The organism is Paenarthrobacter sp. NPDC089675, from assembly GCF_044749185.1.
Lineage (GTDB): Bacteria > Actinomycetota > Actinomycetes > Actinomycetales > Micrococcaceae > Arthrobacter.
Map to the genome: position 1 here is coordinate 1 of NZ_JBIVHM010000015.1, position 55,756 is coordinate 55,756.

56 protein-coding genes (1 of these 56 cut by a window edge) are annotated in these 55,756 nt (G+C 63.1%); 28 read left to right on the plus strand and 28 right to left on the minus strand.

What is annotated here, in order from left to right; translation table 11 throughout:
* Nucleotides 1-176 precede the first annotated feature (176 nt).
* Genes purU through glyA form a run of 7 tightly spaced genes read right to left on the minus strand, consistent with a single transcriptional unit; the run spans nt 177 to nt 8,981 of the window.
* A complete protein-coding gene (gene purU, locus ACIPY2_RS20865; protein ID WP_400268315.1) occupies nt 177-1,076 on the minus strand; it encodes a formyltetrahydrofolate deformylase in 900 nt (299 codons plus the stop codon).
* Nucleotides 1,077-1,078: 2 nt separating this feature from the next.
* Entirely contained in the window at nt 1,079-2,458 is a 1,380-nt protein-coding gene (locus ACIPY2_RS20870) for an L-serine ammonia-lyase (protein WP_400268316.1), read from the minus strand.
* The gene (locus ACIPY2_RS20875) at nt 2,458-3,096 is read right to left on the minus strand and encodes a sarcosine oxidase subunit gamma (protein ID WP_400268317.1); all 639 of its coding nucleotides are present in this window, start codon (nt 3,094-3,096) and stop codon (nt 2,458-2,460) included. Before ACIPY2_RS20875 ends, ACIPY2_RS20870 begins: the two co-directional genes overlap by 1 nt.
* The gene (locus ACIPY2_RS20880; protein ID WP_400268318.1) at nt 3,089-6,034 is read right to left on the minus strand and encodes a 2Fe-2S iron-sulfur cluster-binding protein; all 2,946 of its coding nucleotides are present in this window, start codon (nt 6,032-6,034) and stop codon (nt 3,089-3,091) included. Before ACIPY2_RS20880 ends, ACIPY2_RS20875 begins: the two co-directional genes overlap by 8 nt.
* Nucleotides 6,031-6,396 carry a sarcosine oxidase subunit delta gene (locus tag ACIPY2_RS20885; protein WP_400268319.1) on the minus strand — a complete coding sequence of 122 codons (366 nt, stop codon included), beginning with the start codon at nt 6,394-6,396 and terminating at the stop codon, nt 6,031-6,033. Before ACIPY2_RS20885 ends, ACIPY2_RS20880 begins: the two co-directional genes overlap by 4 nt.
* 18 nt (nt 6,397-6,414) lie before the next feature.
* Entirely contained in the window at nt 6,415-7,635 is a 1,221-nt protein-coding gene (locus tag ACIPY2_RS20890; RefSeq protein ID WP_400268320.1) for a sarcosine oxidase subunit beta family protein, read from the minus strand.
* On the minus strand, nt 7,632-8,981 hold the full coding sequence (gene glyA, locus ACIPY2_RS20895) for a serine hydroxymethyltransferase (protein ID WP_400268321.1): 1,350 nt from the start codon (nt 8,979-8,981) through the stop codon (nt 7,632-7,634). The genes ACIPY2_RS20890 and glyA overlap by 4 nt, the downstream gene beginning before the upstream one ends.
* Before the next feature lie 151 nt (nt 8,982-9,132).
* Between glyA and ACIPY2_RS20900 the strand changes: the two genes are divergently transcribed.
* From ACIPY2_RS20900 to ACIPY2_RS20920, 5 genes are all read left to right on the plus strand, one after another.
* The gene (locus ACIPY2_RS20900) at nt 9,133-9,804 is read left to right on the plus strand and encodes a GntR family transcriptional regulator (protein ID WP_400268322.1); all 672 of its coding nucleotides are present in this window, start codon (nt 9,133-9,135) and stop codon (nt 9,802-9,804) included.
* Nucleotides 9,805-10,374: 570 nt separating this feature from the next.
* Nucleotides 10,375-11,742, plus strand: a complete 1,368-nt coding sequence (locus ACIPY2_RS20905) for an MFS transporter (protein WP_400268323.1) — start codon at nt 10,375-10,377, stop codon at nt 11,740-11,742.
* A 31-nt stretch (nt 11,743-11,773) separates the two neighbouring features.
* Complete coding sequence (locus ACIPY2_RS20910) at nt 11,774-13,030, plus strand: aminopeptidase P family protein (protein ID WP_400268324.1); 1,257 nt, start codon at nt 11,774-11,776, stop codon at nt 13,028-13,030.
* A gap of 90 nt (nt 13,031-13,120) precedes the next feature.
* Nucleotides 13,121-13,939, plus strand: coding sequence for an IclR family transcriptional regulator (locus tag ACIPY2_RS20915; RefSeq protein WP_400268325.1), 819 nt, complete (start codon nt 13,121-13,123; stop codon nt 13,937-13,939).
* A 31-nt stretch (nt 13,940-13,970) separates the two neighbouring features.
* Nucleotides 13,971-14,174: a response regulator transcription factor gene (locus ACIPY2_RS20920; protein ID WP_400268326.1), complete on the plus strand. Its 204-nt coding sequence runs from the start codon at nt 13,971-13,973 to the stop codon at nt 14,172-14,174.
* 64 nt (nt 14,175-14,238) lie between these two features.
* On the opposite strand, the gene ACIPY2_RS20925 is transcribed toward ACIPY2_RS20920, so the two are convergent.
* Nucleotides 14,239-14,712, minus strand: coding sequence for a DUF4383 domain-containing protein (locus ACIPY2_RS20925; RefSeq protein WP_400268327.1), 474 nt, complete (start codon nt 14,710-14,712; stop codon nt 14,239-14,241).
* Between the two features lie 156 nt (nt 14,713-14,868).
* On the opposite strand from ACIPY2_RS20925, the gene ACIPY2_RS20930 reads away from it, so the two are divergent.
* The 3 genes from ACIPY2_RS20930 (at nt 14,869) to ACIPY2_RS20940 (ending at nt 16,755) form a co-directional block, all read left to right on the plus strand.
* Complete coding sequence (locus tag ACIPY2_RS20930) at nt 14,869-15,840, plus strand: hypothetical protein (protein WP_400268328.1); 972 nt, start codon at nt 14,869-14,871, stop codon at nt 15,838-15,840.
* Nucleotides 15,841-15,925: 85 nt separating this feature from the next.
* Nucleotides 15,926-16,291, plus strand: coding sequence for an ArsR/SmtB family transcription factor (locus ACIPY2_RS20935; RefSeq protein ID WP_400268329.1), 366 nt, complete (start codon nt 15,926-15,928; stop codon nt 16,289-16,291).
* Entirely contained in the window at nt 16,288-16,755 is a 468-nt protein-coding gene (locus ACIPY2_RS20940; protein WP_400268330.1) for an SRPBCC family protein, read from the plus strand. The genes ACIPY2_RS20935 and ACIPY2_RS20940 overlap by 4 nt, the downstream gene beginning before the upstream one ends.
* A gap of 22 nt (nt 16,756-16,777) precedes the next feature.
* On the opposite strand, the gene ACIPY2_RS20945 is transcribed toward ACIPY2_RS20940, so the two are convergent.
* A complete protein-coding gene (locus tag ACIPY2_RS20945) occupies nt 16,778-17,425 on the minus strand; it encodes a LysE family translocator (protein ID WP_400268331.1) in 648 nt (215 codons plus the stop codon).
* 104 nt (nt 17,426-17,529) lie between these two features.
* Here ACIPY2_RS20945 and ACIPY2_RS20950 point away from each other — a divergent pair, with 104 nt between their 5' ends.
* Nucleotides 17,530-17,985 carry an Lrp/AsnC family transcriptional regulator gene (locus tag ACIPY2_RS20950; protein WP_400268332.1) on the plus strand — a complete coding sequence of 152 codons (456 nt, stop codon included), beginning with the start codon at nt 17,530-17,532 and terminating at the stop codon, nt 17,983-17,985.
* Nucleotides 17,986-17,987: 2 nt separating this feature from the next.
* Here ACIPY2_RS20950 and ACIPY2_RS20955 read toward each other — a convergent pair whose 3' ends face one another.
* Nucleotides 17,988-18,446 carry an Lrp/AsnC family transcriptional regulator gene (locus tag ACIPY2_RS20955; protein WP_400268333.1) on the minus strand — a complete coding sequence of 153 codons (459 nt, stop codon included), beginning with the start codon at nt 18,444-18,446 and terminating at the stop codon, nt 17,988-17,990.
* 346 nt (nt 18,447-18,792) lie between these two features.
* On the opposite strand from ACIPY2_RS20955, the gene gluQRS reads away from it, so the two are divergent.
* On the plus strand, nt 18,793-19,695 hold the full coding sequence (gene gluQRS, locus ACIPY2_RS20960; protein WP_400268334.1) for a tRNA glutamyl-Q(34) synthetase GluQRS: 903 nt from the start codon (nt 18,793-18,795) through the stop codon (nt 19,693-19,695).
* Here the strand turns inward: gluQRS and ACIPY2_RS20965 are convergent.
* Nucleotides 19,692-20,303 (minus strand): TetR/AcrR family transcriptional regulator, encoded by a 612-nt coding sequence (locus tag ACIPY2_RS20965; RefSeq protein ID WP_400268335.1) that lies wholly within the window; start codon nt 20,301-20,303, stop codon nt 19,692-19,694. The two genes, gluQRS and ACIPY2_RS20965, sit on opposite strands and share 4 nt — an antisense overlap.
* A gap of 106 nt (nt 20,304-20,409) precedes the next feature.
* Between ACIPY2_RS20965 and ACIPY2_RS20970 the strand changes: the two genes are divergently transcribed.
* From ACIPY2_RS20970 to ACIPY2_RS20980, 3 genes are read left to right on the plus strand one after another with little or no spacing between them, the layout of a single operon-like run.
* Nucleotides 20,410-21,198 (plus strand): SDR family NAD(P)-dependent oxidoreductase, encoded by a 789-nt coding sequence (locus ACIPY2_RS20970; RefSeq protein WP_400268336.1) that lies wholly within the window; start codon nt 20,410-20,412, stop codon nt 21,196-21,198.
* A gap of 55 nt (nt 21,199-21,253) precedes the next feature.
* Nucleotides 21,254-21,820: an RNA polymerase sigma factor gene (locus tag ACIPY2_RS20975; protein WP_400268337.1), complete on the plus strand. Its 567-nt coding sequence runs from the start codon at nt 21,254-21,256 to the stop codon at nt 21,818-21,820.
* The gene (locus tag ACIPY2_RS20980; protein WP_400268338.1) at nt 21,817-22,632 is read left to right on the plus strand and encodes a hypothetical protein; all 816 of its coding nucleotides are present in this window, start codon (nt 21,817-21,819) and stop codon (nt 22,630-22,632) included. The genes ACIPY2_RS20975 and ACIPY2_RS20980 overlap by 4 nt, the downstream gene beginning before the upstream one ends.
* Nucleotides 22,633-22,642: 10 nt before the next feature.
* Here the strand turns inward: ACIPY2_RS20980 and ACIPY2_RS20985 are convergent, their stop codons facing one another.
* Nucleotides 22,643-23,887, minus strand: a complete 1,245-nt coding sequence (locus ACIPY2_RS20985; RefSeq protein ID WP_400268339.1) for a low temperature requirement protein A — start codon at nt 23,885-23,887, stop codon at nt 22,643-22,645.
* A 152-nt stretch (nt 23,888-24,039) separates the two neighbouring features.
* Nucleotides 24,040-25,347 (minus strand): ATP-binding protein, encoded by a 1,308-nt coding sequence (locus tag ACIPY2_RS20990; protein ID WP_400268340.1) that lies wholly within the window; start codon nt 25,345-25,347, stop codon nt 24,040-24,042.
* Between the two features lie 371 nt (nt 25,348-25,718).
* Between ACIPY2_RS20990 and ACIPY2_RS20995 the strand changes: the two genes are divergently transcribed.
* Nucleotides 25,719-26,870: an FG-GAP repeat domain-containing protein gene (locus tag ACIPY2_RS20995; RefSeq protein ID WP_400268341.1), complete on the plus strand. Its 1,152-nt coding sequence runs from the start codon at nt 25,719-25,721 to the stop codon at nt 26,868-26,870.
* Nucleotides 26,871-26,885: 15 nt separating this feature from the next.
* Here the strand turns inward: ACIPY2_RS20995 and ACIPY2_RS21000 are convergent, their stop codons facing one another.
* On the minus strand, nt 26,886-27,647 hold the full coding sequence (locus tag ACIPY2_RS21000) for an SDR family NAD(P)-dependent oxidoreductase (RefSeq protein WP_400268342.1): 762 nt from the start codon (nt 27,645-27,647) through the stop codon (nt 26,886-26,888).
* A gap of 3 nt (nt 27,648-27,650) precedes the next feature.
* Complete coding sequence (locus tag ACIPY2_RS21005) at nt 27,651-28,562, minus strand: fumarylacetoacetate hydrolase family protein (protein ID WP_400268343.1); 912 nt, start codon at nt 28,560-28,562, stop codon at nt 27,651-27,653.
* 143 nt (nt 28,563-28,705) lie between these two features.
* Between ACIPY2_RS21005 and ACIPY2_RS21010 the strand changes: the two genes are divergently transcribed.
* Genes ACIPY2_RS21010 through ACIPY2_RS21030 form a run of 5 tightly spaced genes read left to right on the plus strand, consistent with a single transcriptional unit; the run spans nt 28,706 to nt 33,403 of the window.
* Complete coding sequence (locus tag ACIPY2_RS21010; protein WP_400268344.1) at nt 28,706-30,010, plus strand: L-fuconate dehydratase; 1,305 nt, start codon at nt 28,706-28,708, stop codon at nt 30,008-30,010.
* Nucleotides 30,007-31,293 carry an alpha-L-fucosidase gene (locus ACIPY2_RS21015; protein ID WP_400268345.1) on the plus strand — a complete coding sequence of 429 codons (1,287 nt, stop codon included), beginning with the start codon at nt 30,007-30,009 and terminating at the stop codon, nt 31,291-31,293. Before ACIPY2_RS21010 ends, ACIPY2_RS21015 begins: the two co-directional genes overlap by 4 nt.
* Entirely contained in the window at nt 31,286-31,600 is a 315-nt protein-coding gene (locus tag ACIPY2_RS21020) for an L-rhamnose mutarotase (protein ID WP_400268346.1), read from the plus strand. Before ACIPY2_RS21015 ends, ACIPY2_RS21020 begins: the two co-directional genes overlap by 8 nt.
* Nucleotides 31,597-32,550 carry an aldo/keto reductase gene (locus ACIPY2_RS21025; protein WP_400268347.1) on the plus strand — a complete coding sequence of 318 codons (954 nt, stop codon included), beginning with the start codon at nt 31,597-31,599 and terminating at the stop codon, nt 32,548-32,550. The genes ACIPY2_RS21020 and ACIPY2_RS21025 overlap by 4 nt, the downstream gene beginning before the upstream one ends.
* Complete coding sequence (locus ACIPY2_RS21030; RefSeq protein WP_400268348.1) at nt 32,543-33,403, plus strand: amidohydrolase family protein; 861 nt, start codon at nt 32,543-32,545, stop codon at nt 33,401-33,403. The genes ACIPY2_RS21025 and ACIPY2_RS21030 overlap by 8 nt, the downstream gene beginning before the upstream one ends.
* Here the strand turns inward: ACIPY2_RS21030 and ACIPY2_RS21035 are convergent.
* The 5 genes from ACIPY2_RS21035 to ACIPY2_RS21055 all read right to left on the minus strand — a co-directional run bounded on the left by ACIPY2_RS21035 (nt 33,400) and on the right by ACIPY2_RS21055 (nt 39,072).
* Nucleotides 33,400-34,071 carry a FadR/GntR family transcriptional regulator gene (locus ACIPY2_RS21035; RefSeq protein WP_400268349.1) on the minus strand — a complete coding sequence of 224 codons (672 nt, stop codon included), beginning with the start codon at nt 34,069-34,071 and terminating at the stop codon, nt 33,400-33,402. The two genes, ACIPY2_RS21030 and ACIPY2_RS21035, sit on opposite strands and share 4 nt — an antisense overlap.
* Nucleotides 34,072-34,266: 195 nt before the next feature.
* Nucleotides 34,267-35,775 carry an amino acid permease gene (locus ACIPY2_RS21040; RefSeq protein WP_400268350.1) on the minus strand — a complete coding sequence of 503 codons (1,509 nt, stop codon included), beginning with the start codon at nt 35,773-35,775 and terminating at the stop codon, nt 34,267-34,269.
* A gap of 137 nt (nt 35,776-35,912) precedes the next feature.
* Nucleotides 35,913-37,328 (minus strand): aspartate ammonia-lyase, encoded by a 1,416-nt coding sequence (gene aspA, locus ACIPY2_RS21045; RefSeq protein ID WP_400268351.1) that lies wholly within the window; start codon nt 37,326-37,328, stop codon nt 35,913-35,915.
* An 8-nt stretch (nt 37,329-37,336) separates the two neighbouring features.
* Nucleotides 37,337-38,347: an asparaginase gene (locus ACIPY2_RS21050; protein WP_400268352.1), complete on the minus strand. Its 1,011-nt coding sequence runs from the start codon at nt 38,345-38,347 to the stop codon at nt 37,337-37,339.
* Nucleotides 38,344-39,072: a FadR/GntR family transcriptional regulator gene (locus ACIPY2_RS21055; RefSeq protein WP_400268353.1), complete on the minus strand. Its 729-nt coding sequence runs from the start codon at nt 39,070-39,072 to the stop codon at nt 38,344-38,346. The genes ACIPY2_RS21050 and ACIPY2_RS21055 overlap by 4 nt, the downstream gene beginning before the upstream one ends.
* Nucleotides 39,073-39,242: 170 nt before the next feature.
* Between ACIPY2_RS21055 and ACIPY2_RS21060 the strand changes: the two genes are divergently transcribed.
* The 3 genes from ACIPY2_RS21060 to ACIPY2_RS21070 all read left to right on the plus strand — a co-directional run bounded on the left by ACIPY2_RS21060 (nt 39,243) and on the right by ACIPY2_RS21070 (nt 41,778).
* A complete protein-coding gene (locus ACIPY2_RS21060; protein ID WP_400268354.1) occupies nt 39,243-39,851 on the plus strand; it encodes a hypothetical protein in 609 nt (202 codons plus the stop codon).
* A gap of 30 nt (nt 39,852-39,881) precedes the next feature.
* A complete protein-coding gene (locus ACIPY2_RS21065) occupies nt 39,882-40,343 on the plus strand; it encodes a DUF3817 domain-containing protein (RefSeq protein ID WP_400268355.1) in 462 nt (153 codons plus the stop codon).
* Between the two features lie 556 nt (nt 40,344-40,899).
* Nucleotides 40,900-41,778, plus strand: a complete 879-nt coding sequence (locus tag ACIPY2_RS21070) for an FG-GAP repeat domain-containing protein (RefSeq protein WP_400268356.1) — start codon at nt 40,900-40,902, stop codon at nt 41,776-41,778.
* 256 nt (nt 41,779-42,034) lie between these two features.
* Here the strand turns inward: ACIPY2_RS21070 and ACIPY2_RS21075 are convergent, their stop codons facing one another.
* Entirely contained in the window at nt 42,035-42,640 is a 606-nt protein-coding gene (locus tag ACIPY2_RS21075; protein ID WP_400268357.1) for a hypothetical protein, read from the minus strand.
* Nucleotides 42,641-43,120: 480 nt separating this feature from the next.
* Here ACIPY2_RS21075 and ACIPY2_RS21080 point away from each other — a divergent pair, with 480 nt between their 5' ends.
* The 4 genes from ACIPY2_RS21080 (at nt 43,121) to ACIPY2_RS21095 (ending at nt 47,655) form a co-directional block, all read left to right on the plus strand.
* The gene (locus ACIPY2_RS21080; protein ID WP_400268358.1) at nt 43,121-43,858 is read left to right on the plus strand and encodes a response regulator; all 738 of its coding nucleotides are present in this window, start codon (nt 43,121-43,123) and stop codon (nt 43,856-43,858) included.
* A gap of 132 nt (nt 43,859-43,990) precedes the next feature.
* Entirely contained in the window at nt 43,991-45,235 is a 1,245-nt protein-coding gene (locus ACIPY2_RS21085; RefSeq protein ID WP_400268359.1) for a sensor histidine kinase, read from the plus strand.
* Nucleotides 45,236-45,380: 145 nt separating this feature from the next.
* A complete protein-coding gene (locus tag ACIPY2_RS21090) occupies nt 45,381-45,845 on the plus strand; it encodes an SRPBCC family protein (protein WP_400268360.1) in 465 nt (154 codons plus the stop codon).
* Between the two features lie 721 nt (nt 45,846-46,566).
* Nucleotides 46,567-47,655, plus strand: coding sequence for a serine hydrolase domain-containing protein (locus ACIPY2_RS21095; RefSeq protein ID WP_400268361.1), 1,089 nt, complete (start codon nt 46,567-46,569; stop codon nt 47,653-47,655).
* A 36-nt stretch (nt 47,656-47,691) separates the two neighbouring features.
* On the opposite strand, the gene ACIPY2_RS21100 is transcribed toward ACIPY2_RS21095, so the two are convergent.
* From ACIPY2_RS21100 to ACIPY2_RS21125, 6 genes are all read right to left on the minus strand, one after another.
* Entirely contained in the window at nt 47,692-48,717 is a 1,026-nt protein-coding gene (locus ACIPY2_RS21100; protein WP_400268362.1) for a serine hydrolase domain-containing protein, read from the minus strand.
* Between the two features lie 754 nt (nt 48,718-49,471).
* On the minus strand, nt 49,472-50,401 hold the full coding sequence (locus tag ACIPY2_RS21105) for a hypothetical protein (RefSeq protein WP_400268363.1): 930 nt from the start codon (nt 50,399-50,401) through the stop codon (nt 49,472-49,474).
* 28 nt (nt 50,402-50,429) lie between these two features.
* Nucleotides 50,430-51,083 (minus strand): DUF6318 family protein, encoded by a 654-nt coding sequence (locus tag ACIPY2_RS21110; protein ID WP_400268364.1) that lies wholly within the window; start codon nt 51,081-51,083, stop codon nt 50,430-50,432.
* Between the two features lie 94 nt (nt 51,084-51,177).
* Entirely contained in the window at nt 51,178-51,555 is a 378-nt protein-coding gene (locus ACIPY2_RS21115; RefSeq protein ID WP_400268365.1) for an RNA-binding S4 domain-containing protein, read from the minus strand.
* A 13-nt stretch (nt 51,556-51,568) separates the two neighbouring features.
* Nucleotides 51,569-52,660: a sulfite oxidase gene (locus ACIPY2_RS21120; RefSeq protein WP_400268366.1), complete on the minus strand. Its 1,092-nt coding sequence runs from the start codon at nt 52,658-52,660 to the stop codon at nt 51,569-51,571.
* A 161-nt stretch (nt 52,661-52,821) separates the two neighbouring features.
* Complete coding sequence (locus tag ACIPY2_RS21125; RefSeq protein WP_400268367.1) at nt 52,822-53,856, minus strand: aldo/keto reductase; 1,035 nt, start codon at nt 53,854-53,856, stop codon at nt 52,822-52,824.
* Nucleotides 53,857-54,098: 242 nt separating this feature from the next.
* Between ACIPY2_RS21125 and ACIPY2_RS21130 the strand changes: the two genes are divergently transcribed.
* On the plus strand, nt 54,099-54,590 hold the full coding sequence (locus ACIPY2_RS21130) for a flavin reductase family protein (protein WP_400268368.1): 492 nt from the start codon (nt 54,099-54,101) through the stop codon (nt 54,588-54,590).
* A 3-nt stretch (nt 54,591-54,593) separates the two neighbouring features.
* Here the strand turns inward: ACIPY2_RS21130 and ACIPY2_RS21135 are convergent, their stop codons facing one another.
* A complete protein-coding gene (locus ACIPY2_RS21135) occupies nt 54,594-55,427 on the minus strand; it encodes a hypothetical protein (protein WP_400268369.1) in 834 nt (277 codons plus the stop codon).
* 183 nt (nt 55,428-55,610) lie between these two features.
* Between ACIPY2_RS21135 and ACIPY2_RS21140 the strand changes: the two genes are divergently transcribed.
* Nucleotides 55,611-55,756, plus strand: partial view of a YchJ family protein gene (locus ACIPY2_RS21140; RefSeq protein WP_400268388.1) — the start only. The gene runs 262 nt beyond the window's last position; only the first 146 of its 408 coding nucleotides appear in the window; the start codon lies at nt 55,611-55,613; its stop codon lies beyond the right edge, outside the window.

The window sequence follows — 55,756 nt, forward strand, 5'->3', positions numbered from 1 at the left end:
ACCACCGCAGACCCACCGCGCCAGGAATACCACCCACCGCCGGAATCAACCACAGAAAAACCACCCAGCTGTCACAAACAGCTTGATATATACCGGCGGAACAGCGAACGGGCAGCGGGCCCGCGAAGTCGGTTCGCGACAAAGCCGCGAACGCCCGCAGAAGGGGAGCGCAAGACCTACTTCAAAACGATCGTCCTGTTCCCATTCAGGATGATCCGCCCCTCGCAGTGCCAACGAACGGCGTTACTGAGGGCCTTGCACTCCGTGTCCCGACCGGCGGCTACGAGATCGTCCGGTCCGAACGTGTGGTCCACCTCCACTACCTGCTGCGAGATGATCGGTCCTTCGTCGAGTTCGCCGTTGACGTAGTGCGCGGTAGCGCCCACGGTCTTGACGCCTCGTGCATAGGCCTGGTGGTAAGGCTTGGCGCCCTTGAAGCTCGGAAGGAACGAGTGGTGGATGTTGATGGCCCGGCCGTCCAGCTTCCGGGCAAGATCGTCGCTGAGCACCTGCATGTAGCGGGCGAGCACCACGAGCTCAACGTCGAGTTCGTCGATGATCTCCAGCAGGCGTGCCTCGGCGGCGGGCTTTGTTGCAGCGGTGACGGGTACATGGAAGAACGGGATGCCGTGCCATTCAGCGAGCCCCTGGTGGTCCAGGTGGTTGGACACCACTCCCACAACGTCAATGGGAAGTTCGCCGATCCGAGCCCTGAACAGGAGGTCGTTCAGGCAGTGACCGAACTTGGAAACCATGATCAGGACGCGGCGCTTGTAGCCTTGGCGTTCCAGCTGCCAGTTCATGCCGTACTTTTCGCCAACCGGAGCAAAGGAGGCCCGGAGCTCATCCACGGTGGAGTCGTCGCCGTCGGACGCGAAATGCACGCGCATGAAGAAGTGCCCCTCGGCACGGTCGCCGAACTGTTTGTTGTCGATGATGTCGCAGCCGTGCTCCAGCAGGAAGCCGGACACGGCGTGCACAATGCCGGGGCCCTCGGGGCAGTCCAGGGTCAGGACGTGCTCCACGGTGGTCCCTTCGTCCGAAGGAACGGCGGTTTCAGCTTGAATGGCAGTCATGGTCAGCACTCCACTACGTTGACGGCGAGGCCTCCACGGGAGGTCTCTTTATACTTGGATTTCATGTCGGCGCCGGTTTCCCGCATGGTCTTGATGGCTTTGTCGAGGGAAACTTTGTGGCTGCCGTCGCCGTGCAGGGCAAGACGGGCGGCGTTGATCGCCTTGACACTGGCAATGGCATTCCGCTCGATGCAGGGGATCTGCACCAAGCCGCCCACGGGGTCGCAGGTCAGGCCAAGGTTGTGCTCGATGCCAACTTCAGCGGCATTCTCGACCTGCCTTGGCGTCCCGCCAAGGACCTCGCACAGCCCGGCAGCAGCCATGGAGCAGGCCGAGCCCACCTCGCCCTGGCAGCCGACTTCGGCACCGGAGATGGACGCGTTGATTTTGAACAGGATTCCGACGGCGGCCGCCGCCAGGAGGAAGCGCACGACGCCGTCGTCGTCTGCTCCTGGAACGAATTTGGTGTAATAGTGCAGCACTGCCGGCACAATGCCGGCTGCCCCGTTGGTGGGTGCCGTGACGATGCGGCCGCCGGCCGCGTTCTCCTCGTTCACGGCCAGCGCGAACAGGTTCACCCACTCCATGGCGAGCAAGGGATCGCTGTTGCTGGATTCTTCCGCTTCGGCCAGTTTCTTGAACAACGACGGCGCCCGCCGCTTGACGCTCAAGCCTCCGGGTAGGATGCCCTCGGCCGAGCAACCGTTGTCCACGCATTCGCGCATGACTGCCCAGATGCCCAGGAGGCGCTCGCGAAGTTCCTCTTCCGTGCGCCACACCAGCTCATTGGCCAGCATGATGTCGGAAATGGACTTGCCCTCGCGTTCGCAGATCGCCAGTAGCTCGTCGCCGGTGGTGAAGGGATACGGCAACACAGTGGTGTCAGGCACCACCTTGTCCGCGCCGGAGACGTCGCCGTCCACCACGAACCCGCCGCCGATCGAGTAGTAGCTGCGTTCCCGCAACACGGCTCCGGTGTGGTCCAGGGCCCGGAAGGTCATTCCGTTGGGGTGCGCCGGGAGGGACTTACGGCGGTGCAGGACCACGTCCTCGTCCCAGTTGAAGTCCACCCGGTGGCTCCCGGCCAAACGGAGCTCTGCGTCCAGGGCAGCTGCTGCCACTTGGTCGTCCGCTGTCCGGGTGTCTACGGTTTCGGGGGAGTGGCCCTGGAGTCCCAGGACCACGGCCTTGTCTGAGCCGTGGCCCCGGCCGGTGGCGCCCAGGGAGCCGAAGAGCTCAGCCTGGACGCGCACCGTAGCCGGAAGCTGACCGGACGATTCGAGACCGTCCGTGAACTGCTTTGCCGCGCGCATCGGGCCGACCGTGTGTGAAGACGACGGCCCGATGCCAACGGAAAACAGGTCGAGCACGCTCAGTGCCATTACGGGACCTCAGGCGACGCGTACTCCCGCATGGAATCGAGGAGCCAGCGACCCAGGTAGTCGGCGAAGGACGCACGCGGGAAGATCCGGAAGGTCTCGTCTTCCGTCTTCCACAGGACCACAGGGATGTGCCCGATCTCGGTGGACAGGGCGGTGCCTGCCTTGAGGACACGGGGGTGGAGGTCCAGCGAGCAGCTCTTTTCCAGGACTGCGCGTGCGCGGCTGCCCGAGAGTTCAAACGTGGTGCGGTTGGCGGAGAGGTCCACCACCTGGCCGGAGTCGCTGCCCAGGGCATTGGTCAATTCGCCCACCAGCGAGCCACCAAGTGAGTCGTGGGACTCCTCCGGCGCGACCACCAGGAACTCGGTGGGGCCGAGCCAGATGGTGCTGATGGCACCGGAGGTGGCCACCTCGCCGCAAGCGGCAGGCAAGCCACCGGTCACGGACGCAACCCGCGTGCCGGCGTCGGACGTCCTGTCCACCCGGACGCCCACCTGGGTCTGGTACGGGATTTCCTTGAGCGATACCGTGCCGGACACCGAACCAGAGGCGAACGCCTCGGCGAGGTGCGCTGCCGGGCTGCGGCGGGCCTCACGAACGCGGGCAACGGTTTCTGCTGGTGTTGCTGTCTCAGCCATCTTTGCGGGTCCCTTCAGCATCAAAAAGTACGGTTTCGCCAACAACCACGTCCACCAGCTGGTCGCCCAGGGAAGCCTGGAGCGTCTCGCCGATGCGGTTGCGGCCGTTTTGGATCAGGGCCAGGCCGAAGGAACGGCCCAACGCGGCGCTGTGGTAGCTCGAGGTCACGAAGCCTTCCATCGGAACAGGACCGTTGGCCGGGTTGACCTCAATGCCCTTCTCCACCAGCTGCGTTCCTTCGGGAAGCCTCAGCGAGTGGTCCACGGGAAGGACGCTCACCAGGTGCTTGCGATCCTCGCGGCTTGCGTCTTCCCGGAGGTAGGAGCGCTTGCCGATGAAGTCCTTGGCCTTGGAAACAATCCAATCCATGCCGGCGTCCTGCGGGGTAACCGTGCCATCGGTGTCCTGCCCGACAATCGGGTAGCCCTTCTCGGCGCGGAGCACGTGCATGGTTTCCGTGCCGTACGGGGTGATGTTGAACTCGGCACCAGCGGCAGCAACCGCTTCCCAGGTGTTGAGTCCGTACCAGGACGGGACGTTGATTTCGTAAGCCAGTTCACCGGAGAAGGAGATCCGGCATACGCGGGCCTTAACTCCGGAGGCCAGAGTGGTTTCGCGGAACGTCATGAACGGGAAGTTTTCGGCTTCCAGCCCGCCGTTTTCGGCAAGCTGCGGGGCCACCTTCGCCAGGACTGCACGGGACTTGGGGCCGACGACGGCGATGGTGCTCCACTGCTCCGTGACGGACGTGAAGACAACATCCAGTTCCGGCCACTCCGTCTGGTGCCACTCTTCGAGCCAGTCCAGCACCTTGGCTGCACCACCGGTGGTGGTGGTCATGAAGTAGGTGTCCTCGTCCAGGCGGAGGGTCACGCCGTCGTCGAAGATCATGCCGTCCAGCGTGCACATGACGCCGTAGCGGGCCGAACCCGGTGCGAGTTTCTTGAACGCGTTGGTGTAGACGCGGTTCAGGAATTCACCGGAGTCCTTGCCACGGATCTCGATCTTGCCCAGGGTGGTGGCGTCCATGAAGCCGACGGAATCGCGGACTGCGGCGCACTCGCGGAGTACCGCGGTGTCCATGTCCTCGCCATCCTGCGGGTAGTACCAGGGGCGCTTCCACTGTCCAACGTCCTCGAACAGTGCGCCCTGGGCAACGTGCCACGGGTGGATGGACGTGACGCGGGCCGGGTCGAAAAGCTCTCCGCGCTGCCGTCCGGCCAAGGCCGCGAAGGCAACCGGGGTGAACGGTGCACGGTAGGCCGTGGTGCCGATCTCGCCGATGCCCGGAACAGCGTCCGCGCCGCCGTGCTTGAGCGCTGCGGCGATGACACCGATTGCGTTGACGCCGGAAGTCTTGCCCTGGTCGTTGGCGGTGCTGATGCTGGTGTACCGCTTGACGTGTTCCACCGAACGCATGCCGGCTCCTGTGGAACGGAGGACGTCGGCCACGGACTGGTCGCGCTGGAAGTCGACGAAGTGGTTGTGCCACTCACCCGGCTCGCCGGTCTGGCCCGGAACCAGCCACAGTTGGCGGGTCGGGGCGCCGGCAACGGGTGCCTTCAGCTCGGACGGGGTAGTAGCGGACTCGAAACCTGCGGCGATGGAAGCGGCCGCGCCTGCGGAAACGCCTTCTGCGATGCAATCCTGCAGTTCGTAGCTTCCGCGGCCTGCGCCAACAACCTGCTGGTCACGGACCACGCTGGACGGAATGAACGCAGCGAGCTGGTCATCCCAACGCAGCTTGCCCTGGCGCTGGCTGTGGAGGTGGACCACGGGACTCCAGCCACCGGAGACAGCGAGGACATCGGCGGCGATCTGCTCGACGCCCGAGGTGAGTTCGCCGTCGTCGTTGATGCTGCGGACGGTGACGCCGTTAAGGCGGCCCGATTCATCTGCGCTGGTGTCGGCTACGGCGCTGCCGATCAGGACGCGGACGCCGGATTCGACGGCGGCTGCGGCCTTTTCGCTGATCTGCGGACGGGCATCGACGACGGCGGCAACCGGAACGCCTGCTGCCTTCAGGTCCGCGGCGAGCAGGTAGGCGGAGTCGTTGGTGGTGCTGATGACGACGCGCGAACCGACTGCGACGGCGTAGCGGTTGAGGTAGGTGCGGACGGCCGAGGCGAGCATGATGCCCGGGCGGTCGTTGTTTTCGAAGACCAGCGGACGCTCGTGGGCGCCGGGCGCCAGGACAACCTGTGCAGCACGGATGTGCCAAATACGGGTGCGGGAGACTCCGGGAGCTGCCGGGACGCTCAGGTGGTCCGTGCGGTTCTGGGCTGCGATGACGTAGTTGGAATCGTAGGAGCCGAAGGCCGTGGTGCGGTGCAGGACGGTGCATTCCTCGGCGGAAACCAGTTCGGCTTCAACATCGGCAACCCACTCGAGGGCGGGCTTGCCTTCGATCTCTTCCGCGAGGGCCTCCGCGGTGGAACCGGAAAGCAGCGAACCGCCGAGTTCGGGCTGGTCGTCGATCAGGATGACGCGTGCGCCGGTGCGGACTGCTTCGCGGGCAGCTGCCAAACCGGCGACGCCGCCGCCGACCACCAGGACGTCGGTGTGGACGTACTTCTTGTCGTACTCGGCCTTGTCTTCGGCCGGGTCCAGCTTGCCCAGGCCGGACAGGAGCTCGATGTTCTGTCCGTCCACCAGGGAAACAGCCGTGGCGGGGAGCATGGATTCGGCTACGTGGCCGGGGAAGCGGGCTGCGATCTTTACCAGCGCGTTCGGCTCCTCGACGCCTGCCGCGACGATGCCGCGGGGGCGGTCCTCGTAGAGGGAGTTTCCGGCGTTGATGTGGCCGTTGGCAAGGAGGGCCGAAGCAATCGTGTCGCCGGGGTGGCCAACGAATTCCTGGCCATCCACGGTGAACCGCCAGGTGATGCTGCGGTCGATGCGGCCGCCTGTGGCGAGGCGGGCGTTCTGGCTGGTCACTTCTGGGCTCCTTCCGGGGAGGTGGTAGTGGTGGGTGCGCCGGGTGCGAGCCCGGGGGTGCCGGCCTGGCCTTGTGCTGTTTGGCCGGTGGCGTCCGGTCGCGGGGAGCCCATCGCGTAGATGGAGTGGATGTCATAGCTCACGGTGTCCCGGAGCATGTTGAACCACTGGCGGCAACCTGTGCTGTGGACCCAGCGCTCAGCGAAGGTGCCCTTGGTGTTCTCGCGGTAGAACAGGTATTCAGCCCATTCGCGGTCCGTGAGGTCGTTCGGGTTTTCCGGGTACGGGACGTGTGCCTGTCCGCCGTAGTGGAATTCGGTCTCGTCGCGTGGCCCGCAGTTGGGGCATGAAATGAGGAGCATGTCCTTTGCCTTCCTGTCTTAGTGGGCCACGGCTGCGGCGCCGTGTTCGTCGATGAGGGCACCGGTTTCGAAGCGTTCCAGTGCGAACGGGGCGTTGAGCTTGTGCGGAGCGCCGGTGGCGATGGTGTGGGCGAAGGTCAGGCCCGCAGCCGGGGTTCCCTTGAAGCCGCCGGTCCCCCAGCCACAGTTGACGAACATGTTCTCCACCGGGGTGAGGCCCACGATCGGAGAAGCGTCCAGGGTGGTGTCCACGATGCCGCCCCAGGTACGGAGGACGTGTGCACGGGCGAAGATCGGGAAGAGCTCCACGGCTGCTGCCATCTGCTCCTCGATCACATGGAAGGAACCGCGCTGGCCGTAGCCGTTGTAGGAGTCGACGCCGGCACCCATCACCAGTTCGCCCTTGTGGGCCTGCGAAACGTAGACGTGGACGTGGTTGGACATGACCACCGTGGGGTGGACGGGTTCATGCAGTTCCGAGACGAGTGCCTGCAGCGGGTGCGACTGGATCGGCAGGCGGAAGCCGGCCATTTCCGCCAGTACCGAGCTGTGGCCGGCTGCTGCGAGGCCAACCTTCTCGGTGTTGATGGTGCCGCGGGTGGTCTTGACGCCGGTGACCCGGTTGCCGTCCTTGATGAAGCCGGTGACTTCACAGTTCTGGATGATGTCCACGCCCAGCTCGTCGCACTTGCGGGCGAAAGCCCAGGCAACGTGGTCGTGCTTGGCAATGCCTGCACGCGGCTGGTACGTGGCGCCCATGACCGGGTAGCGGATGTTGTCGCTGGTGTTCAGGATGGGGCACAGTTCCTTGACCTGGTCCGGCTCCAACCACTCTGCGTCCACACCGTTGAGGCGGTTGGCGCCGACGCGGCGCATGCTTTCGCGGACGTCGCCCAGGGTGTGCGCGAGGTTCATGACGCCGCGCTGGCTGAACAGGAAGTCGTACTCGAGTTCCTCGGGAAGGATTTCCCAAAGCTTGAGCGCGTGCTCGTAGATGGCGGCGCTCTCGTCCCAGAGGTAGTTGGACCGGATGATGGTGGTGTTGCGGGCCATGTTGCCACCGGCCAGCCAGCCCTTTTCCAGGATGGCGATGTTGGTCATGCCATGGTTCTTTGCCAGGAAGTAGGCGGTGGCCAGGCCGTGCCCGCCGCCGCCGACGATCACTGCGTCGTAGGACTTTTTCGGTTCCGGGTTGCGCCAGAGGAAGTCAGGGTGTTCGGGGAGGTGGTCGACACTCACTGGGCTGCTCCAATCATTTCTGCTTCGAGTACGGATTCGGCGCCATTGCCGTTGTTGGAAAGGTGCGGGTAAAGCGGGAACTTCTCCGCGAGTGCGGTAACGCGGCCGCGGAGTTCGACGGCGGTCGCCTCGTCCAGGGTGCCGGTGGCGGCAGAGGCGATCAACGCCGTCGCAATGATGTCTGCAACTTCGGTGAACTCTTCGGCGCCGAAGCCGCGGGCGGCGAGAGCCGGGGTGCCGACGCGGAGGCCGGAGGAGACCATCGGCGGGCGGGGGTCGAAAGGAACGGCGTTGCGGTTCACGGTGATGCCGATGTGGTGCAGCGCGTCTTCACCTTGCTGGCCGTTGAGTTCGGAGTTGCGCAGGTCGACGAGGACCAGGTGAACGTCGGTGCCGCCGCTGACAACGGAGATGCCAGCCGCTGCGACGTCTTCTTTGAGGAGACGGTCAGCAATGATCTTGGAACCTTCAAGGACGCGTTCCTGGCGCTCCTTGAATTCGGGCTCTGCAGCGAACTTGAAGGCCACTGCCTTGGCTGCGATAACGTGTTCCAGTGGTCCGCCCTGTTGGCCGGGGAACACAGCCGAGTTGACCTTCTTGGCGATGTCGGCGTCGTTGGTCAGGATCACGCCACCGCGCGGGCCGCCGAGGGTCTTGTGCGTGGTGCTGGTGACGATGTGGGCGTGCGGGACGGGGCTGGGGTGCAGGCCTGTCGCGACAAGGCCAGCGAAGTGGGCCATGTCCACCATGAGGTAGGCGCCCACCAGGTCCGCGATGCGGCGGAACTCTGCGAAGTCCAGCTGTCGGGAGTATGCGGACCAGCCGGCTACGATCAGCTGCGGCTTGTTTTCAACGGCAAGGCGCTCCACCTCGGCCATGTCGATGGTGTGGGTGTCTTCGCGGACGCCGTACGGAACCACGTTGTAGAGCTTGCCGGAGAAGTTGATCCGCATGCCGTGGGTGAGGTGGCCGCCGTGGGCGAGATTGAGGCCCATGATGGTGTCGCCCGGCGTGATCAGGGCGTGCATTGCCGCAGCGTTGGCCTGTGCACCGGAGTGGGGTTGGACGTTGGCGTATTCGGCGCCGAAGAGCGCCTTCAAGCGGTCAATGGCCAGCTGTTCGATCACATCGACGTGTTCGCAGCCGCCGTAGTAGCGCTTGCCCGGGTAGCCTTCGGCGTACTTGTTGGTGAGCACCGAGCCCTGGGCTTCCATGACGGCCGTAGGGGCGAAGTTCTCCGAAGCGATCATTTCCAGCGTGGACTGCTGGCGGATGAGTTCCTGGGCGATCGCCTGATCAACTTCCGGGTCCGCCTGTGCAAGCGGGCGGATCAACGGTGCAACCATGGTGTTCTCCTTAGAAGTACGGGTAGTGGCTGACTGTTAGTCAACTAATATATTAGAGCTGTTGCCATGGTATGTTGGAGATCACATACACGTCAACAGATCTGCTGAAAGTCCTCGTGCAGACTGGGGGGTACGGCATCGGGAGAAGGCAATGAGCGCAGCACTGGAAGCTTTGGAAACAGCCCCACAGGGTACGTCCCTGGCGGAAAACGCCTACCTGCTCCTGCGCGACAGGCTCATCATGCTGGATATCAAGCCCGGTGACCCCATCAACGACGGTCAGATCGCGGCCGAGCTCGGCATTGGACGCACGCCTGTCCGGGAGGCGATCAAGCGGCTGGAGAGTGACCACCTCGTGGTTTCCTACCCCCGCCGCGGCACCTTCGCCACCGGGGTGGACATCACCCAGCTTGCAGAGGTCTCCGAAATTCGTGAACTGCTGGAGCCCCTTGCCTCGCGTAAGGCCGCCCGAATGGCCAGCCCTGCCATGCGTTCCGAGCTTCGTGAGGTTGCCGCGGCCATCCGTGAGCTTGAAGGCCAGGATGCTTCCTCCAAGGAACTCATGCGGTACGACATTCAGGTACACCGGCTCATCTACAAGGCCTCGGCCAACGCCCACCTCGAGGATGTCCTGATCCGCTACGACAACCTGGCCACCCGCATTTGGTGCCACATGCTGGAAAAGATGCCCTCCGTTTCCGGGCACATCTCCGAGCATGCCGAACTCCTGACGGCCATTGCCGACGGCGATGAAGAGCGCGCCGCCGATCTGGCCCTGCACCACGTTGTGAGCTTCGAAGAGACCATCCGCAAGGTCCTCTAACCCCTCTCTCACGTCCCGCCCGGGTTCGGGTGGTTCCTCTCTCACGTCCCGCCCGGGTTCGGGTGGTTCCTCTCTCACGTCCCGCCCGGGTTCGGGTGGTTCCTCTCTCACGTCCCGCCCCTTTCCGGCGGTTCCTCCCTCACGTCCCGCCCGGGTTCGGGTGGTTCCTCCCTCACGTCCCGCCCGGGTTCGGGTGGTTCCTCTCTCACGACCCCTGTAATGGTCTTACCCTCGTTCGCGCCGGACAATCTGTCGCCCTTCTGGCGGCCGGTTGCCCTTGCTCCTCGCTGCCAAGCTTCCTGCGGTGAGAGAGGAACCGTCGAGGGGTGGCGGGAGGTGAGAGAGGAACCTTCAAAAGGTGGTGGGATGTGAGAGAGGGTCCATTCTGGAGCAACTGTGTCGCAACTGGCGCAACGGTCTGATCATCCTTCTGCGCGCGTTGGCTTACGCGACATCCGCGTCCCACTGAAGTATCCAAAGCAGGAAATAGCCCTTGACCGTGCCGCAGCTCACATCTATTCTAGTGCAACAGCGTTGCGTTGAATGCAACCCCAATCATTTTGGTGGACGATGAGTAACGAATCACCTTCAATAGCGGCCGCCCAGGGAAATCTGTCCAACGAGGGACATCCAACCCCGCCCGCCGCAAACCCGAACCACACAGTCGGCAGCGACACTCGACGGCGAGTAGTCACCGCAAGCTTCATCGGCAACTTCGTCGAGTGGTTCGACTACGCCGTCTATGGCTATCTCGCAGGCATCATCTCCTCCGTGTTCTTCCCGGAGTCCGACCGTCAAACGGCGCTCCTGGCAACATTCGGTGTCTTCGCAGTCAGCTTCTTTGTAAGGCCGCTCGGTGGATTCATCTGGGGCCACATCGGAGACAGGCTTGGCCGCAAGCGTGCGCTAAGCCTCTCAATCCTGCTGATGTCGGTAGCGACCTTCTGTATTGCACTGATCCCCGGGTACGCAACCATCGGCGTGATGGCCCCGATCCTGCTCCTCCTGGTCAGGGTGGTCCAGGGCTTCTCCGCTGCGGGCGAGTACGCCGGGGCTTCCGCCTTCCTGGTGGAGTACGCACCGGCACATCGACGCGGACTGTATGCCGCCGTCGTGCCTGCCAGTACCGCAGCGGGACTGTTGCTGGGATCGCTGCTGGCCGCCCTGCTGAGTTCAGCCATGACTCCGGAGCAACTCAACGAGTGGGGCTGGCGGCTCCCGTTCCTGTTGGCAGCGCCGATGGGCCTGATTGGCCGGTACATCCGGACCAAGCTCGAAGATACGCCCGCCTTCCTCGAGCTCGCGGAGACGGATCATGCCGTAAAGGCGCCGGCGTTCGCGATGTTTCGGCTGTACAAGAAGCAGTTGATCATCGCCACGGGAGCTGTGCTGCTGAATGCCGTCGGCTTCTACGTCATCCTCAGCTACATGCCCACGTACCTCTCGGAAGAGCTGGGCTTCGGTGCCACGGAGTCGTTCCTGGCAACCACCATCGCCTTGGCCAGCTACATCGGCTTCATTTTCCTGACCGGTATCGCCTCGGACAGGTTTGGCCGGAAGCGGATGCTGCTCACTGCGTCGGTCCTGTTCGTGCTGCTGACCGTGCCTGCGTTCATGCTCCTGGATACGCGAAACTTCCTGGTGATCGTGTTGGTGCAGATCCTGCTGGGCGGCATGCTCACACTCAACGACGGCACCCTGCCAAGCTTCCTTGCCGAACTTTTCCCCACCAAGGTCCGCTACACGGGGTTCGCAGTCAGCTTCAATCTCTCAAATGCCCTGTTCGGCGGAACAGCCCCGTTCATGGCGACCCTCCTGATCGGCATGACCCACAATCAACTGGCACCCGGCTGGTACCTCGTGGCCGCCTCCATTGTTTCCCTGATCGCAGTCCTCTTCGCCGCGGAGACTTCCAAGCAACCGCTGCAGCAGGACTGAAAACAACCACACCCATTGAAAGGAAAGAACCATGACCATCACGCAGAACGAGACTGTCAACGACGTCGCCAAGCTCGAGCGCCTCAAGGTCCTCAACAACGGTGAGAAAGTGTCGCTGACCTTCTCCGACGCCGAGTTCGAGCGCCGTCTCGCCGGCCTCCGCCGCATCATGGCCGAGAAGGACCTCGACGCCGTGGTCCTCACCAGCTACCACTCCATCAAGTATTACTCCGACTTCCTCTTCACGTACTTCGGCCGTTCTTACGGCATGGTGGTCACCAAGGATGACACGGTCACCATCACGGCAAATATCGACGCCGGCATGCCTTGGCGCCGCAGCTACGGCGAGAACCTCGTGTACACGGACTGGCGCCGGGACAACTACATCCACGCCATCCAGGAAGTCCTGCGCACCCGCGGCATCAACCCGCGCCGGATCGGCGTCGAGGATGACTCCCTGCCGCTGGATAACCGGAACAAGATCCAGGCTGCCTTCGCCGACGCGACCCTGGTTGACGTGGCACAAGCCGCGATGCGCCAGCGCATGATCAAGTCGGCCGAGGAAATCGAGGTCATCAAGCACGGTGCCCGCATCGGCGACCTCGGCGGCGAGGCCATTCGCAACGCCATCAAGGCCGGAATCACCGAGTACGAGGTCGCCCTGATCGGTACCGAAGCCATGGTCCACGAGATCGCCCGCACCTTCCCGAACTCGGAGATCCGTGACACCTGGGTCTGGTTCCAGTCCGGCATCAACACCGACGGCGCCCACAACTGGGCCACCACCCGCAAGATCCAGGAACACGACATCCTGTCCCTGAACTGCTTCCCGATGACCAGCGGCTACTACACGGCCCTGGAGCGGACCCTGTTCTTCGGCGAACCCGATGCCCGCTCGCTCGAACTGTGGAACATTAACGTGGAGGTCCACAAGCGCGGCCTTGAACTCATCAAGCCGGGTGCTGTTTGTAAGGACATCGCGGCAGAGCTCAACGAAATCTACGTCAGCCATGGGCTCCTCGCGAACCGTACGTTCGGCTACGGCCACTCGTTCGGTGTCCTGAGCCACTACTACGGTCGCGAAGCCGGGCTGGAACTGCGCGAAGACATCGACACTGTCCTTAAGCCGGGCATGGTGGTCTCCATGGAACCGATGATCACGGTCCTGGACGGCCAGCCCGGCGCCGGCGGCTACCGTGAGCACGACATCCTGGTTGTTGGCGAGGACGGTGCCGAGAACATTACCAAGTTCCCGTTCGGCCCCGAGTACAACATCATCGGAGCCTAGCGTGATGAAGCGGTGGGCGCGGTGCACAGCGCCCACCGGCTTCTTCGGGCTGGTTAAAGTTCGGACGACGCGGCGAAATATAGTGAACCCATGACTCCCACGGATTCCAATGAGACTCCTGACAGCGGCAACAGCAACGGCGAAGGCAAAGGCGCATCGGTCATCGTCAATGTCATCGCGGTCTTGAAGAGTTTCAGCGCCGATGAGCCGCTTTTGGGGGTCACCGAGATCGCGGGCCGCATCGGCCTGCACAAGAGCACCGTTTCGCGGATACTGGCCACTTTGGAGCAAGAAGGTTTGGTGGAGCGCGACGTCGATTCGCGCAGGTTCCGCTTGGGGCTGGGCATGATCGCCATGGCGGGCCCCCTCCTGGCGGAACTCGAAGAGCGTCGCGTCGCCTATCCCGTCCTGCGGGAGTTGACCGAGCGGACAGGTGAGACCAGCGCGCTCATGGTGTGGAACGGCGTCGAATCGATGTGCGTTGAGCAGATCCCCAGCCGGCACCAAGTGAAACACCTGGCACCTCTCGGGGCCAGGTACAACGAGGCACTGAGCTCGTCCGTCCAGGTTTTCCTCGCGGCGGAGAACGTGGAGAGAGTCCGCAAGCTCCTTCACAGTGGCTCGATCACCTTGCCCGGCCTGGACGAGCCGGCCGTGGAAGCCTATGTGCTGCGGCTTGACGAAGCTTCCAAACGTGGTTGGGCGGTGAACTTCGGCGAGACCTCGATCGAGGAGGTCGGTGTTGCGTCACCGGTCTATGACCATCGCGGCGACATCGTGGCGGCCGTCCTTATCCCGGCTCCGAAGTTCCGCGTCTCACAGGATACGTTGGCCAGCCTTGGCGAAGCCTGCCTGGAAGCTGCAGCCAAAGTGACATCCCGCCTTGGCGGCCGCCCTCCGGCCCGCTAGGCGCGGCAAGGGCAGCAGCCTATCCCGGAGGATGAATCTGCTGGCCCGCAGGTGGAGATCCGCTCGCTGGTTTCTGCTTGCCGCCAAAGGCCTCGCCAATGCGGAAATGGCGGAGAGCCTGTTCGTCTCGGAAGCAACCGTGAAGACGCACCTGCGGAGTGTCCTCACAAAACTCGGTGTTCGCACGCGGTTGCAGCTCGTGGCCTTCGCCTATGAACATCGACTGCTCGGCTAGGGGCAGCAAAACGGCGGCCGTCCCCGAAAAAGGGACCGCCGCCGTCGTCATTAATTCAGGGGTACTACATAGCCCTCCGTGACGTCGTCTCATCCATCGCGTCCCTGCCCAGCCAAACGCCCAAGCCGATCATGGCCAAACCAAGAACGAAGTGCAGCCAGTTGTCAGCGGTGTTGAACGGTACAAAGTTGGCCCCGGTTCCCTGGTTGATAACCAAGCCGTAGATCCAGAGGACAAGGTAAACGGCACCGCCACCGATCAGGAACAGGCGGGCCATGCGGCCCGTCCTTGCCATGGCCAGGCCGGCCGCGCCAAACAGCAGGTGGACAATGTTGTGGAGTATGGACACTTGGAAAACTCCAAGCAGCATGGCGCCGGAATCATGTCCCGCGAAGGTCATGGCGCCGTAATTGGTGGTGATGCCCGGGATGAAGCCGAGCACGCCTACCAGCAGGAATACAATGCCAACGCCCATGGCGGTGTTGTGGAGCGTTAAACCCATCGCATGGTGGTGTGCTGGGTGCGAAGCGGTGGTCATAAAGTCCTCCCTTTCACGCTGTTATCCGGCTCTTCTCATGGAGAACCGGCCCGCGGCAAGGGGTGTCGGAAAACCTTGCCGACGCCGCCATAATACTCCTGAAATGCCTCTGGCAGCAGGGGATACGGCCAGTTCAGCGCCCGATAGCATGGGTTCATGACTCATGGTCCCAGCGGTGGATTCGCGTCGATTTTCCATGACCCCCGTGACCTGACTCCGTTCCGGGAGGGACGCATCCGCACGCCGGTCAAGGGGCTCACCGACGGTCTCGGTGACGCCCTGTCCGGAGTGCTGAGCGGACGCAATTCCGCCCGGCTTTCGGTGACCGGTGATGTTCCGCGCCTGAGATTCCTTAGCAGCAGGCAGGCCAGGGCCATGCACGACGCCGTCTTCACCTCCAGCGATCCTGACCGGCTCCTGGCGCTGGCGCATGAACTGCCGGGATGGGCCGGACTGTGCCACGTGATGGCGGGGTTGCTTGTGTACAAGCACGGCGGGCACTTGCGGGCCTCGGAACTGCTGCAGCGCGGTTTGGCTACCAGGATCGACGACGACGCCAGCCAGTTCTCTGCCCAGTACCTTGGGCGGGTGGTCACCCGTGTGGAGGTGGCCGAACGCGTTGAAGTTCCTGTCTTGTTCAGCGAGGAATCCGTGTTCCTGGCTCTGTCCCATTGCCTTCGCGAGATGGGAATGATGGAGGCGGCCCTGCAGGCAGTGGCGGGACTCCCGCCGTCGTTGCCCTCTGCCTTGGCCCGTTGCACTGCCGCGTTTGCGTTGGAGCGGCACCGGGATGTGGTGATCTGGACCAACGGCTTGCTGAATACGGACGACTTGTCCGCCGCGTTGCTGTTGATCCGGGCTCGGTCGCAGCGTGCGCGCGGGGACTTCGACTCCGCGCAGGCCGCCCTCAAGGAAGTCCTCAGGCGGAGGAAGACCAGCCTTGCCCTGCGCCAGGATGCCCTCACGGACAGGGCCCTGCTGGCACTGGACCAGGGCCGGGTCTCGTTGACTCCGCGCTCGCGCAGGCCCGCTCCTCCGGACGAGCTGGAGACGCTTGAAGTGATCCGGAAGGATGCCGAAATGCGCCGGTTGTGGGAGAACGACTTCAGGCAATTGGGCGGCGAATAAGGCTATTGTCTGGTCCACTGCCGGCGTAGAGTTGTAATCAACCAAATGGTTGATCAAGCATTTGGTTGATTACGAAAGGTGCACCATGGACCACGCGGCTTTGGACAGGGCGTTCATGGCTCTCGCGGATCCGGTCCGCCGGGACATCGTTGCCCGGCTCTCCCGCAGCGATGCGACGGTCAACGAGTTGGCGGAGCCTTTCGCGATCAGTAAGCAGGCAGTTTCCAAACACATCCAGGTCCTTGAGCACGCCGGCCTCGTGACGCGATCCCGCGATGCCCAGCGACGCCCCGTCCACCTTGACGCGGCCGCACTTGAGCAGCTCACCGCCTGGATCGACAAATACCGGCTGATTGCCGAGCAGCGGTTCAGGCTGCTTGACGACCTCCTGGCCGGACCCGCCAAAAAAGCAGGTCCCCATGGGACCTCGGCTGAAGGAAAACTGAAATGAGCAATCCAACAACAATCACGGCCCAGGACGGCGTTCCGTTCGTTGACACCATCCGTGAATTCGATGCGCCGGTCAGCGCTGTATTCAAGGCGCATGTGGACCCGGACCTGCTGGCCAAGTGGCTGGGCCCACGGACAACGTCCATCAACGTCACCGAATACAACGCCATAACCGGCGGAAGTTGGCACTACGAGAGCGGTGACGCCGGTGCATCGTTCGGCTTCCGCGGAGTCTTCCACAAAGTGGACCCCGAAGCACTGATCATCATGACCTTCGAGTTCGACGGCGCCCCGGACCAGGTGGGCATCAGCACCACCACGTTCGAGGAGACCGATGGGCGGACCAGGATCGTGGTTCACGAGGTCTACCCCTCGGTGGAGGCGCGGGACATGGCCTTGGCAACCGGCATGAACTACGGAGTGGTCGAAGGATACGAGCGGCTGGATGAGCTTCTTGCTTCCTGAACCGTCGTCGTTTCAACCCGAGTTAAACCGCGGCACGGCTGAGCAGCGGCAGCAACTGCTCGGCGAGCAGTACCAGGCCCAGCCCCACCATGATGATTCCGCTCACCAAGGTGACAGCGCGTGCAGCGCCCGGTCGTGAAGCCAGCAACTTCCGCGACGCCAAGGCAACGCCCGTATAGATGAGCCCCGCCAGCACTACGAAAGTCAGGCCAAGCAACCCGGATTGGACGGGTATGGGCAGCGCGGCTTCGGGACTGACGAACTGCGGCACCAAAGCAACAAAAAACAAGAGACCCTTGGGATTGATGCCGCTGGTGCCCATGCCTTGCAGGAAGGTGCGGAGTTGGGTCCCGGAGGGAACGACGCCGGCTTCCGCACTGAAGCTCGCGTCCCGCCACGAGCGCATGGTTCCGGCACCGAGCCACAGCAAGTAGGCCGCGCCGGCAATGGTGAGCCAACCGAGAAGGCCCGGCACTCCTGCGAGGAGGGCCGCCAGCCCTGCGGCCATCAGCAGGGTATGGATCACGTAGCCGCTGCAGAGTCCGGCGACGGCGGGCACAAAGCTCCGTTGGCGCAGGCCCGCTGAAATGGAATACGCCCAGTCGAGGCCAGGGGTGCAGGCCAGGCTGACCGACACGAACAGGAAGGCTAAGAACAGCTGCGGATTCACGGGTTTCCTTACGGGCTTGGCAGGTAGGAAAACTCTAGGGAAATCGGCTTGAGAAGTGCTGTCCTTTTTCGCTCGAAACCGCGGTTGGACGGTAAGATTCTTGCGTGATTGACGGCATAGATAAGACTATTTTGCGCCACCTGAAAGAGGACGGCAGGATTACTGCTACAGCACTGGCTGCCAAGGTGGGCCTGACGGTGGCGCCGTGCCATCGCCGGCTCCGCGATCTTGAGCAGTCCGGCGTGATCCGCGGGTATCGTGCGGACGTGGACCCGGCCGCCGTCGGGCTCGGCTTCGAGGCGATAGTGTTCGTCACCCTGCGGCAGGTGGACCGCACAACGGTGGCTGCCTTCGAAGCCAAGGTGACCGAGAGCGTAAACATCGTCGAGGCGCAGCGGCTCTTTGGAACCCCGGACTACCTGTTGAAGGTCATGGCGGCCGATCTTCCGGCGTACCAGCGGTTTTACGACGACGAGCTCGCGGCCCTTCCGGCCGTGGAACGCCTGAAGTCAACCCTCGTCATGAAGAACCTGAAGACGAACATCGGGCCGCCTGTCTGACGCTATTCCTGGAGCAGGCCCGTGGTGCGGTAGGGGATGACTTCGCGCAGGAACATGCTGGTGGACGTCCTCACGATGCCTGGGCACAGCCTGATCTCCTCCGAGACCCGGTAGAGGTCGTCGGGGCTCTTGGCCACTACCCTGATGATGAGGTCGGTATCGCCGGCGGGTGCGTGGCATTCGAGGACTTCGGGGATTTTCCTGAGGGCCGCAATGGCCTCGTTGAGGTGGCTCTGGTCCAGCTCCGCGCTCACGGCAGCGGCCACGCCTCGCCCAAGCGCCGAGGGCAGGACCCGGCTGCTGTTCGCGCGCAGGGCGCCGGAGGCCGTCATGCGCTCCAGCCGCGACTGGACGGTTCCGCGGGCGAGCTTCAATTTCTGGGCCAGGACCATGATCGGCAGTCGTGGATCTTCGTCGAGTGCCGCGATGATCCGGCGGTCGGTTGCGTCGAGTTCCTGCAAAGTGACTACTTCCTGTCGTTAGAACGTCGCGGCACTGATCAGATCGATCAATTCATAGCCAGTCTGTTGCACCAACTGTATGTCCATTGCTGAAATAGTGGCAACGAAGCAGGGCGGGGCTACCGCCGGACCCTGCAGGCACCGATCGCACGGCACATCACCCGGGCGTTCGCCAAGGCTTCCCGCAAGGAAGCAGCCGCTGATTGACTCTTGTTCACGCATTGTCATTCCGCACCGGCCCGTTCGCGGGCATCACAGTAAGAGCCCCTGAGCCACCGGATCGTTGCGGTAGCTGAGGGGCTCTTGTGTTGCCGGGGTTCCTTCCTGGCCCGCATAGGCTTGGATCATGACTTCCGCAGGACGTTTCGCGCCCAGCCCCTCGGGTGAACTCCATGTGGGCAATCTGCGGACAGCGATCCTTGCATGGCTCTTCGCCCGTTCCACAGGCCGGAAGTTCCTGGTGCGCGTGGAGGACCTGGACCGGGCGCGCTCCGGCGCCGAGGCCGTGCAACTGCGTGATCTGGAAGCTGTCGGCGTTACCTGGGATGCCGCCGTCGTTCGCCAGACCGACCGGCTGGGGTTGTATAACGAGGCGATTGACCGCCTGGCCGCCGACGGGCGCACCTACGAGTGCTTTTGCACCCGCCGCGAGATCCAGGAAGCACCGTCCGCGCCGCACGCACCGCAAGGCGCTTACCCCGGTACGTGCCGCGACCTTTCCCATGCCGAACGGGAGATCCGCCGCGCATCCCGGCCTGCCGCGATCCGGCTGCGGGCGGACGTCCGTGAGTGGGTTGTTGAGGACCAGCTGCGTGGCCACTACAAGGGTGTGGTTGACGATTTCGTCCTGCGCCGCAACGACGGCGTCACCGCCTACAACCTTGCCGTGGTGGTGGACGACGCCGCCCAGGGGATCGACCAAGTGGTTCGTGGCGACGACCTCCTCCCTTCCACTCCGCGGCAGGCCTATCTCGCCACGCTGCTGGGGCTGGTGGTCCCCGAATATGCGCACGTTCCGCTGGTGGTTAATCACGACGGCGCCCGGCTGGCAAAGCGTGACGGTGCCGTAACGCTGGGCGACCTTGCCGCCGTCGGGATTCCTGCCGAACGCGTGCGAAACCTGCTGCTGGAGTCCTTGGGGTTGCCCGCCGGGCCGTTGCAGTACGCGGTCGCGGCGTTCAATCCGGAGGAGCTGCCCCGGGAGGCGTGGGTGTGGAAGACTCCTGCCGCGGAGATGCCGTCCGGCTAAGCGGGCGGGAGGGCATTGGCCCCGGCTGCCATGCCGGCCCACAGTGTGTCGGTAACTGCCTTGACGATTGCCTGGGTGCTGACGCCTTCAAGGTGCTTGCCCGCTGCCAGCATCGCTGTACCGTGAAGTCCGGCAAAGCAGACCATCGCCATCGTTCCGGGGTCACCCTCGGCGAGTTCTCCGGACTTCTGGCCCTCTTCGATGAGTGCCAGGGCCACCAGCATCCCTTGCTCCCCGATGGAACGGAGTTCGTCGCCGGAGCCGGACTCGTGCTTCGTGGAGTACATCACGGAAAGAAGGGTTGGCCGGGACACGGCGAAGTCGACGTACGCTTTGGCAACGTGTTCGAACCGTGAACGGAGGCTGCCCTTTTTCCGTGCCGCGGCGGCGATGGCCCCGTTCATCATTTCGAATCCCGCCTTGGCCAACGCGTCAATGAGGGCTTGCTTGTCGCGGAAGTGCTTGGCGGGTGCGGCATGGCTGACCCCCAGGTCGCGGGCGAGCTGTCGCAGGGAGAGCCCGTCCGGCCCTGAGTCTTCGAGGGTCCTCACTGCGTGCTCCAACAGCGCCTCGCGAAGGTTGCCGTGGTGGTAGGGCTGGTCAGTCATGGCCTCATTTTAGCCCGGAAGTAGTCATTGACAACAATGTAGGCAGTGCCTACGATGTTGGCATTGACTACTTTCGGTCGATCGAGCATCAAAGGATGAAACCGCCATGACCATGACCTACTCCGGCACCACAGCACTCATTACCGGCGCCAGTTCCGGCCTCGGAGCCGAGTTTGCCTCCCGCTTCGCTGCCCGCGGCGCCAACCTGGTCCTCGTGGCGCGTCGTGCCGACCGCCTGGAAGACCTTGGGCAGCAGCTCCGCGCCAAGCACGGAGTGTCCGTGACCGTCCTCCCGATGGACCTTGGCCAATCGGGTGCGGGCCGGGCATTGGCCGCTGAGCTGTCCGGGCGCGGAATCACTGTGGACACCTTGGTCAACAACGCAGGTTTTGGAACACGCCGCCCCCTTGTCGAGGAGGATCCAGACGTTATCGCCTCGGAAATCGCGCTCAACGTTTCCGCGCTGGTGGACATCACGCGGGCTTTCCTTCCCGGCATGCTGGCGTCCGGGAAGGGCGCGCTGGTGAACGTGGCAAGCACTGCGGCCTTCCAACCAATCCCCGGGATGGCTGTGTACGGAGCAACCAAAGCGTTCGTGCTGAGCTTCACCGAAGCAGTTGCCCACGAAACCAAGGGTTCTGACCTGCGTGTGCTGGCCCTTTGCCCCGGAGCTACTCGAACCGAGTTCTTCGAAGTGCTGGGCAGCGAGTCCGCCGCGGTCGGCGCCATGCAGAGTTCGGCTCAAGTGGTGGAAACGGCGCTCAAGGCCCTGGGTGGGAATACCACTCCGGCAAGCGTGGTGTCCGGTTGGGCCAACCGTGTGGCGGCCGGGTTCGCCCAGCGCCTCCCGCGTGCGCTCACGGTGGCAATTGCCGCCCGCGCCGTGCAGGACTAGCCCCACCGGGGAACTCATGCGACACACTTGATCAGGTGGGGGACAAGTACAAAGCATGAGGGACGAATTGAATCCGCCGGATCGGGAGCGCGGCTTTAGCCTGCTCTACGAATCGGTGTACGCGGACCTGCACAGGTTCGTGCAGCGCAGGGCACACCCGGACCAGGCGGACGACGTCGTTGCCGAAACCTTCCTTGCCGTGTGGCGGCGGTATGAAGCGGTGCCGGAGGAGTCCGGGGATGCGAGGGCTTGGATCTTCGGCATAGCCCGGAACATCCTGCTGAACACGCTGCGGGGCGAGCAGCGGCGCCAAGCGCTGGGAGTGCGTCTGGCTGTGGCGGCGCTGGCCCAGGCACCGGGAGAAAGCATGGACGTGGTGCTGAGCCGCGTGGATGTGGGCCGTGCCTGGTGCCTCCTCTCGGACGTGCATCAGGAGGCGCTGGGGCTGGCGATTTTTGAGGACCTCAATGCCACGCAGGCCGGCCTGGTGCTGGGCATCTCGCCCGTTGCTTTCCGCCTGCGCCTGAGCAGGGCCAGGAGAACACTCCGGCTTCTGCTGGAACACGTACCCCAATCTCCTGCCGCTGCAGGTTCCGAGCTGATGAGGACCACGACGCCGTGAATGCTGAACGTACTGACACGCTGCTCCGATCCCTTGACGTTGCCGATGCCCATCGGATTGATCCCCGCCGGGCCCGCGCCGACCTTCATCGCATTGTGGCCTCCGAACTGCCGCAGGCGCACCGTGTGAAAGCGGCTGCGACGGGTCGCAACCGTCCACGTGGCGCGCGGCGCGTCGCCATCCTGGCTGCTGCCGCTTCCGTGGTGACCGCCGGCTTGATCGTTCTGCCGGGGATTTCGGGCGGTGACCAAGCCTTCGCTACCTGGACCGCCGCGCCCTCCGGCATGAGCGCCAAGGAGCGCCATGACGTGGCCGAGGACTGCAGGGCCTCCAAGAAGGACGTGGGCGGCGGCATGTACCAGGGGGAGCTCGCGGCAGCGGAGGTCGCCATCTCGGAGCGCCGGGGTGCGTGGACGACGGTTGTGCTGGCAGGTCTGGGCGGGTTTTCCGCACTGTGCATCACTGACGATTCCCCGCAGCTCTTCGGCCTTTCCGGCAAACCACGTATTGGTGCGATTGGCCGTCCAATCACCGAGGCGCCCTTGGGGCCGCGGGAATTAAGGCCGTCGTCACTGGGTACCGGCACCATGGATGCAGGGAACATTTCCATGGCGGCCGGCGAGGCGGGTTCCGCCGTCGTCGGAATGACCTACCTGAGCAAAACCCATGGCGAGGTTGCCGCCACTGTTTCCATGGGGCAGTTCGCATTGTGGTTGCCCGGTGAGGAATTGCGGAACGCTTCCTCCGAGGGCGCGAAGGTTGTGGTGGCGTACGACGACGGCACTACTGAGGTGAGGACGCTGTCCTTCTGAGGCGGGAACCTTAGCCGGCGGCAGCTTCCAGCCGTCGGAGGGCAGCGGCCCTGCCCTTGTGTCCGGACCGTTCGTCCAGGGCGATGGAAACGCCCAACGAAGCGACCATCACCAGCATGCACACGGGAACCGAGGCTCCGGCAGCAGCAAGGGCGATGCTTCCGGCCAGGACAGCCACCACCATGGCCGTGCTCCAGAGCACATGCTTGTCCGGGCCCAGCATTGCCGTATACAGCGAGGTCAGGGAGACCTTGAAGATCGCCACGGGCACGGCGATCCAGGCGACTGCGGCGGCCGCACTGATATGGGCCTCGTGGTCGATGAAGTAGGCAGCAACGTGGAGTCCTGCTCCGCTTGCTGCAGTAGCTGCAAAGACGATCATGTGCCCGTAGCCGAAGAGGAACGAACGGTGCCGCTGGAGATGGAGGGACTTGCCGGACGGCAGGATGAAGTAAATCCACCACATGCCGAAGGCCAGGCCGGTCCCGCCCAGTCCCACCACGGCTGCCTCAAGCGACCAACCGTGCAACGCTACGATTGCGCGAAGCGTCTCGATCGCCCCAACCAGGCATTCTCCTAACGCAATGATTGCCAGCAACCCGTAGCGTTCAGCGATGTGGTGTGCGTGCCACGGCGTCCGCATCTTTCGCTCAGCGAGGCCCGGAACAGACATTTCCAGGACGAACAGCGGCGCCGCCAGCAGGAACGTCGTGAGCACGTCTGTTTCGATCACCAGGGCCGCAACCCAGCCGAGCTGCACTATGGCGAGGTACTTGGCATAGCGGAGGCAGGTCTCCCGCCGTTCGGGGTCCTGCTTTGCCGCTCGAAGCCATTGGAACACCAAAGCCAGGCGCATCACGATGTAGCCGATGAGGATGGCCACGTTGTTTACGTGGTCCCCCTCCAGCAGCGAATGGAACATCGGCTCGATGCCCATCGCCAGGATGATGACGCCAAGCATCTGCACCATGGTGACCACTCGGAACACCCAGTCGTCGGTGTCGTAGGCGCTGGCGAACCAGGTGAAGTTCACCCACGCCCAGATCACGGCGAACATGGCGTAGCAGAAACCAAGGAGACCGGCGCCGAAATGTGCATCCGCAACGTTGTGGGCCAATTGGTTCGCGGCAACGCTGAACGCGATGACGAAGGTCAGGTCAAAGAACAGTTCAAGCGGGGTTGCGGTGCGGTGCTTCTCGTGTGGATCGCGGCCGCCCATGCGTGCCAGGGCATGGCGAAGGGGGTTCGTGGACATAGCTCAAAGATTACCGCCGGTGCTGTGGCGTGCGCCGAGATCGCGGGAATGCGTCGCGACGCGGGAAACCTGCCGGGTCGCTGTAAATGTCCCCACGATTAGGCAGTATTTCCACGAACTCGGCGAGCCCGCCTACACCCGGCCCAGGCCGCCTACACCCGGCCCAAGACGTCGATGTCTTCGAGGAACTCTTGGTACACCTCGTCGCTAACGGTGGTGCGGGTGTCCGCGATCGCGTCGAGGTAGTCCTGGGTGACGGGACCTTTGCGGCCGTTGGTGCCGTTCGACCCCGGGGCCGCGGCAGCGCCGTCGTACACTGCCTTTTCCAGTGCCCGCTGTGACGCGCTCCGTGCCGCGAACTCGATGTCCGCGGGCGAAAAGCCTTCGGTGCGTTCCACCAGCAGCGAGATATCCACGGTGTCCACAACCGTGGCGGGGATGAAGCGCTGCCACATGGCTTCGCGGGCGTGGACGTCCGGCAGGCCGATGGGGATGACGTAGTCGAAGCGGCCGTGTCGCAGGAAGGCTGTGTCCAGAGCGCGGATGAAGTTGGTGGCGCAGACCAGGAGGCGGCCAGGCTGTTCGCGGAAGGCGGGGATGATCTTCAGCAGTTCGTTGGTGACGCCCTGCAGTGGTGAAGGCGGGTCGCCGGCTCGTTGCGAGGCGATTTCTTCCACCTCGTCGATGAACACCACGGCGTGTTCCAGTTCGGCGATCTCCAGGAACGTCTCGCGCAAGGCACCGGCGAGGCCCTTGGGATCGGAGGCCAGCCGTGAAGGGAAGACTTCCACGAACGGCCACTCCAGCCGGGACGCGATGGCCTTGGCGAAGGTGGTTTTGCCGGTACCGGGAGGACCGAACAACACCACGGCACGCGGGGGGACCACCCCGTATTCGTCGGCCAGGTCGGCTTCGGCCAAGGGAAGGACGAGGCGGCGTTCCAGCAGTTCCTTCTCCCGCTTCATGCCGGCCACGTTCTCCCACAGGTCGCGGGCAAGGATGCGTCCGCCGAGCAGTCCCAGCGCGCCAAGTTCCTGGCGCTGCACGGGAATGGTCCGCTCAAAGTAGCGCAGGTTCTTCTTCACCTCGAACCCGCGGCCCAGGAATGCCTCGACCCGCGTTTCGGTCTCCGGCATCAGCGCGGAGAGTTTATTGAGGCCGTGCGGAGCCATCCGGTTTTCGACGGCGGCCAGCAGCGAGGTGCCGATGCCGCGGCCCCGGAACTCGGGAAGCGTCGCCAGGAAGACGATCCAGCCTTGATCGTGCGCGGCACGCCCGACGGCCGCACCCACCACTTGCTCGCCTTGGACCGCGACCACCGCGTGGTCCTTCTCGCAGGAGGCCAAAACCTCGGACAGGGCGTACACCGGCTCCACGCCATCGGCCTTGAGCGACTCCCACAGGTGCAGGATTCCGTCCAGGTCGGACGAGTGAAAGTCCCTGATACGCCAGTTGGTCATGGCCATGTCTCCCGGGTTTGCTAGGTGGATCGCCGTTGATGCCTTGGAGTCGAGCATAGGGGAATCGCGCGAACAGGAGGTTGCGGGACCGTTGCGTTACGCGGCAAAGTACGACGGCGGCCTGTCGGCGCCGGGGTCCGTCCCGCCGTCGTGACTCCCGCCTAAGATGAGCGCAACGAAGCCACTTGTCGCGCCATAGGTGGGGGAGAGTCGTTCGTCTCGCCCCAGGACGACGACGTTGCCGCCGCAGTAGGTGTCTGCGAGGACTCCCGTTGATGCAAGGACCAGCTGGGCGGCGCGGCGGTTGGAAGGGTGTTGAGACCGTCGGGTGGGGTTGGAACATCTTCAATGGGCTCTACTGAGGGGGAACCGTGCGCACATTTTCGGCAAAGGTCCGGAGCGGCGTCTATGGTGTGCTGCTTGCAACAATTCTGGGCGCGAGTCACGTGCCAGCCGCGCACGCAGCGGACGCGCCTGACGTAAGAATCTCCGGTGCAGCAATCGTCGGCTCGGGGCTCTTCGTTGACGGTGCCCAGGAGTACTTTGCCGATTGCGGCAGTCAAGGGGATCCGGGGTACTCCATCCAATGGCTTCGCGACGGTCAGCCTGTGGAAGGGAACCCGCTCTATGATCCGAAACTCTATGTCTTGGAGAAAGATGACCTCGGAGGGCGGATCTCGGCAATCGTCAAGGCTTCGCCCGGCAAGTGCCCCGGCCAGGAACTGATCACGGAAGCAACAGCGGCCGTGGATCAGGAACCAATGCGTGCGGCCGGCTTCACCGGCCGTGGGGTCTTTGAGTTGATTGGCCGCACCCATGGCGGCGCACTCATTCTCTACCTCGGCAATGACAATGCCAAAGGGTGGAAAGAAGCCCGCTACGTAGGTCCAGGGTGGGGTTTGTTCACCAAGATCGTTGCCCCCGGCGACGTGACCCACGACGGCATCGCTGACCTGATGGCGGAGACAACGTCCAGCACTCTCTACCGGTACCCGGGAACGGGCGACGGCGGGTTCCACACGCTTCACCCCCAAGGCACGTGGCAGTGGAAGCCCATGGTTCTGGCGATTGGACCTGGCGACTTCGACGGCGACAGCCTCAATGACCTACTCGGCGCGGACGCGAACGGCGACCTCTACCTCTACCCCTCGCAGCCGTTTGCCAACTGGAACCCCCGAGCCAAAGTCGGCCAAGGCTGGGACGTGATGGATCTGCTCATCGGTCCCGGGGACTGGGACGGTGACGGAAGCGTGGATGTCCTGGCCAAGGACAAGTCCGGGCGGCTCTATCTTTATGGCGGGGACGGTCGCGGCGGGTGGACCGTCCCACGCCAGATCGGGCAGGGGTGGAACGCGTTGACGATGGTGGGCAGCGCAGGGGACTTCGATCGCGACGGGTTCAATGACGTCCATGGCGTCAACGCCGCCGGTGATTTGTTGATGTACTACGGCGATGGCCGCGGTGGTTGGAAGGGCGTCGAGACCGTGGGCTGGGGTTGGAACGTCTTCAACGGGCTCTACTGAAACAACCCCGACCGCCTACTGAACCGGACGCAGCCGCAAACCCTGCATGCCGCCGTCGACCGCCAGCGAGGTTCCCGACGTCGAACCTGACAGCGGGCTCGCGAGGTACGCGACGGCACCGGCTACCTCGTTCGGATCCACCATCCGCCCGTGTGGTTGGCGGGCGTTCAGGGCCGCACGTTCGGCAGCAGGATCCGCGGCGGCATCAAGCAATCGTCCAACCCACGGCGTGTCTACCGTGCCCGGGTTTACGCAGTTGACGCGGATTCCTTCACGCACGTGGTCGGCCGCCATGGCGAGCGTCAGGGACAGGACCGCCCCCTTGGACGCCGAGTACAGCGCGCGCTGCGGGAGCCCCGCCGTCGCCGCGATCGAGCACGTGTTGACGATCGTGGCGGCCGGCGACTCGCGCAGGTATGGCAGGGCGGCCCGGCTAACACGCGCGATTCCGACGACGTTGATGTTGAGCACGCGCAACCACTCGTCGTCGTCGTTGGCAGCAATGTCGCCTTGGGCGCCAATCCCGGCGTTGTTGACCACCACGTCCAGGCGGCCGAACCGCTGGGCAACACGCTCGACGGCGGAACGCACTGAGGCGTCATCGGCCACGTTGCATTCCACGCCGAAGTGCGGGCTGGCTTCCGGGTTCAAGTCGAGGACGGCGACTTGGGCGCCCCCGGCGGCGAGACGGTCCGCAATGGCCGCCCCGATGCCCGAAGCGCCTCCGGTCACGAGTGCCGCGAGGCCTTCAAAGTCGTTGCCCACAGTGGTTGCCACGGCTTAGGCGTTGGTGCCCACGAAGGAAACGGGGTGTGCGGCGCCCGCCACGGCACGGTAATACTCCTGCCGTTGGCGTCCCAGGCCGTCGATTTCCAGCTCGATCACGTCGCCGGGCTGGATGAATGGGAAACGCCCGGACAGCGCCACCCCTTCGGGCGTTCCCGTGATGATCACGTCGCCCGGCTCCAGGACCATGTACTGGCTGAGGTGGTGGACGATCGTGGCGGGATCGAAAATCATGTCCGAGGTACTGGAGTCTTGGCGTGATTCGCCGTTGACCAGGGTCTGCAGCCTCAGGTTGCCGGGCTCGATGTCGTCGGCAGGTACCAGCCACGGGCCCAAGGGAGTGGAACCAGGCAGGCTCTTGCCCTTGGTCCACTGCCCTGCCGCACCGGGAATCTGGTAATCCCGTTCGGAGAGGTCGTTGGCCACGGCGTAGCCGGCAATGTGGTTCGCAGCCTCCGAAGCGGACGAAAGGTAGGACGCTTCCTTCCCGATCACGATCGCCAGTTCAACTTCCCAGTCGTACTTTTCGGACGACGGCGGGATGGGAGCCGCGTCGAACGGGCCGCTGATGGTGTTGGTCGGCTTCAGGAAAACGACGGGAACCTCAGGTGGCGTGGCGCCGGATTCAGCTGCGTGGGCCGTGTAGTTGAGGCCGATAGCGATGACGTTGCCCGGGCGGGCAACCGGCGTTCCGACGCGGACGCCTTCGGCGGAAATTTCCTTGAGTTTGCCGGATTCCAGGGCTTCGCGGGTACGGGCGATGCCGTCGGAAGCGAGGAAGCCGCCGTCGATATCCGTGGTCAGCGAGGCGAGACTGTAGTACTTTTCAGCGCCGTTGGCGTCCTGGGCGATGACTGCCGGTTGTTCGTTTCCGGCCGTACCCAGCCTGGCGAATTTCAAGGTCATGGCTTCCTCCGTGCGTTCGGGACTAACATCCGAACTCTAGTGTGCTGTTGCCGTCCATAATACGGAAATGTGACCCATTGACAATAGAGACATCCGATGTTTAGGCTCGTGATAATTCCTCTAACGCGCAGCCCAGGAGCCGCATGAGCATCATCACCGCGCTGGACACCTTTGACATCCGGTTTCCCACATCGCTGGAACTCGACGGCTCGGACGCCATGAACCCGGATCCGGACTACTCGGCCGCTTACCTGATTCTTCGAACTGACGCGGGAGACGGGCATGAGGGCCATGGTTTCGTCTTCACCATTGGGCGCGGTAATGAGGTGGAGCAGGCCGCGATCGACGCGTTGAAGGACCACGTTCTGGGCCGCGACGTTGAAAAACTCCTTGGAGATATGGGCGCCACCTGGAAACTCCTGACCCACGATTCCCAGCTCCGCTGGCTGGGGCCCGAGAAGGGCGTCATGCACATGGCGATCGGCGCCGTGATCAATGCGTTGTGGGACCTGAAGGCCAAGAGGGCCGGGTTACCGCTGTGGGAGCTTCTCGCGGGGATGAGCCCGGAGGACCTCGTGGCACTGGTGGACTTCCGTTATCTGACGGACGCACTGACGCCGGCCGAGGCCCTTGGGATACTCCGCGCCGCAGAGCCGGGACGGGAAGCGCGGCGTTCGCGACTGCTCGCAGAAGGTTATCCCGCGTACACCACGACGCCGGGCTGGCTGGGTTACAGCGACGGGAAACTTTCGCGGCTGGCCAAGGAAGCCGTGGCTGACGGATTCACGCAGATCAAGCTGAAGGTCGGGGCGTCCTTGGAAGACGACGTCCGGAGGGTCCGCGTTGCGCGGGAGGCGGTTGGACCGGAGATCAGGATCGCCGTGGACGCCAACCAACGCTGGGATGTACAGGAGGCCATCGACTGGATGGCGCACCTGGCCGCGTATGACATTGCCTGGATCGAGGAACCTACCAGTCCGGACGACATCCTGGGCCACGCAGCCATTGCCCGCGGGGTTGCGCCGATTCCCGTGGCCACCGGGGAGCACGTCCAGAACCGGGTGGTGTTCAAGCAGATGCTCCAGGCAGGCGCCTTGTCGGTCCTGCAGATTGATGCTGCCCGTGTAGCCGGAGTCAATGAGAACATCGCCATCCTGCTTCTCGCGGCCAAGTTCGGCGTCCGGGTGTGTCCGCATGCCGGCGGGGTTGGCTTGTGCGAGGCCGTGCAGCACCTCTCCATGTTCGACTACGTTGCCGTATCCGGAACCAAGGAGGAACGGATGATCGAGTTCGTGGACCACCTGCACGAGCACTTTGTTGACCCCGTGGATGTTCATGCCGGTTCTTACTGGCCGCCCGCCAAGCCCGGTGCCGGTAATGAAATGCTCCGTGAAACACTGGCTGAATACAGCTTCCCCGACGGTCCCGTCTGGAAGGACAAGCATTGATCAAGCACGCACCCTGGTTTGAAGAAGCACGCTTTGGCATGTTCGTGCACTGGGGCTTGTACGCCCTCCCGGCCCGCCACGAATGGGTGATGAACCGGGAAGAGATCAGCGTGGAAGCGTATGAACAGTACTTCAAACGCTTCGATCCGGACTTGTACGATCCCCGCGACTGGGCCCGCGCAGCCCGGAACGCCGGAATGAAATACGTGGTCCTCACCACCAAGCACCACGACGGGTTCTGCCTTTGGGACTCGGCGCTGACTGACTACAAGGCCACCAACACACCCGCAGGCCGGGACCTGGTCCAGCCCTATGTGGAAGCATTGCGGGCGGAGGGGCTCAAAGTGGGTTTCTACCATTCGCTCATCGATTGGCACCATCCGGACTTCACCATCGACGGCGTGCACCCCCAACGCAACGCTGCCGACGTCGAACGTCTCAACAGCGGACGCGACATGTCCCGCTACCGCGAGTACCTGCATGGCCAAGTGCGTGAGCTCCTCAGCAACTACGGCACCATCGACTACCTGTTCTTCGACTTCTCCTACGCCGGCCATCCTGACTTTTGGGGCGGCAAAGGCCGGAAGGACTGGGACTCCGAGGCCCTGCTCGCCATGGTCCGGGAACTCCAGCCAGGGATCGTGGTCAATGACCGGCTGGACATTCCGGGTGACTTGGTCACGCCAGAGCAGTACCAGCCGGCCGCGCCGATGATGCTCGACGGCGTCCCGGTCACCTGGGAGGCTTGCCAGACGTTGAACGGCAGTTGGGGCTATGACAGGGACAACCTGGACTACAAGCCGGTCGACCTCCTCGTCCGGATGCTCGTGGACGGAGTGTCCAAAGGCGGGAACCTCCTGCTCAACGTTGGCCCCACCGCCCGCGGCAACCTCGATCCCCGCGCACTTGCGTCCCTTGAAGGGATCGGGGCATGGATGAAGCTGCATTCCCGGTCAATTTACGGTGCAGGGCCCTCTGAGTGGGCGGCACCAGCGGATGCCCGTTACACACAACGCCGGGACAGGCTTTACGTGCACCTCTTCGCGTGGCCCTTCGAGTACGTCCACCTTCCGGGTTTGGCCGGCAAGGTGGAGTACGCCCAACTCCTCAACGACGCCTCGGAGGTCTTTCTTCGCGAGGTGGATCCCGAGCAGCAGGCCATGAACATGACGCCTGGTGGCCAGCCAGCGGGGACCCTGACCATCAAGCTCCCCGTGCAACGGCCCGATGTGTCAGTGCCCGTGCTTGAGCTTTTCCTGAAGCCGGGTCTTGTCGATGGGTGAGTCGATCGCACTCCACACCCGCCTCAAGCCGGGAGCCGAAGCTGAGTATGCCGAAGCCCATGCAAACATCCCGCCCTCCTTGGTTCAGGCGCTCAAGGAAGCGGGTGTCCGCAACTGGCGGATCTGGCGCAGCGGGCAGGACCTCTTCCACGTCGTGGACCTGGACGACTACCAGGCCATGCGCCGTGCGCTCGCGGACCACCCGGCCAACGTGCCATGGCAGGCGCGCATGGCCGAACTTCTTGAGGTCCAAGACGATTACTCCGGCAACGATTCGGGTATCCAGAAGGTATGGGAACTGCCATGAACTCTCAATCCGCTGAAATCCCCAGGCTCGGGAAGCTCGGCTTTGGTGGGGCCGGGATTGGCAACCTCTACCGGGCGATCCCCGACGGCGAAGCGCTGGCCACCGTGTTGGCGGCCTGGGATGCCGGTATCCGGTACTTCGACACCGCGCCGCACTACGGGCTGGGCTTGTCCGAACAGCGACTGGGCGCGGTCCTTCGGGACAAGCCGCGGAACGAGTTTGTTGTCTCCACCAAGGTGGGGCGCCTGCTGGAACCCACCCCACATGGCGGCCGCGACCCGGAAGGCTTCGACGTCCCCGCAGACAAGAAGCGCGTGTGGGACTTCTCCGAGGCCGGTATCCGCCGCAGCCTGGAAGACTCCCTGGAACGCCTCGGACTGGACCATGTGGACATTGCCTACCTTCACGACGCGGACGTCCATGACCTGCAGGCCGGAATCGCCCAAGGGCTCCCCGCCCTGGAAAAACTCCGTTCCGAGGGCGTGGTCAAAGCGATCGGCGTTGGCCTTAATTCCGCCGAAGCCGCCCTCGAGTGCGTCGAAGCCGCGGACCTTGACCTCGTCATGCTCGCCGGACGTTACACGCTGCTTGAGCAGCCCAACGTTCCGCTCCTTGACCGCTGCCTGGAGCGCCGCACCGGCGTCGTGAACGTTGGCGTCTACAACTCCGGACTGTTGGCCCGTCCCGAAGTCCCCGACGACGCACACTACAACTACGATCAAGCGCCGAGGGCCCTGGTGGAGCGGGCGCGTGCGCTCGCCGACGTCTGCCGCAGGTTTGGTGTGGAACTCCCGACGGCGGCACTCCAGTTTCCGTTGCGGCATCCGGCCGTAGTGAACGTGACCGTCGGGGCCAGCGCTCCGGAGCAGGTTTCCGCCAACGCTGCCCGGATGGAAGAGCCGGTGCCGGAGGAGTTGTGGGCCGCGTTGGAGGCCATGCCACGTGATTGATGGGCATTTGCACTTGTGGAGCCTGGACACTTTCGTCACGGGAGGGGTCCGGCCCTACTCGTGGCTTGGCCCGCAGCATGGCGAATTGTTCCGGAGCTTCGGTGAGGACGAGGCCGGCGAGGTCCTTGCCGCTGCAGGTATGCGGGGCGCGGTGTTGGTACAGGCCGATGACACCTTGGCCGATACGGAGAGCATGTTGGCCGTCGCCGGGCGGCAGCCGTGGGTTTTGGGCGTGGTGGGCTGGATCCGCCTGGATTCACCTCGCGAGGCAGCTGACCAACTGGACCGGTTTGCAGCCAATCCCGTGTTCCGGGGAGTACGGCATCTGGTGCACGATGATCCCCGTGACGATTTCCTCGATCTGGCGGCCGTGCGGGAATCCCTTGGTTTGGTTGCTGGGCGAGGGCTTGCCTTTGACGTTCCCGACGCCTTCCCCCGTCATCTCGGGGCAACGGTCAGGCTCGCACGCGGGCTTCCCGGACTCACGGTTGTCCTGGACCACTTGGGCAAGCCGCCGCTGGCCGACCCTTCAAGCATGGAATCGTGGCGCGATCATTTCCTTGCTTTGGGCCGAGTGGACAACGTGGTGGCCAAATTGTCCGGGCTCCACGTTCCAGGCTCTGAGTTTTCGGCTGATTTTCTGCGTCCGGTGTTTGACCTGGCGCTCGACGCCTTCGGGCCGGAGCGCCTCATGCTCGGCAGCGATTGGCCGGTGAGTACCCTGGGTGCACCCTATGGCAGGACCCTTGACGTGCTGCTGGAACTCGTCGCCCCGTTAAGTCCTTCCGAGCAGGACGCAGTTCTCGAGGGGACGGCGAGGAGGGCCTACGGCTTGTCCCGCAGCGTCGGCTAGAGGGCCTGCCTTAGCCAATTTTCCACGCCGCTGATGTGGACAGTCACGAGGGCTTTGACCAGCTCGGCATCTCCGCGTTCCAAGGCTTCGGCGATGGCACGGTGCTCGGCCAGGGTGTGTGCAACGGCCTTCTCCTGCGTCAGCCCGCGCCAGATCCGGGCCCGGACCGTGCTGCTGGACAGGGCCTCCAGCAGGCTGCCCAGGTAGTCGTTGCCTGCGGCTTCGGTGATGATTCCGTGGAACTCGAGGTCATGGGCAACGAGTTCTTCCACGGGGGTATTCTCGTCGATGCCGGCCATGGTCCCGCGCAGCTTGTCGATTGCTTCCGGGGTGATCTTGCCGGCGGCGAGGTGTGCCGTGGCAGGTTCCAGGATTCGTCGGACCTCGAAAAGTTCAAGGATGGAACGATCCTGATGCAGGTCCACCACGAACGCAACCGCCTCGTTGAGCAGCTTCGCGTCGAGGCTGGTCACGTAGGTCCCGTCACCCCGCCTGACGTCCAGGACCCGGATCAGTTCCAGGGCCTTGACGGCCTCCCGGAGTGAACTCCGGGACAAGCCAAGCCGCTCGCTCAGTTCCTTTTCCGGCGGAAGCCTGTCGCCGGCCTTGAGTTCCCCGCGGATCAGCATGTCCTTGATCTTGCTGATCGCCTCATCTGTGACAGCCATGGACCCATAGTAGACGCCAATGATCGGATGTCTCGGTTCGCCGCGTTGCCCACCCAACTGGGGGAAAGCACACGTTCCACTGAGCGCTCACTGCAGCATGTGCTGTCCCCTACTTGGGCCTTAATCAACGACGGCGGCACCCGGCTTCCGCTGTTACGGAACCGGGTGCCGCCGTCGGGCTTCAACCGCGAACGGTCAGGAGTCGCCGCCGCGAAGCGGCCGGTTGGCGACCACCGGAGCGCTGCCGGTGTAGCCATCGCGTGCAGCGGAAATCTCATGGATCTGCTTGCGGCAGAGGAACCAGCCCACCACCATCAGCGCGCAGGCGATGGCCGTGACGAGCATGGTCAGCGGGGAGTCGATGAACACCATGACCAGCACTCCCACCAGGAAGAGCAGGGAGAGGTAGCCGGTGTACGGTGCACCGAACAAGCGGAAGGACGGGCGCTTGACCCAGCCCTTGTCCGCCCAGCGCTTCAACTGCATCTGGCACAGGACGATCGTGGCCCATGTGACGATGATGCCGACGGACGCGACGTTCAGCACGATCTCAAAGGCGTCGGCCGGGACAAGGTAGTTCAGCGGAACGCCAAGCAGGGAAACGCCGGCGGTGATGGCGATACCGCCGTAAGGGACACCGGCTTTGTTCATGCGCTGGGCAAACTTGGGAGCCGAACCGTTGACGGACATCGAACGCAGGATGCGGCCGGTGGAGTAAAGGCCGGCATTCAGCGAGGACAGTGCAGCCGTGAGGACCACGAGGTTCATGATCACGTCCACGCCCTGGACACCGATGGAACCGAAGAACGTCACGAACGGGCTGACGCCCTTCTGGTACGAGGTGTACGGCAGGAGCAGGGCCAACAGGATCACGGAGCCGACGTAGAAGACCGCGATGCGGAAGACAACGGAGTTGATTGCCTTGGGCATGATCTTCTCAGGGTTCTTGGTTTCGCCCGCGGCAGTTCCAACGAGTTCGATCGAGGCGTAAGCGAAGAGCACACCCTGCATGAGGATGATCATCGGAAGCACACCGTTGGGGAAGATGCCACCGTTGTCCGAGATGAGGCTGAAGCCAACTGTTTGGCCATCCACCGGGGTGCCGAAGATGACGAAGTAGGTGCCCACCAGGAGGAACGTGACCAACGCCGCCACCTTGATCAGGGCAAACCAGAACTCCATCTCGCCGAAGACCTTCACTGAGACCAGGTTCAGGCTCAGGACAACCACGAGGGCTATGAGGGCCCAAGCCCACTGCGGTACAGCCCCCATCCAAGGGACGTACTTGCCGAAGAAGTTCATGTAGAGCGCGGCCGCCGTGATGTCCACGATGGTGGTGGTGGCCCAGTTGATCCAGTAGAACCAGCCGGACACGAAGGCTGCCTTCTCGCCGAAGAACTCGCGGGCGTAGGAAACAAACGAGCCCGACGACGGGCGGTGCAGCACCAGTTCGCCGAGGGCGCGGAGAATCAGGAAAGCGAAGAAACCACAGACGGCGTATGCGATTACCAGCGAGGGGCCGGCTGCGTTGAGTCGTCCACCGGCGCCGAGGAACAGGCCGGTGCCGATTGCGCCGCCGATCGCGATCATCTGGATCTGCCGGGGCTTCAAGTCCTTGTGGTAGCCCGAGTCCTCCTTGTGGAGGGCCTTCTCGCTGGCATGCGCTTGGGCCGGGACCGTGTGGTCCGTGATGGGGTTGGTCATGGGAATCCTTACGGGTGTCCTGTTGGGGGTCCCTGGCGCGCATTTGGGGTTTGGGGCGCGCGAAGGTACCTCGTGTGGTGCCTCATCGGGCGGGGACGGCTTCTGAGAGCCGCTGGGCTTACTGGGCCGCTATGGGCCTACTTGCTCAGGTTTGCCAGACGTTCGGGGCTGAGCAGTTCTTCGAGTTGGGCAGCAGTCAACAGACCGTGCTCAAGGACGAGCTCTGCTACACCCTTGCCGGTGACCAGCGCCTCCTGGGCGATGGCAGTGGCTGAGGCATAACCAATATGGGGGTTCAGTGCCGTGACGAGACCGATCGACTGCTCCACGGTAAGCCGTAGCCGCTCGGTGTTTGCGGTGATTCCCCGGACGCAGCGTGCCGTGAGGGTGCGGCAGGCTGCTTCCAGGTGGGAGATGCTCTTGTGCAGGCTGTGCACAATGATCGGCTCGAAGGCGTTCAGCTGAAGCTGGCCCGCCTCCGCGGCCATGGTGACGGTGACATCGTTTCCGATGACCTCGTACGCCACCTGGCTGACCACTTCCGGGATCACCGGATTGATCTTGCCGGGCATGATCGACGAGCCGGACTGCACTGCCGGCAGGTTGATCTCGCCCAAACCCGCCCGCGGTCCGGAGGACAGCAAGCGGAGGTCGTTGCAAATCTTGGAAAGCTTCACGGCCACGCGCTTCAGGACACCGGAGAGGTGAACGAAGGCGCCCACGTCCTGGGTGGCCTCGATAAGGTCGGCAGCCGTGAGGAGGGGAAGTCCCGTGATCTCGGCGAGGTGCCGGCAAGCGGCCTCGGCGTAGCCGGCCGGGGCGTTCAAGCCGGTCCCGATAGCCGTTGCGCCAAGGTTGATCTCGTGGATCAGCATGTGGGACTCGTCCAAGCGTGCCCGGTCCTCGCCGATGGTCACCGCATAGCCGCCGAACTCCTGGCCCAAGGTCATCGGCACGGCGTCCTGGAGCTGGGTACGGCCCATCTTGACGACCGTCCGGAACTCCCGGCCCTTCTCAGCGAAGGCCTCTTCAAGTTCCTCAAGCGCCGCAAGCAGTTCCTTGACGGAGAAGATCGTGGCGAGGTTGACCGCCGTCGGGTAGACGTCGTTGGTGGACTGGCTGAGGTTGACGTGGTCGTTCGGGTGCAGCTTGGAGTAGTCACCTTTGGGGTGGCCAAGGATCTCCAGCGCCCGGTTGGCGATAACTTCATTGGCGTTCATGTTGGAGCTGGTGCCCGCGCCGCCCTGGATCACGTCAACCATGAACTGGTCCTGGAGCTTGCCGTCCAGGATGTCCTGGCAGGCCTGCTCAATGGCATTGGCCCTTTCAGAGTCCAGGAGTCCGAGTTCGTGGTTGGTGCGTGCGGCTGCCTGCTTGACCGCTGCCAAACCCCTTACCAGGTGCTTGTTCGTGGAGAGAGGCTGCCCCGTGATGGGGAAGTTCTCAATGGCCCTCAGGGTATGGACGCCCCAGTAGGCATCCGCAGGAACATCGCGGTCCCCCAGGAGGTCGTGTTCGGATCGGGTGTGGATCGCCTGATCGACGGTGGTCATAGCTGTCCTTAGTTTGTGGTGAAAATCTGCGCTGCGCGGAGCTCGCCGACCGGAAGGCCGCCGCCCAGGACGGCTGGGCTCTGCAACGTGTCCAAGGTGCCGCCGTCGAGCCCCAACTGGCGAAGCACCTCGACGGTAATGGGCATGCGGGCGCGGTCCCCGCCGTCGGAAATCTTGACTGCCAGCCCCCGGCCATCGGGCAGGCCCACCAGCTGGAGGCCCTCGAAACCGTCCTTGGCGAGCAGCCCCGGGACGGCGCGCATGAGAGCCGTGACGTCGCGGCCTTCGCCTGCGACCATCTCCGGGTAGCGGCGCATCGCGTGGGCTACCTTGCCTTCATTCGTATGTTCGCTGGCCGAAGCGAGGCGGCCATAGGCGCGCGCCATGCCGTGGAGCGAGTGCGCGAAGAGCGGAGTGCCGCAGCCATCCGTGCTCACTGCCGCGGCTTCCTCGCCTGCCAGGTCCGTGATGGTGTCCCGGACAAGGACCTGCAGCGGATGCTCCGGATGCAGGTAGCCCTCCACTGGCCAGCCGTTAATGACGCACACCGCGGCCATGGAAGCGTGCTTGCCCGAACAGTTCTGGGCCAGCTGGGTGGGGCCGTTGCCCTCGCGCAGCCACTCCTCGCGTTCCTTGACGCCGTAGGGAAGGTCCGTGCTGTTGGCCAGTGCTTTTTCGGTGAGTCCGTGAAGCCTCAGGATCTCGGCGGCGCCGTCCCGGTGCATCTTGCTGCCCGAGTGGCTGGCTGCCGTCAGCGCCAGGAGTTGCTCCGGGATTTCCAGTCCGGCTTTGAGGAGCGCCACGGCTTGAAGCGGCTTCAGGGACGAACGCGGGTACATCGGAGCTTCGGGCTGGCCTGCCTCCACGGCCGTGCTGCCGTCAGCGTTGAGGGCGATCAACGAACCGTAGTGGATGCTCTCAACCAAACCGTCGCGGGTTTGCTCCACCAGGGGAACGTGGCGGGTTGCCGTGAGTTGGGCCGTGTTGGGGCTGGGCATGGTGTCCTTTGGATGGTTCATTTGCTGAGGATCGTGTCCAGGGCCACGCTTACTGCCTGGAGGTGTTCGGCCATGGCCTCGCTTGCGGCCTGGGAGTCGCCGGCTTCAATGGCGTTGAGGATCGCGACGTGTTCTTCATCCGAACGGTGCTGGCGGTCGGCGACGAGGTTCAGCGTTTCGGACTGGTGCGCCAAGGCGTCGCGGATGTCTTGTACGACGCTCGCGAAGACCCGGTTGCCGCTGGCACGGGCGACGGCGGAGTGGAAGCTGGCATCGAGGCTCACCCAGGCTTCGGGGTCGTTCTCGTCCAGCATCTCCTGGACGATGTCCTTCAGGTGTTCGAGTTCCTCGTCCGTGCGCCTTTCGGCTGCGAGCCCTGCTGCCGGGATCTCGATGTGGGGTCTTGCTTCGTTAAGATCGCGGGCGCTGTACTGACCCAAGGTAAGGTCATTAGCGACCTTGTTGGCAACGATGAATGTGCCCTTGCCGGTCTTGGTCATTGTCAGGCCGAGGGTATTGCAGGACCGCAAGGCTTCCCGGATCACTGAGCGGCTCACGCCGTACTGTGCCGCGAGCGTAGCCTCAGAGCTGAGCTTGGTACCGATATCGAACTGCCCGCCCTCGATGGCGCGACGCAGGGCAGCAAAGACTGCCTCCGCTGCGGAAATGCGCGAGATCGGGGTGGGCGTCGCTCGGCCGCTTTCTGGGCCTTGCTGTCCGGCTGTCCGGCTGTCTGACAGGTTCACGATATTGAATATGGCACGGGTCACAAGAGGCTGTCAACGCTGAAAGAACCGCTTCACGCTTTGGGGATTTTGACGTCTCCTGTCGCCGTACGGCAACTTCCCGGAATGTCGCCGTACGGCAACAACCGAGGGCTGTCCCACTGGCGCGTAACCGGCGCATAATGGCACACATGACGGCCGGTCAGGCAACCGGAAGAGCGACGCAGTTACCCCGCATCACAGTGGAGGCGCCGGTGCTGCATGTTGGTTCCGGACCTGACGCCTACCAAAGCCTGGACCGTTATGTTGAATCACTTCGAAACCCTCGCGGTTTGCACATGACCTTGCTTCACGTCGGCATCCTTGACCGGCTGGCAGCAGACATCGTCGGCTGGACACGCGGCGCAGTCGGACCCGAGCCCGTGATTCGTGAGGTAGCCGGTTGGCTCAGGGGACTGCCAATGCTGGATGGATTCCTGGGCAAATCCGAGAAGCTCATCACCCTCGGCGGCGGGCGGGTAAGCAGCCTTGAGGTCACGGTTCCCCTGGCCGTGCAGGATTACCATACCTTGCTGGTCCAAGGGCTTCACGTACTGCTGGACGACCTCGGTTTGGACAACATTGACGACTTTATCCTTAGCTCGCCAGCCCTCGGATGTCGCTCACCGCGTTGGTTGCCGCATGTAGCCGTTGGCAAAGCCCGGTTCAAGCACCAGGAAGCCATCGAGCTTGAAGCTGTCGCCCTTGAGTTTGGACCCTCAAGGATTCGGAACGAGGTCTCGCTGCCGGGCGTTGTCTAGGCGATCCCTGTTTCCAACCCGAGGTTCTTCATGCTGCCGCGTACCCTTTTCCGAACTGTTGCCTTCGCCGAAGCCGTGACGTGGACTCTTCTGCTGATCGGGCTGTTCCTTAAGTACGTCACCAAGACCACGGACGTCGGTGTCAGCATTGCGGGAGGCATTCACGGGTTCGTCTTCCTTTGCTACGCCTTTACTGCTGCGTTCATGTGGATCAACCAGAAGTGGTCTGTGCGCATCGGACTACTTGCCATCGCGTCTGCCGTGATCCCGTATGCCACCGTCCCCGTTGAGAAGTCACTCGATCGTCGGGGGCTTCTGGCTGGCTCGTGGCGGTTGGTTGTCGGTGGCGAGCAGCCCGTTGGTGCCCTGGAGAAGCTTCAGGCCTGGGTGCTGGCCAAGCCGTTCTTGGCTGTGGGCCTGGTGCTGGCGGGTGTTGCTGCCGTGTTCAGCTTCCTGCTGTACATGGGACCGCCGGATACGTGGTTCTCGTAAGCCCTACGTGTCTCCGGCCGTGATCCGGGGGGTGGGAGGACCTGTTAGTAGTCGCCTGCCAGCTTCGCTGCCGCAATTTGGACACGGCGATCATATGAGGACGCCAGATGCTTGACCGGATAATCTGACTCCCTTTCCGTGGAGCCCTCCCGGTTCACTCCCTGGGATGCGCGTGACTCCATTACTTGAACTTCTGGTCACTCGGGCGGGTTTTCCGCGTCGCCGTTGTCCCGGCCCGGTTTGGCTGGGACCCCCGGCTGCTTACTGGGTTTCATCCTCATAGTGAACCTACCGTATTGGGCCCCTGTGAGGCTTGTGAATCTTTCGAGTCGGGAATTAGCTCACCAACCTCGGCACGTCGGTTGAACTCCTGGGATGCCGCCTAGGTACACCAACCGTGTTCCGCCGGATATGCCCCTCACGAAGGCCAACGACAGTCCTGGTGCCGGGCGGTTGGCCATTCAGCCCGGCAATTTTCTGTTGCGTGGATACTGCCGCTGAGGCATTGCCGTCGATAGGGTTTTCTCGTTGGCTCAACGTCGAATGGGGGATCCAGATGATACGCGGTATTCGTCGGCGGTTCCGTGCCGCTGCCGCGTCCTTGCTGACTGTGATGTCGGTCGGAACAATCTTCGCAGGACCGGCGCCCGGTGATGAATATGGGTGGCATAACTTCATCCAGATGTGGTGGGACAAAGGAGAGATCTACTCCGACTTGCTGGTCGTGGACGATGCGGGACAACAGCTCGTGCATGAGGGCGGCTCCACGTGGCAGATCCAACGCCTGAACTTTGGCAGCACGACCGTACCGGAGGCCAATGCACTCCTTTTGCCGGGCGATTGGGACGGCGACGGCTATGCCGATTGGATGTTCAGGAACAAGGACGGCAGTCTGTTCCTCCGCGCTGGGCTCGAAGAAGGCCGTGGGGTAGCGTACACAGTCCAAGTGGGGTGGGGGTGGGACGTGATGACGGCACTGACCTCACCGGGTGACTGGGACGGCGACGGCCACCCTGACGTCCTGGCCCGCGACGCCGCGGGCTTACTGTGGCTATACCGCGGAGACGGGGCCGGGCAGTGGCTTCCTGGCCGGACCCAGGTCGGGTGGGGCTGGAATGTTATGACAGCCGTCTTCAGCGGACACGATTTCAGCGGCGACGGGAATCCGGATGTTCTCGCCCGTGACTCCGGAGGAAACCTGTTTCTGTACCCGGGCAACGGGGCAGGTGGATGGCTGAACCGGATCCACATTGGTTGGGGCTGGCAACACATGGACCAGCTCACCGCGCCGGGGGACTTCGACTACGACGGCTTTGGAGACGTTCTAGCCCGGGACGATGCCGGCCAGACCTGGCTTTATCCGGGCAACGGAACCGGCGGGTTCATCGGTACCAGGACTGCAGTGGATATCGAACCGCCGCAGCTAATGGGTTGAAGCGGTCAGACTAGCTGAGGAAGATGCTGTCTTATCCGGTCTCCGGGGTCTGCGCCATGGCACCAGCGCCCACGGGCCATTGCTTTCCCTGTCATCATCTTTTCCGCATCTCTCGCAGAGCCCTGTAGAGCCTGCCTCGTCAGGGGTGTTCAGTGTGCCAAGCAGGAACTCCAGCATCGAGTCCTCCACCTGCGATATCGGTTCTCCCGAAGTTACCTATGGTCCGGTGAGAGGTCTGGGCCGTTGTGCGCTGCCGTTACGTATAGCGCAGTGGCGTTGCTCTGGTGAAGCGATGATGCGATGCCATTATCAGCGATACGGCACCGATGGTGACCCAGGTCGCGCCGAACGGGACGAGGAACAGAACTCTGGAGTCTTCAGTGTTGGTGGCCAGGAGGAGCACTGAGGACACAGCCAACAGCCCGCCTGTCCACCGCGGCAAGACCTGTGTCTGCAGCAGCCCAATGCCTGTGGCCGTAAAAGCGGCCACGGCGATAAGGATTAGGACAAAACCGGCGAGGTAAGCCGCGTTGAACAACGCAACTCCAAAGAACAATGAAGCAGCGGCAGTGACAGTTGAGATTCTGACGACCGCTGTAGCGCCCCGGCCCCGCCCGTGAATCCAGTAGATCCCAATTGCGGCAGCACTGATGAAGACGACAGCGCCGAGGAAGAACATGCCGGCGATGGTTCCGCCATCCCGGTACGGGCCGTCGGGGAGCCCGGGAGGGCTGACGGCCATGAGGACTGAATGAGCGATCATCGACGCGCCGCCGAGTAGCGCGCATGTCCCGGTGATGCGCCGGCTCACCATGGCTTGTTCTTCCGTGTCTGGCATTTCGGTGTTTGTCGTGTGATCCATTGTCTTCTCCTGCAGGGGTTCGAAAGGGCGGGGTGGCCGGGTTTATCGCCAGCCAATGGTGCTGCGGGGCCGGAAGCGCCACAGCTCACGGGGGCCGTCCGTTAGCCGGGTGATTGCATCGGGTGGTTGCCCAACTGCAGGTTTCACAGCAGGCACTACAGCTGGACCTGTGAAGAGATCTGAAGAGGCGCTGTTGACGGCGGTCAAGATCAACAGCATGAGGAGCACGGCTTCGGCGGTCCATGTGGCAGGCCGTCTGGTTTTGACACTGTGCGCGGGTATGGAAGTCATGGTTGGTCACCTCCCTTGTCTTTAGGGTGCGCTGGTGTGTGGCATGTATTCGTCCATCTGTCGTTCGAATGTTGGGTCAACCCTCAGGTGGACGGGCAGCGGGCTTCACCTGTCTGCCTCCTTGGGCGAGTACGAGGATCCGGCCTCCAAGGTGCTGACATCGGTGCCTGCGCGCGCCATACTTTGCCCATGCGGGAGGTGTCGACAGCTTTCAACGGCGACGAGGTGGGTACCGCCGATCACGAAGCCAGACTCCAGGTGGTCCTGATCGACGATGAGGAGCTCATCCGGGCCGGACTTGGGTTGATACTTGCCTCAGAGCCGGACATCGAAGTGGTGGGTGAATCCGGTGACGGTCGGGCCGGATTGGAAACGGTCGCCGCGCTGAACCCTGACGTCGTGGTCATGGACATACGCATGCCGGTCATGGACGGAGTCTCGGCAACCCAGGTCCTTGCCGCGCCGGACTTCAATCCCAAACGTTCCGAGCCGGTACCCGTGTTGATCCTGACGACGTTCAACGACGACACGGCACTTCACGCGGCGATCAAAGCAGGAGCCTCCGGGTTCATCCTGAAGAACTCCGCACCGCACATCCTCCCGGCCGCCATCCGGGCGCTGGCCCGCGGTGCAGGGTGGCTGGACCCCAACGTGACGCTGAAAATCCTGGATCAATTCACCAACAGACCTGTTTTGTCACTGCCCGTGCCGACAGAGTTCCATGAACTGACACCTCGCGAACTCGAGGTGCTGGCCGCCATGTCCCGTGGCCTGAACAATAGCCAGATCGCGCAGACCCTGTTCCTCAGCGAGTCGACGGTTAAGACCCACGTCCACCGGATCCTGATGAAACTCGCCATCACCGACCGGTCGCAGGCTGTCGCAGCCGCCTACAGATGGGGGTTGGTCAAACCAGACAAGCCCTGACGGGGAGACAGCACCCCGACGGGAAGGAGGAGCAACGATCTGTGGATGGATGTTCCCACCGCGGCGATGAGCGCACAATGATGGCAGCAACGATTCCGCAGCGCCCTCCCGAGGAAATCGGAGGCAGACCCGTTGAGCGTCGCAGATGGGGCAGCACATGATCCAGCCCGCAAACTTGCCCGGCTGGGCGCCTACTTCCGCCTGACCAAGACCGATTACATTGTCACTGGTCTGGCCGCCCCGCTAGAACTGGTAAACATCATGCCCAGCCTCCTCGGAGTCCTCGCGCATGCGTGGGCCGGCGCGCTTGCTTTCCTGATGGCAGGGTTTGTCATCCTGCTGTGGCGCGGGCGCTATCCACGACTGGTCCTGATCCTGTTGCTGATTCATCAGGGCTTGTTCTCGCCTATCTTCTACCACAGCCTGGTCCTGCCGGCGGGCATGGTTTTCGACGCGAGCGACTTCTTCTCCATCCCCTATATCCCGCTGTTCTGCATTATCGTGGCCGTCATCACCGTAGGATCCTCATCGTCGCTGTGGAGCTCGATACTTCTCTGCATCCCCGCGGTGGTCCTGTCTACGCTCATTTTCACCGCCGGGCGGCCCATGGAGGCCTCGTGGTACGTTGTCGCGGCAGTGCTGTGGATCGGAGGAGCCTGGGCTTTTGGCAGATTCGTCGGACGCAGCACTCAACGGATCAACGAACTCGAGACAGAACAGCAAAGAACGGCAGCAGCGGTGGCCGCGGAGCGGGCTTTGATCGCCGCGGAACTGCACGACATCGTCTCCCACGCGGTCACGGTCATGCTGCTTCATGCCGCAGGTGGCCGCAGGATCATTGAGGCCGATCCCGTCCGCGCTGCCCATGCCCTGGATGTCATCACTACCGTGGGATCAGATGCCACCAACGAACTCTCACGACTCCTGGGATTGCTCAAGCCCGACAACCCGACGACTTCCCAGAAGCCCCTGCCCACACTGGACGATATAGACCATTTGATAGACGCGGTCCGATCAGCAGGTGTAGATGTTCATCTCAAACAGACAGGTGCGCCCGGAAAACTCGACATCAGCGTTGGCCACACGGCGTACAGGGCGGTGCAGGAATCCTTGACAAACGTCTCCAAACACGTCGGTCCAGGCGCGCACGCAACCGTCGAGATCACGTGGGAAACAAGCGCGTTGTGGATCCGCGTCATGGACGACGGCGCCAACAAATCACCGATGCCTGACACCGACGCCTCAGGATACGGGCTGCTAGGGCTGAAGGAACGCGTCCAGGTAGGTGGAGGCTGGATCGACTGGGGGCCCCGGGGCAAGGGATTCGAAGTGCAACTACGGCTTCCGTTGGCAGCGACGGCCTCTGGACGGGCCTAGATCTGCGCCGGTCTCTATCTCCCGATCGACTTGAAATTCGAACCGTGGATCGACGCGGGCCCCAGCGAGCCGGAGCAAACTTAAAGTCATCGGCCAAACGCTGAACTGGGGGGCGTGGGCCCGACCACAGGAGAAGGAGATAACGATGCCCACCGTGGAAGAGAGCATTTACATTCCCAAGCCACCAGAAGAAGTGTTCAAGTTCATCGTCGACCCCGCGAGCCCAACACAGTGGGACGCAACGGCTATCGATTTCCACCTCGACGACGATGGCCCGATGAAGGCCGGCAGCCGAACCAGCGGAACAAGCAGGGTCCTGGGCCGCAGGATCGACTGGAAAGCAGAGATCACCGAGTTCGAAACCTCCCGACGCGTCGTATCACGCACCGTGGAAGGCCCCATGGGCTTCACTCTGACGCTGACAACCCAGCCTGAAGGAGACGGAACCCGGTTCACCTCGCACGTGGAGGCAGAAACAGGGCTTGGAGGCATCTTCGGAAAGATCACAGATCCACTCGTGCAAAAGGCCTACGCCCGAACCACTCGCGCGAACCTGGAAACCCTGCTCGAAATCCTGACAGAGCATCCACAACACGAAACAACCCTGTAGAGGTTCGTGGTTCATCCGCGGTGCACAAAAGACCCGTCAGCTTCTGTGGCACCTCTCATCAAAGGCAAGACCATGAAGACATTGAGAACACCAGGCCGTAGTGATCTTTTGTGCAAGATGCAGCTGCGGCATCACTGGTTGGCGCAAACAGACAGCGCCGGGAACTTCACCAGGCGCTGCATCTACTGCGGAAAGCAAGGTTCCGGCAACAAGTGGTCCGGGCGCCTTGCCTCCACAGACCGCGCCGCGAACACCGACAGGGGACAGTACTACTGACCATGAATCCGGCTCACAACCAGTGGCCACGGCTTCCGGCTTCCCGGTCCAGCCCGGTGGCCTCTCAAACCCGCTCAAGGACGAAGAACAACAATGGCAAACAAGAATCGCTCCAACCAACCCTCGCCGGAAAAACCCCACTCTCGGCCAAAACACCATCTGGGTGACTGGCTTAGACGGGAGGACGCCGGCGTCACCGGCGGAGCCAGCAGCCTCTTCTGGTCCCATCACGACGCCCCGCGGGCGCCGGAACGGACCTGTATTTACGGCCACGAAGTCGCCCCAGGACAGGGGTCCTGCAGTCACGGCCATCCGGTGGGCTGACAGCCCCCCGGCTTTCGCAGGTAATCGGTATGCGATGAAACAACGAATGCCCCTGTTTCGGCTGGCTGCGCTTCTGCTTGTCCTGTCCTTGGTCGGGTGCACGGGAACGGAACCGTCTCCGATGCCCTCCCACGCCAATAGCAGCCCGGCAGCCATTGAGTCATTGGACCAGACCATGCAGACCATGATGAGCCAAGGCGCGGTCGCTGTTGTTGCGCAGGTTCGGTGGCCCGGTGGTGAGTGGTCAAAGGCCTACGGCGTCCGAGACCTGGACACGAAAGAACCTGCCCGGCCCGGGGATCGTGTACCCGTGGCCAGTGTCACCAAGACCATGACCGCTGTGTGCGTCCTCAAAGCAGTAGATGAAGGCCTCATCGGGCTGGATGATCCCGTCAACGCCCTGCTGGAAAGCTTCGGTACGGGGCTGCGGCCGCCAGGACCCATTACTGTGCGGCAGTTGTTGTCCCATACCTCAGGCATGCCCCCTTATGGAGAGGCCCTATACCGGACCGTGGATGACTTGATGACTGTGTCCACCCAGAAAGTAAACATGCAACGCGCACTCCAGGCCGCCAGCACCTTGCCTTGGGAAGCCCGGTCCATCGGCTCTTTCCTGTACTCCGATTCCAACTACGTCGCGCTCGGGCTGATCCTGGAGAAGCTTCGCGGCAAGAGCTTCCCGCAGATACTTCGCGACGACATCATCAACCCTCTTGCACTAACCGGCACCACCCTCGATGAAACCCAACCGAGTGCAGGTGACATGATCAAGGGGTACATCACTGTCAGGGGCCAGCGTTTTGCCGCTAGTCCTGTTCCGGAACAGTTCGGCTCACCGTCGCACGGGGTCATCTCCACCATGTCCGACATGAATGACTTCCTCGAGGCACTCTTCAATGGCAAGCTCATCTCGGCCGGCTCGCTAACCGAAATGCAGAAAGCAGTCGAAGCCCCCTACGGGCTGGGACTATTTGTATGGTCCAACGATTGCAAAGGACAGCCACGGTTCTTCGCCAGGGGTGGTTTTCTGGACTTTCGAACAATCGCGATGAGTTCCGCTGACGGCAGCTATCAGGCCACCTATACGCTGGCACCCGCCCCGCTCCCCTCTCCTTTGGAAGACCCGGACATGCTCAGAAAACGGGATCTCATGAGCGATCAAATCGTCTCAGCCCTGCTTGAAACCCACGAGCGCCTCTTCTGCCAGTAACCCGGCAAGCTCTTTCGCAGCTTTGGGGACCCTCGATCAACAAAGCTGATCGAGGGTCTTCTGCGCGGCGAGTTCTATTTGTGAGGCGTACTGATCGATGCGGCGGTCGGTGGCTGCGTCGGGCTCGGACGGCAGGGGTGGTAGTGCCATACCCAGGGTGATTTGCCGGCTGCCGTCGTCGCTGGAGATTGCCCCGGTTAGGTAGCCGTAGACAGAGCCGAAATGTCCGTACCGGTACTTGGAGGACGAGCATCCGTCAGGGAACCTGGTAACGCCGAGTCCGTAGTTCGAGGACTTGACCGTTTTCATCTCTTGCAACGTCCCCGGCGACAACAACGCCCCACTGAGGAGACCCCGGAAAAAGTCGTTGACATCCTCGGTGGAGGACACAACTCCGCCTGCGGGGGAGCCAGTCACGGCCTCAGGTTGGGTGATGTCAAGCCGCTCACCACCCACCGACATGTACGCCCTCAGGTTGTCCGGCGCGGCCCGATCCCGGGTGTTCAGCGAGGTCCGACCAAGTCCAAGAGGCCCGAAAACACGCTCCCGGAGTACGTCGTCCAGTGGCCGACCAGTAAGCTTTTCAACCAGTCGTCCCAAGGCCAGGTAGTTGCTGTTCGAATAAGCGAAGAAGCCCACACTCCGCCAATCCCACGGCAAGGCCCCAGTCAGTTCCAAGCCACGCTGCACGCTGACGCTCGTGGTGACGACGTCTTTGGGTGCGTTGGTCCGTTCAAGGGCCTGGACGAAGTCGGGCATGCCCGATGTGTGGTTCAGCAGCTGGCGGACAGTGATCGGCATCGGCGGCTTTAGCCCCGCACCAAAGCTTTCAAGCATTTCGTTTACGGAGTCGTCCAGACCGATGAGACCGTCGTCCACGAGCTGCAGCATGGCAACAGCTACCATCGGTTTCGTCACACTGCCAATGGAGAACCGGTCCTGCGGCTGCGCTGGTTCGCTGCCAAACCGGTCACGCAGGCCGAACCCCTTGGACCACTCACCATCAGGCCAACGAACGTGAACAACAACAGAGCTGACGCCCTCTGCGATGAATCCCTGCACTGTTTGTTCCAGCGAATCCGTTGGCGCCGCGGAGGTCGACACCGCAGGCAAAGGCTCGGGACTGCCTCCCGTGCAGCCCGACAGCAGGAGAACAACACAGACGCCTAGGACACCGCCCGACGACATCCGCCGATGGCCCATAGCGACGTTCTACGCCCGCTTCCCAGAGAACACAAGCGAAGTTGCATGCAGAGGCACCTCAATCACCTCCAATCCGTGAACCGGTCATAAGCGTGGCGGTACTGTCAGTTTGAAGTCACAGACTTACCCCGCGGATCGTCATGAAATCAGCGTTCCGGACCTAACCTGACGCAAAAACCTAGCCGGATCTGACGTCAGATTAGGGTGTAGTTCAGTTTGGATGTCCCCGTACCGGACAGCTCCATCCGCTTGACAGAGCAGTAAGCTACTGTGCTGTGCGATAGATCAGCGACGTCGTCCTTGGCTGGGGAGGCCGCCGTTCACGATACTTCCTCACACGAATGCTCGTCCGCCTGCCGACCTCCCAGTCCAGAACCAGGACTGTCCGATAAACGGTGTGTGGGTTCCTGCGGTTTTCATTAGTTGGTGGTTCTTTCGAACCGTACGGCGAACGTGATGGCGAACGCGTTCAGTGCGGGCTTCCACCTCGTGGTCCGGGACTGTGATATCGATCGGACCGGGAAGCGGGGGAGGAATCACAAAATCACGCTATTTGGCGCCGGGTCTGGCCGGAAGCAGGGACTGCGGCTATGTGGAGAACGCCCCTTGCGACTCACTTTGGGGAAGCTTCTGCGCCCGGGCAGCCCCAGGATTTGGGGTTTTGTTCGCAGGTGTCGGCGACGAGGGCTGTTTCTGTTTTCCAGACTCGGATGGTTTTGGGTGGGGTGGTGAGGTTGAGGGTTCCGTTGATGGGCAGGGGTGGGCCGTTGTTGACGGTGTAGGTGCCGGTGAAGGTGGTGGTGGCGGTGATGGGGTAGTTCCCGGTGGTGGTGTAGGTGTGGCTGGTTCGGGTGTCTTGGGTGAGCCAGGCGGTGTCCGGGAGGGTGTAGCCGGGTGCTGGTGTGGGTCCGAGGGTTTGGCCGTCGCCGTAGGTGTAGGTGTGGGTGGTGGGTGTTGCGGCGAGGTGGATGTGTTGGCCGAGGATGGTGAGGTCGAAGGGTTGTTCGGTGGTGGTGGTGTAGAAGTTGGTGGGTCCGCCGATGAGGGTGTTGGGGAAGGGTTGGGCTTGGAGTGTTCCGGGGTTGATGGGTAGTTGGCGGAAGTCGGTGAGGATGCGGGCTGCGATGTTGGCCAGGACGTCTTGGGGTTCTGGGCCGTAGAGGCAGGTGGGGCCGGTGACGGGAGTCCAGTCTGTCCATCCGGGGTTGGTGATGGCTTTGGGTGCTTCCTTCCAGATCACGGGGGTGCCGTCCTGGCCGCTCATGCCGTTGGGTGGGCAGGTCAGTGCGAGGCAGCCGGGGTCCACGGTGTCCGGTCCGTCGGCACGGCAATGCGTATCGGCCATGTACTGATTGGGATCCTCAGTTGCGCTTGCCGCCTCGTTGCCCGTTTGGAGCGTGGACGTGAGTTGCCCGGACTCGGGGTTGATGGTGAACCTGGCCCCCACCAGAAGTTCACGTTCGTTCCTGGCGGCACTGACCCGGTCGTCGTCGGCAAACGCTGTTGTCGCATGGGTTAAAAGGAGTAAAAGCAAAGAGCCCACGAGAACGCGCCAAACATGAGCCTTTGTCCTACGCAACGATGGCTCCGTAGTTGGTAACGTGCCAAGAGCCATTCTGAAACGCAGCGAACACGGCGTCTGCTGTGTTTGTGGGTGGAGAGTCTTTCTGTCCTTTCACTCCGCTTGAGTCGAAGTATTGAATTGCTTCTTGAATAACTTGAACTTTGGCGGTGGTTGAATCCGCGGCTTTGCTAGGCCAAGCCACTTCTATACTGGGAATTTGGAGCCGACCGCCGACGATCCACCTGCCCTCGATATAGTTGAGCTCGACGGACTCCTTGTGTGCCTGAGCCGCTGGAATGGTCATGTCTGTCTGCGAGGACCAGACCTTGAGGTCGCCGGTTTCCAATGCATAAGAGTATGTCGCGTACCAATACCGAATAAACGCCTCCAGCCCCGCCTTTGAGTTCTCCTTCGCCAACTCCGGCATCACTGGAACAGGGACGTTCTGCGCTTTCCCGTTGGCGTCAGCAGGCTTGTATACGGCCGCCGCCGTCGCAACCGGGCTGGAAGGTGCGGGCGCGTTGGAAGTGGGCGGCGTCGACGTCGAACTCTCAGATGGGCCCACAACGCCCTGGCAACCGGTCAGCAGCAAAAGAACGCAGGCTCCGACAAGAACCGACCGTAAACGGGCAGGCGAAAAGAAGGTGAATGGGCGTGGCATGAAAGTCTCCCCAGTGACTGTTTTGGCGTAGTGCCCGCCAGTCTAGGCAAGGGGAAACGCAGGAATCACGCGCCGCTAAGCGGATTGTGGATAACTATCCCCGGAGCTTCTCCATGTCCCTGCGGTCCTTCTTGGTGGGTCGGCCGGCGCCGCGGTCGCGCTGGGGAAGGCCCAATTGCGGGAGGACAGGGCGTGGGGGAGTGTGGTCGGTGAAGCAGTGCGACGCCGCCTCGGCGCCGACGCGCTTTGCGATCAATCGACGGACTTCAAGAATCCGTTCCCAGCCGGATTCCCTGACCCGGATGGTGTCGCCGACGATCACCGTCTGTGACGCCTTCACCGGATTGCCGTTGAGGCGCACGTGACCTGCCCGGCAGGCAGCGGTCGCGGCGGAACGTGTCTTGTAGGCGCGGATCGCCCACAACCACGCGTCGACGCGGACGGTCGCTGGAGAGGAAGACTGGCTGCTCATGATTCAGTCGAGTCTAGCGAACGGTCACCTCAACCCGCTGCGCCATGTTGTTGCCGATTCCCTGGTAGTTCCACACCTGTTCCGTGGGTTGCAAAGCGCCCGATGAATCCATTGCACGGCATCGCAGGACGTGTTCTCCGGGGGTGGCTACCCACACCAAGGACCACGCACGCCACGCGAAGTCGCCAAGCGGAGCATCCAGTTGTGCCGGCATCCACTCGCCGTCGATCCCCACCTCTACGCGCTCTACTTCGCCGTGACCGGACCACGCACGCCCGCGAAGCATCACCGGACCCGCATCAACCATGCGCCGCCTGGTGAAGAAATCGGGGATACCCGGAGGAACCATCAGGGACCGGACCCTGATGTGCGAGACGGGCAGCCCCGGACCATCGGGCCCTTGGAGATAGTGGTAGGCGACAGCCTGCTGGTACCCGGTGAACCGGGACGTCACTGCCTCAATGGAAGTCAGCCATTTCACGCTCGCCATTCCGTACCAGCCGGGGACGAGCAGCCGCAGGGGAAAGCCATGTTGCAGAGGCAAAGGCTGGCCGTTCATCGCGTACACCAGCATCACTTCCGGATGCATGGCTTCGTCGATGGAAAGGCTGCGGGCGTAGGGCTCTTCGACGCCGCCCTGGATGCCCCGGTCAGCGCCCGTAAATACAAGTTCGACGGCGTCCCTCGCCAGCCCTGCCTCCTCCAGCAGGGGTGCCAAGGGAGTTCCGGTCCACTCGGCTGTTCCCACGGCGCCGGTCGTCCACGGCTGGCTGAGGGGCCTGGGCTGCAGCAGGGCCCGCCCGTTGCCCGCGCATTCCAATGTCACGGGCATTGTTAGCGCTGGCCGGCTCTTGAGGTCCTCGAGACCCAATTCAAGAGGGTGCGTAACTGCTCCGCCAAGCCGCAACCGCCAGGTGTCAGGGGACACGTGCGGGATGTCGAAGTGGATCAGGAGATAGTGCAGGCCAGCCGGGGTGATGTCGTCGTGCAAGGCTTCAAGCGGCATCGAATGGTTGCGGCCTGCGAGTTGGAGCTCTTCGTGCGTGAGCGGACCTTGGGTCGGCTGGCCTGAGGTGGAGGCACGTTCAATGTTGGGTGTGGACATGGGCAGCGGCGTTCTTCCGGACCTGACGCTGCGGGGGTGCCACAGCACTTAGGACAAGGATCACGCCGCGCCTGAACGCCGTCAATAGCTTGTTGTGAGGCCCGCTGAACACTCCAAAGGAGCGGCGAAGCGCGCAAAGCGGGCCACACAACGGAAGGGGACTACCGCCGTCGAAGTTCCGGGTACTCCAAATGCGGCGCCACGGTCCCGGCGTCCCGCTCGAGGAAGTTGACGGCGGGTGCCACGATGTCGTCGATCTCGTCCAGGATGGCCTCGCTTAACACCACATCCGCAGCCTTGAGGTAGTCGGTCAGGTGCTCCTCGGTGCGGGGCCCGATGATCACGCTTGTGACGGCGGGGTGGTTCAGTGCGAAGGCAACGGCGAGCTGAATCAAGGTCAGTCCATGCCGGCCTGCGAGCTGGCCGAGGGCGTCGGCCGCGTGAAGCTTGGCTTGGTTGAAGGGTGCCGTCACATCAAAACGGCCGGGAACCGCGGCGGCACGTGAGCTTTCAGGTTGCCCTGCGCCCACCCGGTAACCGCCGGCGAGCCAGCCGCCGTCGAGCGGTCCGTAGCTCAGAACCCCGACGCCGTACTGCTGGGTGATGGGGAGGACGTCGCGTTCGTTGGCGCGCACCAGGAGCGAATAGGGAACCTGGTCCACTACCGGCGGGGTCAGGTGGTTGGTGTTGGCGATCCACTGGGCTTCCACAAGCTGCGCGGGGCTGAACACGGACGTGCCGTAGTAGAGGATCTTGCCCTGGCGAATGAGGTCGTTCAGCGCTGTGATGGTCTCAAGGAGATCGGTGTTGTAGTCCGGCCGGTGGGCTTGGTAGAGGTCGATCCGGTCTGTGTTAAGCCTGCGCAGGCTGTCTTCCACGGCCCGGACGATCCAACGGCGCGAGTTGCCGGCGTGCGCGGGGTTCGATCCCATCTGACCGTGGAATTTGGTGGCCAGGAAGACGTCGTCACGGCGGCTGTGAATGGCCTGACCCACCACGGTTTCGGCTTCGCCCTGGGAGTAGATGTCTGCAGTGTCAATGCTGGTGATGCCGGCGTCGAGGGCGGCCTTGATGATGCGGATGCTCTCTGCAGGGCCGGTTGGCGCCGTGCCCGTACCGAAGTTCAGGGTGCCCAGGGTCAGTGGGCTGATCAGGGCGCCAGTGCGTCCAAGCGTCCGTAGCTCATTGAGGCTCATGTTGGCTTCCTGTGGTGGATCTGGATGTCCAACCGAGGCTACACAGCCCTGCCTGACGCAGAAACGCAAGCGGTAGAACTTCTTCGTTTTTCGTCTTGCGAAGTAACGCAAGGGGCCTTAGTTCGCGATATTTCTTGACATTCGGCAACAGAAATGACGCGGGAATCAACAAATATTGAGGTTCCCGGAAACGCGTGAATTATGGGAAGGGAGTTCAAACGACGCACGAAGGGGACCCCGACATGACGCAGGCAGCAGTAGAAGAAACCGCAGCGATCAAGGCTGCTTTTGCCCAGTTCCCGTCTGGTGTGGCTGCGTTCAGTGCGATGGTGGACTTCACTCCTGAAGCCTTGGTGGCATCGTCCTTCACTGTTGGCGTCTCCTTGGAACCGCCGCTGGTGATGTTCGCCGTACAGAATTCCTCCACCACCTGGCCCAAGCTTCGCCAGGCGAGCAGGCTCGGAGTTTCAGTGCTGGCTGAGGGCCAGGAAGCTGCGGCACTCCAGCTGGCGTCGAAAACCCGCGATCGCTTTGAAGGATTGCCTACCAGCGTCGCCGACTCGGGCGCGGTACTGATCGATGGTGCCGTGCTGGGCTTCGAATGTGAAGTGGTGTCCGAGACGCCTGCGGGCGATCACGCAATTGTGGTGCTGGAGGTCAAATCAACCACGATCAACCACGAGTCCAAGCCGCTGATCTACCACGGTGCAGCTTTCAACAAGTTGGCTGCCTAGGAATCAGGAGTTGCGGCTGGCGCCGCTCAGCGAACCCTTACGGATCGGGCTCGGAGACTTTCCACTCTTGGAAGTCTTCGGGCCTGCTTTGGCGGGGCCATTTTTTTGGCCGACCGGCTGGGCAGGCTTGCCGGGCTCGTGCTTCTTTCCTGGATCCGGTGACGACCCGTTGCCCGACGCCGGCTTGGCCGGATCCCCGGGTTCATCGATTTCGCGGACCGTGACCTTGATGGCGGGCGGTTGCTGGGCCTTGGCCCGCTCGGCAGCCCTCTGGTCCGCCTCCGCGACGGCGTCCGCCCAGTCCTTGGCCAAGACGGGCTGTTCCTTGGCTGCGGCCACGATCAGGGGATGGTGGTTGGTCTGGGTGTCCACCTTGGACTTCCACGTGCCGTCCTTGATGGCGGCGGCCGCCCCTGTGATCCGGCGTCGGGCATCTCCAAGGAGGTCCCGCTTTGGTGCTGCGGGAGCGGGAGGCGTCTCCATGACAACCGGCGGTGCGGAGTGGATTGCGGGCGCGCCTACAGCGGCGGCCGCAACTGCGGCGACTTGGCTGGTGGATCCGGTGGAAGCGAGATCGTCCAGGGGGTGGTGGTCGACGGCGGCACCCGCCGGGGCGGCTCCAGCCAACGGACGCTGGGGGAGGCGGACGATCGGGGTGGTTTCCTTCTTGGGGAAGATCCCAACCAGCGCCAGGAGGATTATCGACAGCAAACGTCCAATACCGGCCACCACCAGCGTGATGATGATGACCAACCCGAGACCCAGGAACATGAGGATTGCCATCCCCAATGTGCCCAAATACGTCAGGTTGATGGCGAGTGTTGTCGGATCCTCCACGTAGCCTCCCCTGGCCGTCGTTTTGTGATGCGCGCAGTGCCCACCCAGCTTGCTTCTCTAGCCTACGGTCCGCCACCGACGGAATCACGCGGGGCCCGGCCCTCTGGCGTGGTTGTTTCAAAGCTGTTATACGGCGTGGGAAAATATGTTGCCCAGCTCTCATTTACAGCCTGAAAAAGGGGTATTTTGTCGCCTGATCCCAGCCGTCTCCGGAACGGCGCTTGCCCCTGCTTGTCCGGGGAAACCTACGAGCAGTGCTGTGGCCGGTTCCACCGCGGCGACGCCGATGCTCCCACCGCTGAGCAACTCATGCGCTCAAGGTATTCTGC

Excerpts from the sequence above, each read along its gene's own strand:
- purU (WP_400268315.1), bottom strand. The coding sequence starts at position 1,076 with ATGACTGCCATTCAAGCTGAAACCGCCGTTCCTTCGGACGAAGGGACC.
- ACIPY2_RS20870 (WP_400268316.1), bottom strand. The coding sequence starts at position 2,458 with ATGGCACTGAGCGTGCTCGACCTGTTTTCCGTTGGCATCGGGCCGTCG.
- ACIPY2_RS20875 (WP_400268317.1), bottom strand. The coding sequence starts at position 3,096 with ATGGCTGAGACAGCAACACCAGCAGAAACCGTTGCCCGCGTTCGTGAG.
- ACIPY2_RS20885 (WP_400268319.1), bottom strand. The coding sequence starts at position 6,396 with ATGCTCCTCATTTCATGCCCCAACTGCGGGCCACGCGACGAGACCGAA.
- glyA (WP_400268321.1), bottom strand. The coding sequence starts at position 8,981 with ATGGTTGCACCGTTGATCCGCCCGCTTGCACAGGCGGACCCGGAAGTT.
- ACIPY2_RS20900 (WP_400268322.1), top strand. The coding sequence starts at position 9,133 with ATGAGCGCAGCACTGGAAGCTTTGGAAACAGCCCCACAGGGTACGTCC.
- ACIPY2_RS20905 (WP_400268323.1), top strand. The coding sequence starts at position 10,375 with ATGAGTAACGAATCACCTTCAATAGCGGCCGCCCAGGGAAATCTGTCC.
- ACIPY2_RS20910 (WP_400268324.1), top strand. The coding sequence starts at position 11,774 with ATGACCATCACGCAGAACGAGACTGTCAACGACGTCGCCAAGCTCGAG.
- ACIPY2_RS20915 (WP_400268325.1), top strand. The coding sequence starts at position 13,121 with ATGACTCCCACGGATTCCAATGAGACTCCTGACAGCGGCAACAGCAAC.
- ACIPY2_RS20920 (WP_400268326.1), top strand. The coding sequence starts at position 13,971 with ATGAATCTGCTGGCCCGCAGGTGGAGATCCGCTCGCTGGTTTCTGCTT.
- ACIPY2_RS20925 (WP_400268327.1), bottom strand. The coding sequence starts at position 14,712 with ATGACCACCGCTTCGCACCCAGCACACCACCATGCGATGGGTTTAACG.
- ACIPY2_RS20930 (WP_400268328.1), top strand. The coding sequence starts at position 14,869 with ATGACTCATGGTCCCAGCGGTGGATTCGCGTCGATTTTCCATGACCCC.
- ACIPY2_RS20935 (WP_400268329.1), top strand. The coding sequence starts at position 15,926 with ATGGACCACGCGGCTTTGGACAGGGCGTTCATGGCTCTCGCGGATCCG.
- ACIPY2_RS20940 (WP_400268330.1), top strand. The coding sequence starts at position 16,288 with ATGAGCAATCCAACAACAATCACGGCCCAGGACGGCGTTCCGTTCGTT.
- gluQRS (WP_400268334.1), top strand. The coding sequence starts at position 18,793 with ATGACTTCCGCAGGACGTTTCGCGCCCAGCCCCTCGGGTGAACTCCAT.
- ACIPY2_RS20965 (WP_400268335.1), bottom strand. The coding sequence starts at position 20,303 with ATGACTGACCAGCCCTACCACCACGGCAACCTTCGCGAGGCGCTGTTG.
- ACIPY2_RS20970 (WP_400268336.1), top strand. The coding sequence starts at position 20,410 with ATGACCATGACCTACTCCGGCACCACAGCACTCATTACCGGCGCCAGT.
- ACIPY2_RS20975 (WP_400268337.1), top strand. The coding sequence starts at position 21,254 with ATGAGGGACGAATTGAATCCGCCGGATCGGGAGCGCGGCTTTAGCCTG.
- ACIPY2_RS20985 (WP_400268339.1), bottom strand. The coding sequence starts at position 23,887 with ATGTCCACGAACCCCCTTCGCCATGCCCTGGCACGCATGGGCGGCCGC.
- ACIPY2_RS20990 (WP_400268340.1), bottom strand. The coding sequence starts at position 25,347 with ATGACCAACTGGCGTATCAGGGACTTTCACTCGTCCGACCTGGACGGA.
- ACIPY2_RS21005 (WP_400268343.1), bottom strand. The coding sequence starts at position 28,562 with ATGACCTTGAAATTCGCCAGGCTGGGTACGGCCGGAAACGAACAACCG.
- ACIPY2_RS21010 (WP_400268344.1), top strand. The coding sequence starts at position 28,706 with ATGAGCATCATCACCGCGCTGGACACCTTTGACATCCGGTTTCCCACA.
- ACIPY2_RS21020 (WP_400268346.1), top strand. The coding sequence starts at position 31,286 with ATGGGTGAGTCGATCGCACTCCACACCCGCCTCAAGCCGGGAGCCGAA.
- ACIPY2_RS21025 (WP_400268347.1), top strand. The coding sequence starts at position 31,597 with ATGAACTCTCAATCCGCTGAAATCCCCAGGCTCGGGAAGCTCGGCTTT.
- ACIPY2_RS21035 (WP_400268349.1), bottom strand. The coding sequence starts at position 34,071 with ATGGCTGTCACAGATGAGGCGATCAGCAAGATCAAGGACATGCTGATC.
- ACIPY2_RS21040 (WP_400268350.1), bottom strand. The coding sequence starts at position 35,775 with ATGACCAACCCCATCACGGACCACACGGTCCCGGCCCAAGCGCATGCC.
- aspA (WP_400268351.1), bottom strand. The coding sequence starts at position 37,328 with ATGACCACCGTCGATCAGGCGATCCACACCCGATCCGAACACGACCTC.
- ACIPY2_RS21050 (WP_400268352.1), bottom strand. The coding sequence starts at position 38,347 with ATGAACCATCCAAAGGACACCATGCCCAGCCCCAACACGGCCCAACTC.
- ACIPY2_RS21060 (WP_400268354.1), top strand. The coding sequence starts at position 39,243 with ATGACGGCCGGTCAGGCAACCGGAAGAGCGACGCAGTTACCCCGCATC.
- ACIPY2_RS21065 (WP_400268355.1), top strand. The coding sequence starts at position 39,882 with ATGCTGCCGCGTACCCTTTTCCGAACTGTTGCCTTCGCCGAAGCCGTG.
- ACIPY2_RS21070 (WP_400268356.1), top strand. The coding sequence starts at position 40,900 with ATGATACGCGGTATTCGTCGGCGGTTCCGTGCCGCTGCCGCGTCCTTG.
- ACIPY2_RS21075 (WP_400268357.1), bottom strand. The coding sequence starts at position 42,640 with ATGGATCACACGACAAACACCGAAATGCCAGACACGGAAGAACAAGCC.
- ACIPY2_RS21080 (WP_400268358.1), top strand. The coding sequence starts at position 43,121 with ATGCGGGAGGTGTCGACAGCTTTCAACGGCGACGAGGTGGGTACCGCC.
- ACIPY2_RS21090 (WP_400268360.1), top strand. The coding sequence starts at position 45,381 with ATGCCCACCGTGGAAGAGAGCATTTACATTCCCAAGCCACCAGAAGAA.
- ACIPY2_RS21095 (WP_400268361.1), top strand. The coding sequence starts at position 46,567 with ATGCCCTCCCACGCCAATAGCAGCCCGGCAGCCATTGAGTCATTGGAC.
- ACIPY2_RS21110 (WP_400268364.1), bottom strand. The coding sequence starts at position 51,083 with ATGCCACGCCCATTCACCTTCTTTTCGCCTGCCCGTTTACGGTCGGTT.
- ACIPY2_RS21115 (WP_400268365.1), bottom strand. The coding sequence starts at position 51,555 with ATGAGCAGCCAGTCTTCCTCTCCAGCGACCGTCCGCGTCGACGCGTGG.
- ACIPY2_RS21120 (WP_400268366.1), bottom strand. The coding sequence starts at position 52,660 with ATGTCCACACCCAACATTGAACGTGCCTCCACCTCAGGCCAGCCGACC.
- ACIPY2_RS21125 (WP_400268367.1), bottom strand. The coding sequence starts at position 53,856 with ATGAGCCTCAATGAGCTACGGACGCTTGGACGCACTGGCGCCCTGATC.
- ACIPY2_RS21130 (WP_400268368.1), top strand. The coding sequence starts at position 54,099 with ATGACGCAGGCAGCAGTAGAAGAAACCGCAGCGATCAAGGCTGCTTTT.